General features: G+C 42.4%; 51 protein-coding genes, 4 tRNA genes and 1 other annotated feature (2 of these 56 cut by a window edge). Of the genes, 19 read left to right on the forward strand and 36 right to left on the reverse strand.

Annotated features, from left to right (window positions below; translation table 11 throughout):
* The 7 genes from MHI58_RS19405 to MHI58_RS19435 all read right to left on the reverse strand — a co-directional run.
* Nucleotides 1–558, reverse strand: the start of a protein-coding gene (locus tag MHI58_RS19405) for a DUF262 domain-containing protein (protein ID WP_045034892.1). 1,212 nt of this gene lie to the left of the window's left edge; the window shows 558 of its 1,770 coding nt (coding positions 1–558); its start codon is at nucleotides 556–558; its stop codon lies beyond the left edge, outside the window.
* A 661-nt stretch (nucleotides 559–1,219) separates the two neighbouring features.
* Nucleotides 1,220–1,699 (reverse strand): 23S rRNA (pseudouridine(1915)-N(3))-methyltransferase RlmH, encoded by a 480-nt coding sequence (rlmH, locus tag MHI58_RS19410; protein WP_041508068.1) that lies wholly within the window; start codon nucleotides 1,697–1,699, stop codon nucleotides 1,220–1,222.
* A gap of 80 nt (nucleotides 1,700–1,779) precedes the next feature.
* Nucleotides 1,780–1,950, reverse strand: a complete 171-nt coding sequence (locus tag MHI58_RS19415; protein WP_008360116.1) for a CxxH/CxxC protein — start codon at nucleotides 1,948–1,950, stop codon at nucleotides 1,780–1,782.
* Nucleotides 1,951–2,114: 164 nt separating this feature from the next.
* The gene (locus MHI58_RS19420) at nucleotides 2,115–2,942 is read right to left on the reverse strand and encodes an energy-coupling factor transporter transmembrane protein EcfT (protein ID WP_024718473.1); all 828 of its coding nucleotides are present in this window, start codon (nucleotides 2,940–2,942) and stop codon (nucleotides 2,115–2,117) included.
* Nucleotides 2,933–4,648, reverse strand: coding sequence for an ABC transporter ATP-binding protein (locus tag MHI58_RS19425; protein WP_045034893.1), 1,716 nt, complete (start codon nucleotides 4,646–4,648; stop codon nucleotides 2,933–2,935). Before MHI58_RS19425 ends, MHI58_RS19420 begins: the two co-directional genes overlap by 10 nt.
* 19 nt (nucleotides 4,649–4,667) lie before the next feature.
* Nucleotides 4,668–5,225 carry an ECF-type riboflavin transporter substrate-binding protein gene (locus MHI58_RS19430; protein ID WP_041508071.1) on the reverse strand — a complete coding sequence of 186 codons (558 nt, stop codon included), beginning with the start codon at nucleotides 5,223–5,225 and terminating at the stop codon, nucleotides 4,668–4,670.
* A gap of 14 nt (nucleotides 5,226–5,239) precedes the next feature.
* Nucleotides 5,240–6,100, reverse strand: a complete 861-nt coding sequence (locus MHI58_RS19435) for an S-adenosyl-l-methionine hydroxide adenosyltransferase family protein (protein WP_007497378.1) — start codon at nucleotides 6,098–6,100, stop codon at nucleotides 5,240–5,242.
* A 112-nt stretch (nucleotides 6,101–6,212) separates the two neighbouring features.
* Nucleotides 6,213–6,483, reverse strand: a binding site (T-box leader).
* A gap of 192 nt (nucleotides 6,484–6,675) precedes the next feature.
* On the opposite strand from MHI58_RS19435, the gene MHI58_RS19440 reads away from it, so the two are divergent.
* Together MHI58_RS19440 and MHI58_RS19445 are read left to right on the forward strand one after the other, a co-directional pair.
* Nucleotides 6,676–7,365, forward strand: coding sequence for an ABC transporter permease (locus MHI58_RS19440; RefSeq protein ID WP_008347476.1), 690 nt, complete (start codon nucleotides 6,676–6,678; stop codon nucleotides 7,363–7,365).
* The gene (locus tag MHI58_RS19445) at nucleotides 7,366–8,247 is read left to right on the forward strand and encodes an ABC transporter ATP-binding protein (protein ID WP_017359972.1); all 882 of its coding nucleotides are present in this window, start codon (nucleotides 7,366–7,368) and stop codon (nucleotides 8,245–8,247) included.
* 38 nt (nucleotides 8,248–8,285) lie between these two features.
* On the opposite strand, the gene MHI58_RS19450 is transcribed toward MHI58_RS19445, so the two are convergent.
* From MHI58_RS19450 to MHI58_RS19500, 11 genes are all read right to left on the reverse strand, one after another.
* On the reverse strand, nucleotides 8,286–8,750 hold the full coding sequence (locus MHI58_RS19450; RefSeq protein WP_082055591.1) for a GNAT family N-acetyltransferase: 465 nt from the start codon (nucleotides 8,748–8,750) through the stop codon (nucleotides 8,286–8,288).
* Nucleotides 8,751–8,819: 69 nt separating this feature from the next.
* The gene (locus tag MHI58_RS19455; protein WP_025208320.1) at nucleotides 8,820–10,007 is read right to left on the reverse strand and encodes a S1C family serine protease; all 1,188 of its coding nucleotides are present in this window, start codon (nucleotides 10,005–10,007) and stop codon (nucleotides 8,820–8,822) included.
* Between the two features lie 81 nt (nucleotides 10,008–10,088).
* The gene (locus tag MHI58_RS19460) at nucleotides 10,089–10,883 is read right to left on the reverse strand and encodes an MBL fold metallo-hydrolase (RefSeq protein ID WP_007497388.1); all 795 of its coding nucleotides are present in this window, start codon (nucleotides 10,881–10,883) and stop codon (nucleotides 10,089–10,091) included.
* A gap of 6 nt (nucleotides 10,884–10,889) precedes the next feature.
* Nucleotides 10,890–11,753, reverse strand: a complete 864-nt coding sequence (locus tag MHI58_RS19465; RefSeq protein WP_024718467.1) for a two-component system regulatory protein YycI — start codon at nucleotides 11,751–11,753, stop codon at nucleotides 10,890–10,892.
* On the reverse strand, nucleotides 11,740–13,119 hold the full coding sequence (gene yycH / locus MHI58_RS19470) for a two-component system activity regulator YycH (RefSeq protein WP_368004350.1): 1,380 nt from the start codon (nucleotides 13,117–13,119) through the stop codon (nucleotides 11,740–11,742). Before yycH ends, MHI58_RS19465 begins: the two co-directional genes overlap by 14 nt.
* A complete protein-coding gene (gene walK, locus MHI58_RS19475; RefSeq protein WP_045034897.1) occupies nucleotides 13,109–14,947 on the reverse strand; it encodes a cell wall metabolism sensor histidine kinase WalK in 1,839 nt (612 codons plus the stop codon). The genes yycH and walK overlap by 11 nt, the downstream gene beginning before the upstream one ends.
* A 7-nt stretch (nucleotides 14,948–14,954) precedes the next feature.
* Nucleotides 14,955–15,662, reverse strand: coding sequence for a response regulator YycF (gene yycF / locus MHI58_RS19480; RefSeq protein WP_017359978.1), 708 nt, complete (start codon nucleotides 15,660–15,662; stop codon nucleotides 14,955–14,957).
* A 347-nt stretch (nucleotides 15,663–16,009) separates the two neighbouring features.
* Nucleotides 16,010–16,082 (reverse strand) — tRNA-Phe (locus tag MHI58_RS19485).
* 26 nt (nucleotides 16,083–16,108) lie between these two features.
* Nucleotides 16,109–16,185: transfer RNA gene (locus MHI58_RS19490), tRNA-Asp, on the reverse strand.
* Between the two features lie 81 nt (nucleotides 16,186–16,266).
* Nucleotides 16,267–16,338, reverse strand: a tRNA-Glu gene (locus tag MHI58_RS19495).
* A 6-nt stretch (nucleotides 16,339–16,344) separates the two neighbouring features.
* Nucleotides 16,345–16,420, reverse strand: a tRNA-Lys gene (locus MHI58_RS19500).
* A 332-nt stretch (nucleotides 16,421–16,752) separates the two neighbouring features.
* On the opposite strand from MHI58_RS19500, the gene MHI58_RS19505 reads away from it, so the two are divergent.
* Complete coding sequence (locus MHI58_RS19505) at nucleotides 16,753–17,277, forward strand: peroxiredoxin (protein ID WP_045034898.1); 525 nt, start codon at nucleotides 16,753–16,755, stop codon at nucleotides 17,275–17,277.
* Between the two features lie 30 nt (nucleotides 17,278–17,307).
* On the opposite strand, the gene MHI58_RS19510 is transcribed toward MHI58_RS19505, so the two are convergent.
* From MHI58_RS19510 to MHI58_RS19525, 4 genes are all read right to left on the reverse strand, one after another.
* Nucleotides 17,308–17,517 (reverse strand): hypothetical protein, encoded by a 210-nt coding sequence (locus tag MHI58_RS19510; protein WP_024718463.1) that lies wholly within the window; start codon nucleotides 17,515–17,517, stop codon nucleotides 17,308–17,310.
* A gap of 15 nt (nucleotides 17,518–17,532) precedes the next feature.
* Entirely contained in the window at nucleotides 17,533–18,666 is a 1,134-nt protein-coding gene (locus MHI58_RS19515) for a DUF418 domain-containing protein (RefSeq protein ID WP_045034899.1), read from the reverse strand.
* Between the two features lie 133 nt (nucleotides 18,667–18,799).
* Nucleotides 18,800–20,095, reverse strand: a complete 1,296-nt coding sequence (locus MHI58_RS19520; protein WP_007497400.1) for an adenylosuccinate synthase — start codon at nucleotides 20,093–20,095, stop codon at nucleotides 18,800–18,802.
* Between the two features lie 216 nt (nucleotides 20,096–20,311).
* Nucleotides 20,312–20,893 (reverse strand): TetR/AcrR family transcriptional regulator, encoded by a 582-nt coding sequence (locus MHI58_RS19525; RefSeq protein WP_285891435.1) that lies wholly within the window; start codon nucleotides 20,891–20,893, stop codon nucleotides 20,312–20,314.
* Nucleotides 20,894–21,030: 137 nt separating this feature from the next.
* Here MHI58_RS19525 and MHI58_RS19530 point away from each other — a divergent pair, with 137 nt between their 5' ends.
* Nucleotides 21,031–22,236 (forward strand): cytochrome P450, encoded by a 1,206-nt coding sequence (locus tag MHI58_RS19530; RefSeq protein WP_045034900.1) that lies wholly within the window; start codon nucleotides 21,031–21,033, stop codon nucleotides 22,234–22,236.
* Nucleotides 22,237–22,268: 32 nt separating this feature from the next.
* Here the strand turns inward: MHI58_RS19530 and MHI58_RS19535 are convergent, their stop codons facing one another.
* The 3 genes from MHI58_RS19535 to MHI58_RS19545 form a co-directional block, all read right to left on the reverse strand.
* Nucleotides 22,269–22,682 (reverse strand): VOC family protein, encoded by a 414-nt coding sequence (locus MHI58_RS19535; protein WP_024718459.1) that lies wholly within the window; start codon nucleotides 22,680–22,682, stop codon nucleotides 22,269–22,271.
* A 131-nt stretch (nucleotides 22,683–22,813) separates the two neighbouring features.
* The gene (gene dnaB / locus MHI58_RS19540; RefSeq protein WP_003214779.1) at nucleotides 22,814–24,178 is read right to left on the reverse strand and encodes a replicative DNA helicase; all 1,365 of its coding nucleotides are present in this window, start codon (nucleotides 24,176–24,178) and stop codon (nucleotides 22,814–22,816) included.
* A gap of 284 nt (nucleotides 24,179–24,462) precedes the next feature.
* Entirely contained in the window at nucleotides 24,463–25,419 is a 957-nt protein-coding gene (locus MHI58_RS19545) for a DUF4885 family protein (RefSeq protein WP_045034901.1), read from the reverse strand.
* A gap of 109 nt (nucleotides 25,420–25,528) precedes the next feature.
* Here MHI58_RS19545 and MHI58_RS19550 point away from each other — a divergent pair, with 109 nt between their 5' ends.
* From MHI58_RS19550 to MHI58_RS19610, 13 genes are all read left to right on the forward strand, one after another.
* The gene (locus MHI58_RS19550; protein WP_045034902.1) at nucleotides 25,529–26,386 is read left to right on the forward strand and encodes a hypothetical protein; all 858 of its coding nucleotides are present in this window, start codon (nucleotides 25,529–25,531) and stop codon (nucleotides 26,384–26,386) included.
* A gap of 737 nt (nucleotides 26,387–27,123) precedes the next feature.
* Nucleotides 27,124–28,005, forward strand: coding sequence for an alpha/beta hydrolase (locus MHI58_RS19555; protein WP_045034903.1), 882 nt, complete (start codon nucleotides 27,124–27,126; stop codon nucleotides 28,003–28,005).
* A gap of 7 nt (nucleotides 28,006–28,012) precedes the next feature.
* On the forward strand, nucleotides 28,013–28,798 hold the full coding sequence (locus MHI58_RS19560; protein ID WP_045034904.1) for a 2,3-dihydro-2,3-dihydroxybenzoate dehydrogenase: 786 nt from the start codon (nucleotides 28,013–28,015) through the stop codon (nucleotides 28,796–28,798).
* Between the two features lie 26 nt (nucleotides 28,799–28,824).
* A complete protein-coding gene (gene dhbC / locus MHI58_RS19565) occupies nucleotides 28,825–30,006 on the forward strand; it encodes an isochorismate synthase DhbC (RefSeq protein WP_045034905.1) in 1,182 nt (393 codons plus the stop codon).
* Nucleotides 30,007–30,031: 25 nt separating this feature from the next.
* Nucleotides 30,032–31,651 carry a (2,3-dihydroxybenzoyl)adenylate synthase gene (locus MHI58_RS19570; RefSeq protein ID WP_045034906.1) on the forward strand — a complete coding sequence of 540 codons (1,620 nt, stop codon included), beginning with the start codon at nucleotides 30,032–30,034 and terminating at the stop codon, nucleotides 31,649–31,651.
* Between the two features lie 18 nt (nucleotides 31,652–31,669).
* The gene (locus MHI58_RS19575; RefSeq protein ID WP_045034907.1) at nucleotides 31,670–32,578 is read left to right on the forward strand and encodes an isochorismatase family protein; all 909 of its coding nucleotides are present in this window, start codon (nucleotides 31,670–31,672) and stop codon (nucleotides 32,576–32,578) included.
* Between the two features lie 15 nt (nucleotides 32,579–32,593).
* Nucleotides 32,594–39,742 carry a non-ribosomal peptide synthetase gene (locus MHI58_RS19580; protein ID WP_045034908.1) on the forward strand — a complete coding sequence of 2,383 codons (7,149 nt, stop codon included), beginning with the start codon at nucleotides 32,594–32,596 and terminating at the stop codon, nucleotides 39,740–39,742.
* Between the two features lie 20 nt (nucleotides 39,743–39,762).
* Nucleotides 39,763–39,990 (forward strand): MbtH family protein, encoded by a 228-nt coding sequence (locus tag MHI58_RS19585; RefSeq protein WP_024718451.1) that lies wholly within the window; start codon nucleotides 39,763–39,765, stop codon nucleotides 39,988–39,990.
* 122 nt (nucleotides 39,991–40,112) lie between these two features.
* Complete coding sequence (locus MHI58_RS19590; RefSeq protein WP_045034909.1) at nucleotides 40,113–41,738, forward strand: helix-turn-helix domain-containing protein; 1,626 nt, start codon at nucleotides 40,113–40,115, stop codon at nucleotides 41,736–41,738.
* A gap of 98 nt (nucleotides 41,739–41,836) precedes the next feature.
* The gene (locus MHI58_RS19595) at nucleotides 41,837–42,802 is read left to right on the forward strand and encodes an iron-hydroxamate ABC transporter substrate-binding protein (protein WP_035704087.1); all 966 of its coding nucleotides are present in this window, start codon (nucleotides 41,837–41,839) and stop codon (nucleotides 42,800–42,802) included.
* Nucleotides 42,803–42,891: 89 nt separating this feature from the next.
* Complete coding sequence (locus MHI58_RS19600) at nucleotides 42,892–43,626, forward strand: alpha/beta hydrolase (RefSeq protein ID WP_045034910.1); 735 nt, start codon at nucleotides 42,892–42,894, stop codon at nucleotides 43,624–43,626.
* Nucleotides 43,627–43,698: 72 nt separating this feature from the next.
* On the forward strand, nucleotides 43,699–43,842 hold the full coding sequence (locus MHI58_RS19605) for a YycC family protein (protein WP_008347524.1): 144 nt from the start codon (nucleotides 43,699–43,701) through the stop codon (nucleotides 43,840–43,842).
* A gap of 22 nt (nucleotides 43,843–43,864) precedes the next feature.
* Entirely contained in the window at nucleotides 43,865–45,079 is a 1,215-nt protein-coding gene (locus MHI58_RS19610) for an MFS transporter (RefSeq protein ID WP_045034911.1), read from the forward strand.
* A 41-nt stretch (nucleotides 45,080–45,120) separates the two neighbouring features.
* Here the strand turns inward: MHI58_RS19610 and rplI are convergent, their stop codons facing one another.
* The 3 genes from rplI to MHI58_RS19625 are packed head-to-tail and all read right to left on the reverse strand — an operon-like array spanning nucleotide 45,121 to nucleotide 48,514.
* On the reverse strand, nucleotides 45,121–45,570 hold the full coding sequence (gene rplI / locus MHI58_RS19615) for a 50S ribosomal protein L9 (protein WP_007497423.1): 450 nt from the start codon (nucleotides 45,568–45,570) through the stop codon (nucleotides 45,121–45,123).
* Nucleotides 45,567–47,546 (reverse strand): DHH family phosphoesterase, encoded by a 1,980-nt coding sequence (locus MHI58_RS19620; RefSeq protein ID WP_017359884.1) that lies wholly within the window; start codon nucleotides 47,544–47,546, stop codon nucleotides 45,567–45,569. Before MHI58_RS19620 ends, rplI begins: the two co-directional genes overlap by 4 nt.
* Nucleotides 47,547–47,566: 20 nt before the next feature.
* On the reverse strand, nucleotides 47,567–48,514 hold the full coding sequence (locus MHI58_RS19625; RefSeq protein WP_045034912.1) for a YybS family protein: 948 nt from the start codon (nucleotides 48,512–48,514) through the stop codon (nucleotides 47,567–47,569).
* Nucleotides 48,515–48,817: 303 nt separating this feature from the next.
* On the opposite strand from MHI58_RS19625, the gene MHI58_RS19630 reads away from it, so the two are divergent.
* Nucleotides 48,818–49,747: a manganese-dependent inorganic pyrophosphatase gene (locus MHI58_RS19630; protein WP_045034913.1), complete on the forward strand. Its 930-nt coding sequence runs from the start codon at nucleotides 48,818–48,820 to the stop codon at nucleotides 49,745–49,747.
* 44 nt (nucleotides 49,748–49,791) lie between these two features.
* Here the strand turns inward: MHI58_RS19630 and MHI58_RS19635 are convergent, their stop codons facing one another.
* The 3 genes from MHI58_RS19635 to MHI58_RS19645 all read right to left on the reverse strand — a co-directional run bounded on the left by MHI58_RS19635 (nucleotide 49,792) and on the right by MHI58_RS19645 (nucleotide 51,953).
* Nucleotides 49,792–50,649, reverse strand: coding sequence for a DUF3298 and DUF4163 domain-containing protein (locus MHI58_RS19635; RefSeq protein WP_017368457.1), 858 nt, complete (start codon nucleotides 50,647–50,649; stop codon nucleotides 49,792–49,794).
* Nucleotides 50,650–51,144 carry an RNA polymerase sigma factor gene (locus MHI58_RS19640; protein WP_007497431.1) on the reverse strand — a complete coding sequence of 165 codons (495 nt, stop codon included), beginning with the start codon at nucleotides 51,142–51,144 and terminating at the stop codon, nucleotides 50,650–50,652. It abuts the gene before it with no gap.
* A 149-nt stretch (nucleotides 51,145–51,293) separates the two neighbouring features.
* A complete protein-coding gene (locus MHI58_RS19645) occupies nucleotides 51,294–51,953 on the reverse strand; it encodes a hypothetical protein (protein ID WP_045034914.1) in 660 nt (219 codons plus the stop codon).
* A 106-nt stretch (nucleotides 51,954–52,059) separates the two neighbouring features.
* Between MHI58_RS19645 and katX the strand changes: the two genes are divergently transcribed.
* Nucleotides 52,060–53,649: a catalase KatX gene (katX, locus tag MHI58_RS19650; protein ID WP_045034915.1), complete on the forward strand. Its 1,590-nt coding sequence runs from the start codon at nucleotides 52,060–52,062 to the stop codon at nucleotides 53,647–53,649.
* 48 nt (nucleotides 53,650–53,697) lie between these two features.
* Here the strand turns inward: katX and wrbA are convergent, their stop codons facing one another.
* From wrbA to MHI58_RS19675, 5 genes are all read right to left on the reverse strand, one after another.
* On the reverse strand, nucleotides 53,698–54,321 hold the full coding sequence (gene wrbA / locus MHI58_RS19655; protein WP_045034926.1) for an NAD(P)H:quinone oxidoreductase: 624 nt from the start codon (nucleotides 54,319–54,321) through the stop codon (nucleotides 53,698–53,700).
* Between the two features lie 59 nt (nucleotides 54,322–54,380).
* Entirely contained in the window at nucleotides 54,381–54,992 is a 612-nt protein-coding gene (locus MHI58_RS19660) for an alpha/beta hydrolase (protein WP_045034916.1), read from the reverse strand.
* The gene (locus tag MHI58_RS19665) at nucleotides 54,989–55,939 is read right to left on the reverse strand and encodes a ring-cleaving dioxygenase (protein ID WP_045034917.1); all 951 of its coding nucleotides are present in this window, start codon (nucleotides 55,937–55,939) and stop codon (nucleotides 54,989–54,991) included. Before MHI58_RS19665 ends, MHI58_RS19660 begins: the two co-directional genes overlap by 4 nt.
* A gap of 212 nt (nucleotides 55,940–56,151) precedes the next feature.
* Entirely contained in the window at nucleotides 56,152–57,669 is a 1,518-nt protein-coding gene (locus tag MHI58_RS19670) for an ABC transporter permease/substrate-binding protein (RefSeq protein WP_045034918.1), read from the reverse strand.
* A protein-coding gene (locus MHI58_RS19675; protein WP_045034919.1) for an ABC transporter ATP-binding protein crosses the window boundary here: on the reverse strand, nucleotides 57,662–57,671 show its 3' portion. 956 nt of this gene lie beyond the right edge of the window; the window shows 10 of its 966 coding nt (coding positions 957–966); the start codon falls outside the window, past its right edge — the gene reads right to left on this strand; its stop codon occupies nucleotides 57,662–57,664. Before MHI58_RS19675 ends, MHI58_RS19670 begins: the two co-directional genes overlap by 8 nt.

The following is a 57,671-nucleotide window of genomic DNA, read 5'->3' on the forward strand; positions in this document are numbered from 1 at the left end:
AAATAACTCCGGTTCATTTGAAGCATAATTCTCAATTAACTCTGTAAATAATTTATAGTTAAGTGAATAGTTATCTTTTGCAGTTTCTTTAGTAGTCCCGTTAACAAGAATCTGACCAAAAATTTTGTTTCCCTCATCACTTATAACTCTAGATTCAATTAGAGCTTTTTCAAAGTTAACCTCAGCTGTTAATTCATCTTGTTCCCACAATGCTGATTCTATTTGTGCTTTAAAGTTTGCTACTTCCTTTGTTTCTTTCATTGAATTAAGTTTGAAGTAAAGCGCTCGTAACAATAAGAATAAAGACGTAATTCGCTGCTGACCGTCTATAATTTCTTGTTCACCACTATCATTTTCATAAGAAACAATCGTTCCTAGAAAATAAGTGCTTCCATTATCATTTTCTGTATACTCTGTTAAGTCTTCAAAAAGCGTTTGAATCTGTTCGTCAGTCCATGCATACGGACGTTGATATTCAGGAATAATAAATTTATTTACTTTTCCTGTTTCTAATAGTTGCTTAACACTCTGTTTATTTACTTCTATAGATGTAGCCATTATTTATTCTCCTTTCTTTTAATACATTTACTTTATACTACCGATTAATAATTAGAATTATTAATTTTTTACTAGTATGCTATCTTGTAAATCAATATGGATAATGTGCTGAAGATACAAGTTCTGAAAAGGTATGGGTCAGAAAGCTTTCTCTTTCTATCTTTACACCAGATATTTTTAATGCTTGTTCAAGTGCGATATCCATATCTATTTTTATTTTATTTTTTCAAGTTGTGTCTCCTATTATTTAAATTTCCATTACCTAATTTCAATAAAACTTCATTCCATCGAATAATATTTTAACAGAAATTGTTAGTCTCTACGATTTCACAAAATAGGTTCTTATCATTCATATTCTTCTACTCACTATCGTTTAAATAAGTTATGGAATTAGACATAAAAAATTAACAGTAAGAATAAACCTAGCGATTTTAAAAAGAAAAAATATTGGTTATTGAAAAATTCAATGATTTTCTTATGAGGCATCAACAAAAGATAAAACAGAGAAGACAGCGAATGGAAAGTTTAATGTATCATTATCAGATACTCATAAGATTTAAGTTTACAATGTCTAGCAAAGACATCTTTTATAGAACATTAAGCTGAACCTTTTACATCAAGATACTATTAATTATGCTAGGAATGATTAAAAAAAACTCATCTACTTATGATAAGGCTCCCCCCGAACAATCCGAAACGCCCGATAAATCTGCTCCACCAACACCAGCCTCATCAACTGATGCGGGAACGTCATCCTCGAAAACGACAGTTTCTCATTCGCCCGCTGCATCACAGCATCGCTTAACCCAAGGGATCCGCCTATGACAAAACACACCTTACTTTTTCCGTATGTTGCCAGCTTATCTATTGTATCGGCTAATTCTTCGGAACTTTTCATTTTTCCTTCGATGGCGAGGGCGATGACGTGGGCGTCTGGGTTGATTTTGCTTAGGATGCGTTCGCCTTCTTTGTCTTTGATGATTTTCATGTCTTGCTCGCTGAGATTCTCGGGTGCTTTTTCGTCTGCGAGCTCAATGATCTCGATTTTTGCGTATGCCTGTAATCGTTTTGTGTATTCGGCTATGCCTTGCTTTAAATATTTCTCTTTTAATTTTCCTACTGTGATAATTGATATATTCACAGGTCATCCCCACCTTAAGAACAAGTTATTCATATAAGTTATCAACAATTGTGGATAAAATTTGTGTATTTTGTGTCCGATCATTCGTTCCCCACTATATATATTGCAGGTTCATCGCACAATTCACAGGTTGTGGATAAGCTGTGTGTATGTTCGATTTTTCTGAATTCTGGCGGTGTTTCGTGATCATCTATGTACATGTCTAGTACGGTTTCTATATGTTCTGCACAAGCATAAAGTGATTTGTTCATAAGTTTCTAATTCCTCCAATATATTGTCTGGTTATTCACAAGTGTTTCGCTCATTGTTCAATATAACCGATTTATTCACATGTTAATAGTCCTTTACCATTTTCCACACCTTTTATCCACAAACCAAATAAAAAAGCCTCCACTCCTGTGAAGGCTTCCTTCTATCAAAACGGATTGTAAAATCTCGTTCCTCTAACAAATGTAATTACTAGCGACACAATCAGTACCGCTCCAACAAAGATTAACGCCGCATAATCTGCTTTTTGAAAGTCTTTCGCCGTAAACCATGTGCGCTTTTTATGCTTTCCAAACCCGCGCAGTTCCATCGCATTGCTGATCGTTTCAATCCGCTCTAGGCTGGAGAAAATCAGCGGCATCACAATCGACAGCGCATTTTTAATCCGTTTTCCCAGTTTTTCATTCTTCGATAAATCAATGCCTCTTGCTTGCTGAGAAATGGCAATCGTTCGAAAATCACGCTGAATATCTGGAATATAGCGCAGCGCAATCGCTACCGCATACGAAATCCGGTAGCTGACCCCGATTCTGCTGAGCGATGAGGCGAATTCACTTGGATTTGTTGTCACGATAAATAAAAGTGCTGCTGGCATCACAGTCACGTATTTCAGTGTAATGTTTAACTGATAGAAAAGCTGTTCAAGTGTGACGTTGTACCAGCCTGCAATATGAAACAACTCGTGCTTCGCTCCATAGATGGCGACACCTTGCTGAGGCGCAAAGACGTAAATGGCGATGTTATTGATGACAAGAAAAATCGCCAAGACAATCACTACGAAAGAGATATCACGAAATCGTACGTTTGATAGCTGAAAGAACACGATACTGGCAACTAGCATAAACACTAATACGCCTGTATCATATGTGAGCATCGCTGCGGATGACCAGAGGATAAAGCAAATGAGTTTGGTGGCACCTGTCAGCCGGTGAATTGGCGACGGGCGATCGATATAAGACAGCATGTCTACAGCCATGTCATTCGTTCCTTTCTGTCAACCTCAATGAAGCGATCCACGAGTTCATTTGGATTTGGCCAGTCTGCTTTTAGCGCCAGTTCATAGAGCGACGTTTCTTTTAAGCTCGCCTTTTGGACTAGCAGCTGATCTGTCAGCACTTTGGCTGGTGTATCATCTGCAATTTTTTCTCCATCTGAAATGACGATGGTTCTTGTTGTGTATTCGAGCATGAGATGCATATCATGGGTGATCATCAAAATCGTGACGCCCTGTTGATTTAATTGCTCTAAAAACGTCATCATCTCTGTGTAATGTCTAAAATCTTGACCGGCCGTTGGCTCATCTAAAATGATGATTTCTGGCTCTAACACAAGAATGGATGCAATGGTGACGCGTTTTTTCTGTCCAAAGCTGAGGGCTGAGATCGGCCAGTTCCGAAATGGATACAGCCCGCACACTTTCAGGACTCGCTCTACACGATCCTTGATGTCGTCTTCCTTCACGCCTCTTAAAACGAGACCGAGGGCGACTTCATCAAAAATCATTTGTTTCGAAATCATTTGATTTGGGTTTTGCATGACGACACCGATTCGTTCGGAGCGCTGTTTGATGGTGTCTCCGGTGATGTCATCGCCATTTAAAAGGATTGTCCCTTTTGTTGGCTTTTCAAATGCGCAGAGCACCTTGGATAGTGTCGTCTTGCCTGCGCCATTGGCACCGGCGATGCTGATCATTTCTCCTTTTTTGACGGTAAAAGAGATGTTGCTCAGCGTGTTTGGTCTTGTCGGATAATCAAAGCTCAGCTCACGCACTTCTAGTAAATCCGGCGCTGCATTCTGCTCGACTGATGGCTCAGATGCTTCCATCCATTGTTCGATTTTCTCTTTTGCCTCGTCATTTAAGGTGAGATGCTGTAAATTAGCGATCTGATCTCCTGCTGCAATCGGAATACCTGCATATTTCATCGCTCTCACATATAAAGGCTCACGTAAATACGCCGCTTCTAATACATTTGAGGCGAGCAATTCATCTGGTGTCATATCCGCTGCAATCGTGCCGTCATTGACAACGATGATGCGGTCGACATGGCGGAAGAGGACGTCTTCCAATCGATGTTCCACCATCACGACCGTTTTTTTCGTTTCTTTTTGCAGACGGTCAATGAGATCGATCACTTCTTTACCTGTTGCGGGATCAAGGCTTGCCAGTGGTTCATCAAACAGCAAAATGTCGACATCGTTGACAAGTACGCCTGCGATGGCGACACGTTGTTTTTGACCGCCTGACAGCTCATGCACGGATGATGCCAGTTTGCCGTCTACCTCTGTTAATTTTGCCGCTTTCTCGACACGTGTTTTCATTTCTTCGCGTGTGACTTGATCATTTTCTAGTGTGAACGCGATATCTTCTCCAACGGTCAGCCCGATAAATTGTCCATCAGGATCTTGCAGTACCGTTCCGACGAGCTGTGAGAGGGAGAAAATGTTTTCTTTCTCTGCATTTTTCCCGCCGATGTGAAGACTTCCTTCCATAGAACCTTTATAAGACGCAGGAACTAGCCCATTGATACAATGGGCTAGTGTGCTTTTTCCCGATCCAGACGGGCCTGCGATGAGGACTTTTTCTCCTTCATAGATGGTCAGGTTGATATCTTTCAATGTTGGTTCTGCCTGACTGCGATACTTGAATCCGAAATGTTCGAATTGAATCATCGGTTTCTTCATTTATGTGTTCCACCTTGCTTCATGATGTTTCTTTCGATAGACTGCCGCTTTTGCTTCTTGTTTTCGCATAAGCCGCAATGATGATGGTGCCTAGTACACCGACTGTGATGATGTTTGAGATTCCTGCTACGATTCCTTGAACAAACACTTTATTTGCAGGTTCTGCATAGATCACAATGTCGAGTACCGGCGCAATGACAAACCAGCCTAATGCTTGTGCGCCGGCTTGGACGGCGTTGAAGAGCGTGATTTTTTTCCAGCCAAAGTCGCCCTCTTCTACTTTTAAACGGTTCGAAATGAGGCCGATCAATAAACCAACAACACCCGAAACGATAATCCAGCTCCACCAAGGTCCAAATGTGGTGGCATCTTTAATGAGATGACCAATAAATCCAATCAATGCGCCTGCAACAGGACCAAATAGCACGGCCATTAACGCAAGGAACGCGTACGATGTTTCAATTTGTGTATTCGGAATCCCAGTTGGAATAGAGACGAAGCGTCCTAAAATGACAAAGACGGCTGCGCCAATTCCGATGGCAACGACAGTTTTCGTTGAAAGTTGTTTACCTGCCATGATGTTTCCTCCTCTTATTCATATATAATGCGCGGAGCTTTGCGAATCGAAAGGCGCCAGCCTGTGCCTGTACCGATGTTATAAGCCTTTGCAAATGACCCTTGATTGATCGCCACGCCTAAATGATCGAGTGAATTGACATATACGAGTGGTTCGCCTACCTTTAAATCGGCAAAAGATCGTCCATAGGTCATGATATTTTTATACACATTTTTTGGCCCGTTGGCAATGGTAACTTCTATTGCATCCCCATAATTGATTGAAAGCTGTTCAAATAACGTATGATGAATGTTTGTCCATAGGTTTCCGAACCGCACATCTAAAATATCAATCGTCCCTGTGATCACTTCTTCTTCCGCATAAGCTTGTACGACTGGAAGGTGAATAATGTCCTCTATATTCGCCTTTGGCCCGACCTCTTCAAAAGAAATCACACCTGAAGCAATTCTCGCGCCTGTATAGGCGTAAATGTCTCTACCATGGAATGTATGTGATTTTCCTGACTTCGGCAGACGGTTGATGGTTTCATCTAAATACCGAGCCTCCACGATGCCAATATCCTGTGCGACATGCGTAAGTGTCCCATTATCAGGTGTGATGATGTAGTGTGAGCTTGTTGTTTTGACGACAAGGCTCTTTCGCTCTGATCCAACGCCTGGATCAACAACGGAGACAAATACCGTTTCTTCCGGCCAATATGTAACCGTCTGAAGCAAGCGATAAGACGCTTCCCAAATGTCATATTGGGGAATGTTGTGAGTTAAATCAAAAATGCGGATGCCGCTGCTCACTGTATTGGCTACGCCGTACATTGCGCTGACCGCTCCATCATCAATACCGAAATCTGATTGTAAAACCAATGCATGTTCACTCATGTTAATCTCCCTTTCATTTGAAAAAATGGTTGTGGTGTTTCACGTGGAACATTTGAACATTTGTATGAAAAAAAAGTGGACAATAAAAAATACCCCATCCTTATCTATGAATCATAAGGACGAGGTATTTGTCTCGTGGTACCACCTTTATTTACTGTTTGCTCGCGCTAAACAGCCTCTACAAGTACAAAGCTCCAATTTGGCTCATATACTGTGGTTTTGATAACGAGTACCAACTCTCGTCGTCACCTACTAATATCATGGATATGTTCAGCACGAGGCTCAGAGACCATTTTTCGAATCATTATTTTTGCTTCTTTTCAGCTGCCGAAGCTCTCTGTGGAAAAATTGATGATTGTACTTTCTCTCGTCATTGCCTGTTTAACTATCTTGAATTAAAGCTATCATACATGATGTTTTTTGATAAATCAAGATATTTTTCTGAACATTTTTAAAAATGAGTTAACTGTTCTGGAAGAGTCTTCTTTTTTATAAAATTTAAGCAAATGTTAAAGAGCGAGATATGGTGTCTTTCTTTTCTAGCGGTATAATAAAGATGAAGGGAGGTACAGTGTGTGTGGACCATCTGTATGAATGAATTTAAGCAGCTCTTCAAAAGCACAAAATCCATCTTAACAATTGTTATTATTTTCATTTTATCTACTTTTGTATCAAGTCTTCCATTTATAGCTGCTTATCAAGGAAAGTGGGAACAGGCAAAGGACCCTTATTCCATTGGGAATGAACTAGTGATTTCGTTATTTGGTTTCTTCCTTATTTTTTTATTATCTCATGATATTTTGAGCCGCGAAATTCATTTGAAAACCATTCGTTTTCTCGTCAGCAAAACGACCCGTTTAAACATTGTCATCGGGAAATATCTTGGGCTGATGCTGTTTTGGCTCAGTTGCATTATGACCACATATATATTAAATATGGTGATTTCACATCGTTTTCTGTTCTCTGATGCCTTAAAAATATTAACGTTTATCAGTGTCGGCATCTCCTGTGCTTTGTTTTTGTCCATGCTCTTTCCAACACCACAGAAATCGATGTTTGTTGGCATGTTGTTTTCCTTTCTATTTCCGATCATGAGCATGATGTCTGTTCTTTCTTCAGAACGGTTGATTCACTGGTTCCAATACGTGACGCCTTACTATTATGCTCGCTGGAGTGAACCGCTGACCTATGTGCTGATGAATGCCGCATTGACTGTTGTCTTACTCGTTGGAACTGCACTACTGTTTCAGAGGAGGGATGTCTAAGTGCTTCACACAAAAGGGCTGACAAAAAAATATCGGACGAAAGTCGCAATAGATCATATTGATCTTGATATCCATCAAGGGGATATCTTCGGCCTCATTGGACCGAAGGGTGCTGGTAAGACGACCTTCTTTAATATCATTACAGGGATCTCCCGCCCCACCTCTGGCACGTTTATCATGATGAACATGACGTCGTTAAAAAAAGTACGTCATCATATCGGTGTTCTGCCTGAATATACAGATTTATATGAAGGGCTGACTGCTATTGAGCATATTGCCTATTTATCGAAAATTACGGGTACTCGCCAGAAAACGAGCTATTATGAAGAATTACTCGAATTTGTTGGCTTACATCGTTATCATCAAGAGAAAGTCGGTGCCTTTACACCTGGGATGAAGAAGCGGCTCGGAATGGCTCAGGCCATCGCTCATCGGCCTGACTTTATTTTACTTGATGAGCCTTTTGCGGATATTGATGCAGATTCTATCTTACATATCCAGCGGGTGATTGAATCGTTAAAATTCGAAGGAAAAACGGTCTTTTTAACAGCAGACGAGCCAAGGTTCACCCAGCCTATTTGTACCAAAACAGCTTTCATATCTGAAGGAAAAATCGTGTCCTCAAGTACTCATCCTCAAGAGAAAACCATCACGTCCTCAACCATTCGTGCCACCTTCAAGCATGCATGGATTGATGATGAGGTGAAGCCTGTTCTCACGCAGTACTTACAAAGTGTGGGAACAGACCTTGTGATCAGAGATGACGAGACCTCATTGTTGATTCGTTCAGAAGCTCAAGTCCCAGCCATCATCCGTGCGTTTGTGAAATGCAAAGTCGACCTATACCGAGTCACGGCGCAAGATGCCATGATGTCCACGTAAAAAGTACCGTACGCTCTCTGCACGGTACTTCTCTTTTTTTATAAAGGTTTGCTCATGTAAATCCCAGTCTCAGCAAATCCCGTTTTCTCATAAAGTGAGCGGGCGATTTGATTATGGGCAAAGACATGCAGCGATAGTTTCTTCACACCTAATGACTTTGCCTGCTCTTCTAATGCCGTCATGGCCTGTTTTGCCAACCCTTTTCCTCGATACGCTTCAAACAAAATAAAATTATAAATAAAGCCTTCATGCTGGGGATGATCTGGATCATAGCAAAGCCATACCCACCCAATGGATTCGTCTCCATGCATGAAGGTCCACAGCTCATGATCCTCTGTCTGAAGTCCTTCAGGAAGCAACCGCTCAAATTGTTCCTCTGCGTTCTTTTGCGCTTCTTCCTGATTCCATGTCCCTGCGAGTACCTTTTCTCCTGCGTACCTCTTAATAGACTCCTCTATTAAGACGTCATAATCCGTTTGTGACATCGGCTGTAATGTGACCAAATCCTCTCTCCCCCTTTTCTTTATCATATGCTGTGCATATAAAAAAAGCCAGTCCCCTATAGGAACTGGCTAGCCTCCGAACCGATCGGTTTGGGAGAGTTTGATCTCGACTGATTTTTTCTTTCCGCTTCGGTAAAATTGCACCTTTACCTTGTCGCCGACTTTCTTTTGATAAAGATATTTACGCAGATCGACGATATTTTGTACTTCCTTGCCGTCAAACGACGTCACGACATCCAGCTCTTTTAACCCTGCTTTCCCTGCTGGAGACAAAGGCTCGACACTCATCACGACGACTCCGGTTGTGACCTTTGATGGCAGTTTTAACGTTTCCTGCCAATGATAGCTCGCAATATCTGCTAGTGATTTCATCCCAACGCCAAGGTACGGACGCTTCACCTCTCCATAGCGCTCTAAATCCTCTATGACAGGGATCACCAGATTCGCAGGAATAGACAGCCCAATCCCTTCCACCTCTGACTCAGCAATCTTCATTGAATTGATGCCGATCACTTTCCCGTCCATATTAATCAAGGCTCCGCCGCTGTTCCCAGGATTAATGGCGGCATCCGTTTGCAAAACTTCCGCATTCCAATCCGTCTGTCCATCACCATTAGAATCAACAGGGATCGCACGCTCCGTTCCAGAAATCACACCTTGTGTGACGGAGCCAGCAAATTCAAGGCCTAATGGATTTCCAATGGCGATGACAGGCTCACCTGGTTTGACATGGTCTGAATTGCCGAAGGCGGCGGTTTTCTTGATCTTATCACTTTTGACCGTGAGTACCGCTAAATCCATAAGCTGATCACTGCCGACAAGATTTGCCCCGATCCTTGTCCCGTCCTGAAGGCTCACTTCAAGCTGGTTTGCGCCTTTGATGACATGATGGTTGGTCACAATATAAAAGGTGTCACCCTTTTTTTTATAAATCACACCTGACCCGCTGCCTGCTTCACCGCCTTCTTCCCAAAAGCTCGACTTTTGAATGTTAATGACGCCGACAACCGTATCCGACATACTCGATACCACTTTTGTGACCGCATCATTCACGTTCACATTGACGGTCTTTAAAGGGCCATCTGATGCCTGCTGATCTCCAGCTGATTGCCAGCCAAAGGGGCTGCCGCTTTGTCCAGACACATAGGGGAAAAAGAATCCCATTAAAAAAGCTCCTACCAATACACCGATCAGACCAGATAGGAAATATCCTTTTCTGCTTCGTCTCGGCTTCCACTCTACATCGCGATAATCCACTATGTTTCCTTCCTTTCAGTGAATAGATGATGTATATAGTGTTGGTAAGAAGCTCTTATCTTAATCATACGATTGTAAAAATCATACGGCGCAAAGCGGGGTTGCTTTTTTCGGGTCCGTATCATATAAATCAAAGCCGTCCCCTACAACAAAGCCCTTCATTTCAAGCGTCTGCTGGACCGCCATACGGGCTAAGTCCTTCATGTTGTTGTCTTGACTCAAGTGGGCCAAATAAATGCGTGAGGTGGCGTCTCCAATCACGTCTGTCATAGCAAGAGCTGCATCTTCATTGGATACGTGTCCGACATCGCTCAAAATTCTGCGTTTAATACTCCATGGGTAGCGCCCCATTTGCAGCATGCCGACATCATGGTTGCTCTCAAATACGAACGTATTGGCTGATTTAATAATCCCTTTCATCCGGTCACTCACATAGCCTGTATCCGTCATAAGGGCAAGTTTACGCCCGCCATAATGGAATACGTAAAACATGGGCTCTGCCGCATCATGTGATACGCCAAATGATTCAACATCGAGACCGCCGAATGATTGAACCGTCTCCATATCAAAGTGGAATTTCTGCTCCGTATCCACTTTCCCAATATGTGACTCCATCGCCTTCCATGTTTTTGCATTTGCATAGACAGGAAGCTTGTACTTTCTTGCCATCACACCGAGTCCTTTAATATGATCTGAGTGCTCGTGTGTGACAAAAATTCCGTCCAAGTCTTCCGGCTTGCGATCGATTTGACCAAGCAGCTCCACCATCTGTTTGCCGCTTAAGCCTGCATCTACTAAAAAAGCATGCTCATCGGTTTCTAAATAAAAAGCGTTCCCCGTACTTCCGCTCGCTAGTACACTGAACTGCAAGCTCATGTTCTCTCACTCCAATGAAGATTTGTCTTCTTTCTCTATATGATCAAGTGTTGAGCCATCAATGGCATTGATCAAATATTCTTCTTCTGTCTTTTTCTTTGAACCAGTTGCCACGCCTTCAATCTCTACTCGCCATACAGGAACCATTACTTGAGTGCTTGCACCTGGGTATTGCGTGTAGTAGCCTAGCTCCACTTTTTTCACTGTCGTGTTTTGGCTCAGCATATTTTGTGTATATAAGTCCTTCACCGTTTCAAGCGCCGGGACAAGGGTTTCTTTTCTCACTTCATTAATCGATGTCACCATCGACTGCCGATACGAGACGACCTCGTTTTGATCGTTCACATCCAATGTGATCTTCCCAATGGTTTCGGTGTCATCAAGACCTTCTTGGAAGATGTATTTTCCTTTATACGTTTGGAAAAAGACGATTTCACCTGTTTCTTCATCGATGCTCCAGAGCTTATAATTCTTGCCATCCAGTAAACGCTGGCTCACAAGATTGGTCGCTGCTGTTTTCATATCTTTTTTCGGCAATGCGACTGGTTTATTGAAGGTCATTTCAAGCAGGGTGACAGGATCATCTTTCTCGGTTTTCGGGAATGTGCTTTTCGTCTTTTGATCAGCTAATCCGTCGACATCCTTTTTCGTATATTGCTTTTTCTCAGCTGTAATGCGGTATCCAATCTTCGCTTCATCTGATAGATTGCCATATTTGATTCCGTCTGCCTTCATTTCTTCCAGCGTATCTGTTTTTTCGATAATCGCAAAATGATCGGTCGATCGCTTTTCAAAGTATTGAAAACCTAGAAAGATATCGAGAACGAGAAAGGCTAGGATAAAGATCGTTTTGGTCTTATTCCACTCCATGATTCTCGCTCCCCTCTGTCAGCAAATCATTCGATAAAATGACGGTTTTTCCGTTATATTTCATACACCATACCGGCTCTAGCCAGACAAACATCGCTTGATCCTGATCTGATGCCGTCGATGTCGCTTGATAGGCAGGGAAAATCTGTTCAATTTTCTCTAAATCATCATACTTCGTCTGCTTGATGATCAAGTTTTTCAGCTCTGTCCCATTCATCAGTTTGACCTGTTCACTCTGACTCGCTTTGTTGCCTAGAATGTAGTTTGGACGCTTATAACTCAAGATGTCATCATTCGCCCATTGTACTTCAAGTGATGTCATACCAAATGGATGTTTTGTGCTGTTGGCGATCGGCAGTCCATCCATAAACATATTAAAGGACAGCTGCTGGTTGCTGTTAATACCGAAGTATTGATAATTATCGGTAAAACTTCCGGTATCATTGAAATATTTCACGCTTCGCTTGATCAAATCCCCCGTTTGGAATACGGTACTAGAATTGATATTACGATGCTGATATTGGATGCGGTGGTCTTTTTGATTTGCTTCAAGACGACTCGTTCCATCTGTATATACCGTCCGGTTTAAATTAGACTCCTCCCCAACTAGACTTGGGTCTGTAAACAAAGCGTCCTTGAATTTGCTTGTCTTAATCGTTTCGATAAAGAACATTTTCGCTTCAAGCTGCTTTTGCTTCTGCGGCAGAAGGAAATCTCGTTTTGAATTCGTAGAGAAAGTATATAGATCATAGCGCGGCATTTCGTTTTGAGCGGCTGCAATACTATCCATCAAATTACGATAGTTGGCAGATTCAATCGTTAGCTCAAGCACCGATTCCTTGCTGTATGAAACCAAATAGACTTTCTTATTGGCCTTATCCGGCTGAGCAAACGGCACAATCATCCGGTCAAATGAGTTGTATTCAATGGATTTATTCGGCCATTTAAACAGCGCTTGGAAAATATCAATCGGAATCGGATCATTGAACACAAGATCCAATGTTTTGCCTTGCCCCTCGCGTCCATAGAAGAAATTCTTAAATTTCTGCTCGGAATATTGGTCCGACACATCGGCAATCTCTTTTACATCCCACAGGCTCACATCATTCCAAAAGTTTTGGAAGAGTTCCTTTTGATCGACTTTGAAATGCTCTCCATTGGAATGGATGAACATCTCACGCGGCTTCACGACATCAATGAGACTCCTAGGCTCGTCGCTTGAAATCTTCTTCGTTTCCACGACCTGTGTGCCGGCATCAGCCTGATCCTGCATGACGGGCTGGAACATCCAAATATTCCATGTAAACACAAGACTGATCGCAATTAGGATTGTCAATATAATGGTTTTAAAGGTCTCACGCTTCATCCCAATCATCCTCTTGTTCTTCATTGTACGGAAGGCTAAAGGTTACTGTTGTGCCTTTTCCTTCAATGCTGTCAGCCCAAATATCTCCGCCATGAGCCTGAACCATTTCTTTTGCAATCGCAAGACCTAGGCCGGTTCCGCCAAGCTTTCTTGTTCTTGCCTTATCCACTCGATAAAAACGTTCAAAGATTTTATCCATATCCTTCTTCGGAATACCGATTCCTTCATCTTTGACACTGAATAACACAAGACTTTGCTCCTCATCCAAATCGACAGTGAACGTAATGTGTCCACCCTCTGGCGAGTATTTCATAGCATTGGAAATGATATTATCGAGCACCTGAGTGATTTTATCTTGGTCAATTTCCACATATATTTCACGCTGCGGCAAGTTGCGGATGAAATCGACATGCTGCTCCTTCGTCATTTCAAAACGATCAATGACGAGCGAGATAAACCTGATAAAATTCGTCCACTCACGATTGAATTGATAATCCTTACTGTCGAACTTAGACAGCTGAAGCAAGTCATTCACAAGCCGAATCATGCGCTCTGTTTCATTTTGCGTGACACTGAGGAACCTCGGCGCAAGCTCTTTATCACCAATCGCACCTTCAGCGAGTGCCTCAAGATAGCTTCGCATCGTCGTAAGCGGTGTGCGCAGCTCATGCGATACGTTCGCCACGAATTCACGACGTTCCGCATCAATTTTTTCCTGCTCAGTTACGTCATAAATGACCGCGATCAAGCCATCAATCTTCCCATGCTCTTTCTGAATCACTGAGAAATTGACACGCAAAACAGACAGCTGATCTTCACGTTCAATTTCTAGCAGCATGGAGTCTTGATTTTCGACTAAATCTTCAAATGTATGAGTTTCTTCTAAGCCAAGCAAGGATGTGATCGGCATCTCTAGAGCTGTTTCACGTGAAACATTCAAAAGCTCTAGTGCCGGGCTGTTTAATAGAATAATGGCACCGTTTTGATTCGTGGCAATGACGCCATCTGTCATATAGGCGATAACAGAAGAAAGCTTTTTCCTCTCACCCTCTGTCATCAGCTGCGCTTCCTCCAGCTCTCTCGTCAAATGGTTAAATGTCGTCGCTAGCTGACCAATCTCATCATGTCCATACTTTCGGACCTTTCTGGAAAAGTTCCCTTTGGCGAGCTCTATCGCTTGCTTTCTCATATCCGAAATTGGGTGTGTAATGGTTCTGAATATGAATATACCAAGTAGAGCGGTCGTCCCAAGTGCGATGAGTGTACCCGTCGCCAAAATGGTGTTGATCGTTCGCATTTGGTTAAAAACACTTTCCATGGATGAGACCACATAAATGACACCAACAGTTTCTTGGTTCTCATTTTTCACGGCTGTCGCTGATATGCGGACTCGTTTATTCGATTCTGGGTCATAGAATTTTTTCTCGTAGTCTTTGCCAACCGCGAAAATACGGCTAATGATTTGATCTGTGATTTTCTTCCCGGCAATCTCTTGACTGCCGTTATTTACAGAGGCAATGACCTCTCTGCTTTCGTCAATATAGCTGACTTCAGAAATTTCATTAGACTCATCTTTGTTGTTAAAATCGTTTAATATCTTTTGAGCATCCTCTTTTAATTCTGCCTTGCTTTTCGATGAATCTTGTTCTAGGTAATACGATAACGAGTAGATTCGCTGATTCAAGGAATTATCATAGGAATTAATTAAGGACTGCTCTAGCTGCTTCACAAAGTACACGCCAATAATCTGCATGGCGACAATGATCAGCAGCACATAAATCAAGGTCAATTTAAAGTGAATCGAGCGAAAAAAACCTACTTTACTCATAAGAATCTTAGTCCTGCTCTGGGTTTCTTAAATAGTAGCCGACGCCTCGTCTTGTCACGATCCAGCTCGGGTGGCTAGGGTTGTCTTCAATTTTTTCACGAAGACGGCGGACTGTCACGTCTACTGTACGGACATCTCCGAAGTAATCGTAGCCCCAAACCGTTTGCAGTAAGTGCTCACGTGTCATGACTTGTCCAATATGTTTCGCTAAGTAATGAAGCAATTCGAACTCACGATGCGTTAACTCAATCGTTTCGTCACGCTTAGACACGACATACGCATCTGGGTAGATCACAAGTGAACCAATCTCGATATCATTTGATTCAGATTCTTCCTCTGATTGCGGAGCAGCCGTCTGTCTTCTTAAATTTGCTTTTACACGTGCAAGCAGCTCGCGTGTACTGAATGGCTTTGTGACATAATCGTCCGCGCCAAGCTCAAGACCAATGACTTTATCGATTTCAGAGTCTTTTGCTGTCAGCATGATAATCGGCATATCATATTTCTTTCTCACTTCACGGCATACTTCAACGCCATCTTTGTTCGGCAGCATAATGTCGAGCAAAATAATGTCTGGCTTAATTTCTTCTACCATTTCAAGGGCTTCATTTCCATCATACGCACAATGAACCTCGTAGCCCTCTTTTCTTAAGTTAAATTCCAATATATCCGCAATCGGCTTTTCATCATCTACGACAAGAATCTTTTTTTCCATTGTGATTTCCTCCTGCATTTTTAGCATCTATGTCATTCCATTTTGCATGTCTCATTACGCCTTCTTCATTTACGAAAAAAAGGCTCACTGTCTATTATAACGTTTTACGAGGCAAAGATAAAAATAATAACGGCTTTCTTTGCTAGTAAACGTTGGATAGAAGAACTTCACCCAAAAGATTTGATGACTTTTTCCTTTTTTATTGAAACTTTTCCAGTCACCAAACGTCTATATATATGTAACGTCTTCTTCTTATGGAGCCGGGCCCTACCTAGGTCCGGCTTCTCCCTTTTTATGCCTTCTTTTCATAATAAAAACGCACCTGCGATTGCAGATGCGTTTGGAAGTGGCTCGGGACGGAATCGAACCGCCGACACACGGATTTTCAGTCCGTTGCTCTACCAACTGAGCTACCGAGCCATCATCAAAAGATGAATATGTATAAATGGCGGTCCGGACGGGACTCGAACCCGCGACCTCCTGCGTGACAGGCAGGCATTCTAACCAACTGAACTACCGGACCTCAGTAACTTGCCCGAAAAAGCAATCGTGGTGCTCCTTCAAGCAAGTGAGGAAAAATTAGCTTAACGCTAAAGTAAATCAATGACCCGTACGGGATTCGAACCCGTGTTACCGCCGTGAAAGGGCGGTGTCTTAACCGCTTGACCAACGGGCCAAAACATGGTGAGCCATGAAGGACTCGAACCTTCGACCCTCTGATTAAAAGTCAGATGCTCTACCAACTGAGCTAATGGCTCTCGGTTTGTGAAAAGTGAATCTGAAGAAGCTGTATTGCGTCAAACCAATCGCTTTAAAAGCTGGAAAATCGCATCTTAACAAGTTTCAGAGACCTTTGCAACAACGAGATTTATAATATCATAGAGTAATTACATATGGCAATACGTTTTTCGACATTTTTTTAAAAAAAGTGTCGGATTTGATATCTTCTGTTACATCGCCTAAATCCGAAAGCGCCTTCATTTAATTAATGGCTACTGCCCAATCCAGCACACAGAAACGTTTGATTCCGACCAATATTGGTTATACAAGAAACAAACAGCATGGTGATTGAAAAAGGAGGAAGCATAGGATGAGTTCATTTAAATTAGGAGATAAAATGCCCAATTTTTCACTGCCAGCAGTGCAGGGCGATCACATTGAGTTTTACAAACATTTAGAGGAGCATCAAAGCTGGCACCTTATCGTTTTCTTTAGAGGATCATGGTGCCCAGTATGTGTCGAGGAATTAAAAGAGCTGGAAAAACAGCAATCCTATTTTCAAGAAAAGGATATTCACTTAATGACAATCTCAACGGATAACCCTGAAGACTTGAAAGAATTTGCAGACAAAGAGGGACTTTCTTTCCCCATCATGTCTGACCAAGACCTCACATCATTGAAAGCCTATGAAGTCTTCTATCACGGGGAAGATGCCCCATATGAAGATCACGGGGTGCACGGAGAACCTGCCTATTTCTTATTAAATGAAAAAGGCCAAGTCCTCTATCAGCAAAGACAAACAAGTCCATTTGGTAGACCGCATGCCAACGAACTGCGCAAAATCATTCAATACATTCGTAAAAATTTAAAAGGCCAATATAAAAGCCTAAAATAAAAAAGAAGCTCTCATCGGAGAGCTTCTTTTTTATGAATGTTTTTTATTGTATAGCCAATCTGCGGTGAAAAACACAAGAAGACCTGTCATTAAAATCACAAAAGTAACAGGTGTACTCTCACCTTGAAAAAAAGCGTAAGACGCATGTCCTCCTAATGCTAGAAGATAAAAAACAAACGCCGATCCTGCTGCTTTTTGTGCATTGGCTTGTTCTCTTTTCGTCGTTTTTTTGAAAAACATTGTATCTATTCCCCTTTAAGATGCTTTCTTCATTGTCACACGGCGAAGTGCCCGTGATCGGATATACTCCATTGGCCCAATTCGCCAGACGTGTAAGCAAAGGGCTGAAATCGCGATTTGCAGAAGTGAAATCAACAGCCATGCCAAGACAATAAGGGGCGCATTGATTTGACCGCCAAGACCCAATCCCCAGCTGTAAAAAAGGATAGAGCAGATGACATTTTGCAGGATATAGCAGCTAAGCGCCATTTTCCCTACATATTCAAACCAAGTCCACATGAACCATGACTCCGTGCGTGCTAGAAGCTTCGCCACGACAGCAATATAGAAAATAGAGAGGAATGGCGAAAACACATAGCGCACCACAAATTCTACTATTTCATTTGGTACGAAGACGAGCGCATTCAGCGGCAGACCAACCCACAAACCCATTCTGAATAATATTTTCCGCAGAGTTTGCCCACGCTCATTTGCATAAAATACACCAGCTCTCATCATCCGCACACCTAATAAAAACAAAAAGGTATTCATTGGGATAATAAAGATCGCTTCTTCTCGGTACATCAAAAAGTGCTGTAATCGGTCTTGAACTTGAGATATCCATGTCTCCGGCAGTTGTTCTTCGTACGCTGGTTCACTGCTCCCGTCATAGGATTCAGTTTCCAATTCAGAGAAAGAAAATACAACGAGAAAAGCCGTCACCAACAAATGAATGACACCCGAGACAATCATGCCTTTTTTGATGCGCCGACTTCCTCCACGGACAATAAATGCCACAAGCAAACCCGTGACGGCGTAACTCATGAGCACATCATATTCCATCACTAACGCAAAATGGACAAAGCCTTCAATCAATAAGAATAAAAGAATCCATAAATATGTACCCGGCCAAGTCGTATTTTTTCTTTTCGCCTGCTGGTATTTCAGCTCTAGCCCGACACCAAACATGATTGTGAGCAGGGATAGCATTTTGCCATAAACGAACATAGAGACAAGACTTTCAAGAAAACTACCATTTTCATATTCATCCGCAATCTGATCTGTCGCAAAGGTATCCCCTGCGTATGCAAAAAACCAGACGTTTGTACCCAATGTACCTAATATCGCAAAACCTCGTAAAATATCTAATAATCGTATTCTTTCTTTCACTAGAACGCTCCTTCCTTTTTATACAGTTATCATATTTTGGTAATGACAGGAAGAGCGTTCCGTAGAAATTAAGGAATATTTAAACAAAAAAAGACACCAGTAAAATGTGTGATTTTACTGGTGTCTGATCAGTCTATAATGATGGACGGTACACGCTGCGGACAACGTTCGTTTGGGAACGGTCTGGTCCGACTGAGAAAATAGAAAGTGGAATACCTGTTAATTGTGAAATGCGCTCTAAGTAATGACGGGCATTTGCAGGCAGTTCACTTAAATTCTTCACGCCTGTAATATCCTCTGTCCACCCTGGCATTTCTTCGTAGACAGGTTCACATTTCGCTAATTCATTTAGACTTGCTGGGAATTCTTCAGTGATTTCTCCGTTCAATTTATAAGCAACACAGATTTTCAATTTCTCAATCCCTGTCAGTACATCGATGGAGTTAAGAGATAAATCTGTAATTCCGCTCACACGGCGTGCATGACGAACAACAACACTGTCAAACCAGCCAACACGGCGCGGGCGGCCAGTTGTCGTACCGTATTCACGGCCAACTTCACGGATTTGATCGCCAATTTCATCATGGAGTTCTGTCGGGAATGGGCCATCACCTACACGAGTTGTGTAAGCTTTTGATACGCCGACCACATGTTGAATTTTCGTAGGACCTACACCAGAACCAATCGTCACGCCTCCAGCCACTGGGTTAGATGACGTCACGAACGGATATGTCCCTTGATCGATATCAAGCATAACGCCTTGTGCCCCTTCAAAAAGAACACGGCGGCCTTCATCTAGAGCATCGTTCAATACAACAGATGTGTCCACGACATATTTTTTCACTTGCTGACCATATTCATAATACTCATCTAAAATATCTTCAATTTTGAAGCCTTCTGTGTCGTACATTTTCTCTAAAAGACGATTTTTCTCTTCTAGATTACGGGCAAGCTTCTCTTCAAATACTTCACGATCTAATAAATCTGCGATACGGATTCCGACGCGGGCAGCTTTGTCCATATAAGCTGGTCCGATTCCTTTTTTCGTCGTACCGATCTTATTAGCCCCTTTCCGCTCTTCTTCTACCTCGTCCAATTTTAAGTGATAAGGCAGAATGACATGGGCTCTATTGCTGATTCTGAGGTTATCTGTACTCACATTCCGTTCGTGAAGATACGCAAGCTCAGTGACCAACGCTTTAGGATCAACCACCATTCCATTACCGATGACACAAGTTTTCTCTTTGTAAAAAATACCGGACGGAATGAGGTGTAGCTTGTAAGTCACTCCATCAAATTTGATTGTGTGACCTGCATTGTTTCCCCCTTGATAACGGGCAATCACCTCTGCATTTTCTGAAAGGAAATCGGTAATTTTCCCTTTCCCTTCGTCACCCCACTGCGTACCTACTACGACTACTGAAGACATATCGTGCACCTCCGTTAACCTTTCAAAACGTTATCTCTTTCAAACACATTTATTTTATCAATGGACAATGAAAAAGTCAACGTGAAATCCGAACATTAATATCTCGAAATCAAATTTTGTTCGTTTTACATGTGAGGAAAAGCGCTTTAATTGCTCATTCTACGCTTAAACAAGAAGATTTCGATCAAAATTACTGTTTTTCTCATTTCCATTTGTTCAGTGATTTTCAATCAATTGAATCATCGAACTTGCCATAAAGTCGGGTGAATATGGTCTGCCTTTTCTCAGCCACCACTCAGCTGTTCCAACATAAGCAGAAATGACAAATTGCTTCTGCATCTCGAGAGGAACGTGTTGTGGATCAGGTGGTGAACCTGTGACTTCTTCTAGCCCCAAAGTAAAGCTTTCTTCAAAAAAAGCACTGGCCGTCTGATGAATATTAAGCTCTCTTCCCCTTTTCAAGAGAATCTGATACTCCTCTTCATGTTCCTGCAAATGCTGATAAAAGCGGTAAATATACACATATGCTGCATGATCGCTCTTCCACTCATTTTCATGTACAGGAGCAAAAATAGCGGTTTTCATGACATCAAACATCTCATCCATGACCTGCTGAGCTAAGTCAAACTTATCCTCATAATGCTGATAGAAGGTGGTGCGATGGATCCCTGCCTTGTTCGTCAAATCTTGTACAGAAATCTTCCCCCATTCCTTCTCCTTTAATAACTGAAATAATGCTTTTCTTAATTGTTGCTTTGATTCAGTTGCGCGCTTATCCCCTCTGTAGCAGTCCGCCACAAGCCGCTCTCCCCTTCCCATTTTCTTCAACAGATTTCGCTTTTCTGTTGGTTGAATCCTTTCTCCTGATGAATTACCTTTAAATCTAACACAGTGAAAAAAAGGAATCATCTGACAACCCATAAGGAGTGATGATCATGGAAACAACAACACCTAGTGCCGTTCAGAAAGCGTTATTAAGAGGGAAAAATAAGCAGGACCCGTATCACCCATTTGATTGGTACGCCAAAATGCGTCAAGAATCCCCTGTTCATTTTGATGAACACAGCCAAACATGGAGTGTCTTCACCTATGAAGAAGCAAAGCGCGTCACCATCGATAAAGATACCTTTTCTAGTCAACCTCCTCAAGACCACCGGAAACATTCACTGATGAAAACAATGGTCATGATGGACCCGCCAAAACATACACGAATCCGCTCCATTGTGAGCAAAGCCTTTACACCCCGGGTGATGAAATTGTGGGAACCACGCATTCAAGAGTTAATGGATGATCTCATTGCACAAATAGAAGGTAAGGAAGAGATTGATCTTGTTCAAGACATCTCCTATCCGCTTCCTGTGATTGTCATTGCAGAGCTTTTAGGTGTGCCAACAGAACATAAACAATCCTTTAAAGAATGGTCCGATATTCTCGTCAGCATGCCTAAAAGTGAAGAAGAAAGAGATGTCGTTGAATGGCAGAAAGCACGGGATCAAGGCGAAGCGGACATGATGGCGTTTTTTGCTGACATCATTGAAGAGAAGCGGCAGAACCTTAGTGATGATTTGATTTCGCTTTTAATTCAAGCCGAGGAAGATGGAGACAAGCTGTCCGCAGACGAATTAATTCCTTTCTGCAATCTGCTCCTGTTAGCAGGCAACGAAACGACCACCAACCTGATCTCCAATATGATCTTTAGTTTGTTAGAAAATCCGGGGTCGTATGAAGCGCTCGCTCAATCACCTGACCTCATTCCTCGTGCTGTGGAGGAGGCTGTCCGTTTTCGTGCCCCTGCGCCTACCATCGTCCGGTATGTCACAGAAGACACCGAACTTGGAGGGAAAGTCTTGAAAAAGGGAGACAGTGTGATTGTCTTTCTTGCTTCTGCGAACCGGGATGAGCGTCAATTTCCAAACGCACATGAGTACGATATACATCGGCACCCTAATCCTCATATTGGCTTCGGCCACGGCATTCATTTCTGCCTAGGCGCACCACTTGCTCGCCTGGAAGCCTGCACTGCCATCAAAGCCATACAGTCACGATATGAATCACTAGAGCTTCTCTCTTACGTCCCAATGACAAGCAGCGGTATGTATGGACTAAAAGCACTGAAGCTCCGTGTCACGCCTCGTTGCTAACAAAAAGGACTCCCACAAGATGGGAGTCTTTCTTAATCAGGTGTAATTCCTTCTGTATTCATGAGCACCACTCGATATCCATCTGGATCTTCAATCGTCACGCCTCCTCGATCCCAGTACGGGTTTGTAGAGGTGACATGCCGTCCGCCAGATGCGATCAGTCTCTTTTTCATCTGCTGAAATTCTTCTTCATCCGGAATATAGAATACAAGTAGTTGCTCTGGGTGGGGAACAGGCAAGCTTTCGTCTTCTTCATGTTTGGTGATTTCCAGATGAACATGCTGGTGAGGAAGCCCAAGCATGACCCCATCATACCCTTCATGCTGATCAAATGAGCCTATTCGTTTTAGCCCTAAACCTTCTTCATAAAAAGAAACAACCTCTTTCATGTTGACGGTCGGACGTGCGATGCGTAATTGAGCGGCTTCGAATTGTTGAAACTTCATCAGTCATCACTCCTTTTCTCTCCCTTTAGTATACGCTCTCTTTTTCTCCCACTCCTCCTCATTTCGACTGTTTTTCAGTCATTCTTTCGATGTAGATGGATCAAAAAAAGCCCAGCTTCTTGAGCTGGGCTTTAAGCACCGGGCGGAACACCCGCATCGTCAAATCTTCTTTCTAAGTTGACGAATTTGTTATATTCTTTCACGAACGCCAGTGATACCGTTCCAACTGGACCGTTACGCTGTTTCGCAATAATAATTTCAATAATGTTCTTATTCTCTGATTCTTTGTCATAGTAATCATCACGATAAAGGAACGCCACAATATCGGCATCCTGCTCAATACTTCCTGATTCACGAATATCAGACATCATCGGACGTTTGTCCTGACGCTGCTCTACCCCACGAGAAAGCTGTGATAAGGCAATGACTGGCACTTCAAGTTCTCTTGCTAGTGACTTTAAAGCCCTAGAAATTTCAGATACCTCTTGCTGACGGTTATCGCTTGATCGTCCACTTCCTTGGATGAGCTGTAAGTAATCAATCAGGATCATACCAAGCCCGTTTTCTTGCTTCAAACGGCGGCACTTCGAGCGAATTTCACTGACTCTAATGCCAGGTGTATCGTCAATGAAAATTCCACTGTTTGATAACGAACCCATCGCCATTGTCAACTTACCCCAGTCCTCTTCTGTGAGGTTACCGGTTCTTAGGTTTTGTGCATTGATATTTCCCTCGGCACAAAGCATACGCATGACCAGCTGCTCAGCGCCCATCTCTAAACTAAAGATGGCGACACTTTCATCTGTCTTGGTCGCAACGTTTTGTGCAATATTTAACGCGAAGGCTGTTTTCCCTACGGACGGACGAGCCGCTACAATAATCAGGTCATTTCGCTGGAAGCCAGCTGTCATCCGGTCAAGCTCTGAGAAACCCGTTGGAATCCCAGTGATATCACCTTTTCGATTATGAAGCTGTTCAATATTATCATATGTCTGAACAAGAACGTCTTTAATGTTTTGGAAAGCTCCTGAGTTTTTACGCTGAGCCACTTCCATAATGGTTTTTTCAGCATCACTCAATAGATCTTCTACTTCATCCTCACGCGTATATCCATCCTGTGCAATGGTTGTCGCTGTACGGATCAGACGTCTTAAAATGGATTTTTCTTCTACAATTTTCGCATAATATTCAATGTTTGCGGCAGTTGGGACAGAGTTCGCAATATCTGTTAAATACGAAATCCCGCCTACCTCTTCTAGTAAGTCTGTATTGGCAAGTTCTGATGTCACCGTGACAAGGTCAACCGGTTCCCCTCTATCACCAAGTACAAGCATCGCATTGTAAATCTTTTGATGCGACATTCTATAGAAATCCTCTGGAATTAATACTTCAGAAGCGAGCGTTAGCGCAGATGGTTCTAAAAAAACAGCACCTAATACGGCCTGCTCGGCTTCTATATTTTGCGGCGGCAGCCGGTCATCGAGAAGTTCCGTCATGCCAAGCACCGTCCTTTCATAAAAAAATACGCTACTCATCATTTTAACATTTTCATCAATAAAAAAGTGAAAAACATCAACTATAGTCAAAATTACCATGTCGATGTTTTGTTGAACAGCGAAACAACACACTTCAAATAGAAAAGACTCTGTAACATAAATTGTTATAGAGTCCTTTGTATCGCTAATGGGATTTGTAGCTGTTGTTGTTCACACATGTGATCGATACTCCAACATGGCAGTACACGCACATGATCAAATATTGAAAATATCAGGTGCGTTTTTTAATCTATCGTTTTCTTAACTCCGTAATTCACCTTTTGTCCTATGTCATGTAAAGACCCGTTTTCATATCCAATAGATAACACCAAGTCGGGAATAGAATCATACCCGTTCTTGGCTAAATCAAAGAGTTGTGCACCATAATGTGATGCAGCAATGCGGGCATTTTCTGCTGTGTATGGGTTTTTCAGAAGTTCTTCTTTGTAGATATCAAAAATATTTGCTCCGGTATCCGTTACAAATTGACCGTTTACAATGCTTAAATCTTTTAAATTGTAGCCTGTCACCGTTTTGATTTGATTGACAAGGTGGAACTTTGCAAGTGAATCCGGCGTGAATTGAGTCGAATCATCATTTCTACTTTTCATAATATGAAAAAATAGTTCTCTTGTATTGTTGCTTGTATTCAATATGTCTTCTATTTGTTTGACCAGCGACTCGTCAGTTGATCCACTCACCACTAATTTAAAATGATTCGGATCAATGGTAAAAGTTAAATTAGCATTTTTAGGAATGTTCAAACCATTGGTAGAAAACAAAGCTTGCAGTTGTTCGTTCACCTTCTGACGATTTAATAGTTTCTTTTCTACACTTTCTTGGGTAGGATCGTACCGTTTTTCATTACGGAAGGCGGCATCATTAAAATTATAATACCCTCCTCTCCCATGGTTAGCCCAACCAATTTCCATAGAGTAAGCAGCATCTCTTTCTGGTTTGGTTAGGTCACTTCTGAAATAAGGAGAGTATGGATTTCGATACTTATCAAATATATGACCATGAGGATCTTTGAATCGTTTATTTTGTTCATTTATTTTTTCATATTTTTCATCTAATATTTTCATCCGTCTATCAGATTCGGTCATCACTTCATTTGTACTTTTAATAGCTGATTGGCCTTTAGAATCTATTTGATTCAGATTGTTCGAAGAACTGGCTGTATATGACGTATTAATATTCATTTTGATTCTCCTTTTTTAAGAAAATAGTGATTATTAAATATATCGGCAATTCAGTTAAAATTTGTTAGTTTAATGTCGATATAGTAATTATTACAAGGAGGGTTAATATATGACAAATACTATCTTTAAACGTTTATTATTACCAGCATTATTATTGGCGCTTGTTACTAGTTTTTTTGCACCTACTTCAGCAGAAGCAGCAATTACGGGGAATAACAGTCCTAACACTGCAAGTTCAATGGGATATTGGAAAAATAGTCGTTCAGACACGACAATCTTACCTGAAGGTGAAAATGAAGCATATTATCAGTTTACGATCAATAAAGGTGAAAGAGTTTATGTCAGAAGTTCGTATAATAAGCAATATACTGGGATGAAAATCGAGGTTTATAATTCAAAATATTCTGATGCGAAAACAGAAGTAATTAATCCTGATTCAGTCACACCCTTTATTTTTGCAAATACTGGTGACGTGACTTCAACTTCAGAAATTTATTTTGTGAAAGTAACCCGTGGTACATATAGCGGAAACATGTATTTTACTGTTTCCATTCAAGATCGTATTAAATCTGGAAATGGGACATTCAATTTTACGGGGACTGCTACAAACTTGGGGAATTCTTCTTTAAATTTTTTAGGGGTTGATTCTTCTGTCATTACAATGGATTTAACGAACAATTCTTCTATTCCTAAAAGTGCAATTGTCAAATCAATTACGACAACTAGCACTCAAACACCAAACCAAGGGAATGTCACACACAAACTGATGGCTAGTGATAGTAACATTTGGTATCAATCCCTTTTCTCCTCTGCAACAAGTGGTTCTTATCGTATATCTCTGGATGATCAATTAAGAGTCGCTCAAAAATGGAGCTTTAAGTACAACGCAAAAGCTACAGCGAGATCTACTATGAGCAATGTCAAAGCCGATATCCGTTACGAATATGATGTCACAGATGGATTTTAATTGAATGGTGTTTACACCGATATGATCAAAAAGTAAGGGAGCATCCCTTACTTTTTTTATTGCCTCATTTTTGATGTTATATGTTATTTCGCCACTCTACAGTGCTTGTCATAATTGCTTCACTTCATGATATTCCTCCACTATAAACGTATTTTTCAGCTTGAGCTGATTTTCAAGCAGATTTAGCCTCAGTTTTCCTAATGGGGGTTTCATTCTGCCTACATCCCCTGGCGATCTTGTCTTCCATAGAAAATTGTCTATGAATTTAAGCATGATATTGAATAAGTTGTGAATTAAGAACACTAACTTTCCCCAAAATCCACCTCTTTTTTTCTAAAAACACAAGAAGGTCTATAGACTTATTTTTCTCAAAATTATTTCAAGAAGAAAAACCTATATTTAATCATGATTCAAACAGAAGAAAATGGTAAATAATTTGAGATTGCCAAGGTTTTTTGGCATTTCTACTCTGTTTTAATGACACAATCCGGCATTCTCTATTTCCAATCATTTGGTAGTTAGTTAGTCCTTTATTTTCTGAATATTTAGATCAAATTATCGATTATACCACTTTATGAACATTTGACTTCCTAATTGATAAACATTATCATTTGATTTGCTTGCGTGATAATTGAGAATCATTTTCATTTAAATTTTTATTAATACACTCATCCAATATCCGCAAGCCTGCTTTTATCATCATATGAGGTCAATTTGAGAAAGGGGATTTTTCACATATGGCCAAACGCACTGAAGGAATGGGTACTGATGATTCACTTTTTGGAGAAAGCCGTCCTTTTTTTATACCTGGGACGGAGCAACTAGATATCACAGCACACCCATACAGACTTTTTATATTTAAACCGAATACCACTCCTCCCGAAACTGGTTTTCCAGTCATGTACGTGCTTGATGGGAATTCACTTTTTGGCACAATGGTCGAAGCCATCCGTTTACAGTCAAGAAGACCTGAAAAAACAGGTGTCGTACCTGCTATTATTGTTGGAATTGGCTATCAGACAGAAGCGCCCTATCATCCGCTTAGGCATTATGATCTCACTCTTACCGGCCCTGACGTTTCCATTGGGGGTAAAAGAAAGGACTTCTCCATCCATACATATGGCGGCGCCTCTGCTTTCTTTTCTTTTTTAGAAAAGACTGTTAAGCCATACATTGAGCAGCGCTTTCCGATTAATCAGAGTCGTCAAACACTATTTGGCCATTCTCTTGGCGGGCTTTTTGTATTACACACACTATTTGAGCACCCTGACGCTTATCAGACATATATTGCGGGCAGTCCTTCTATCCACTGGAACAAAGAATTATTTCTAGAAAAAGAACACCAATTTACCAACCGCATCCGTCAAGTGCCTATGGATGTAAGGCTACTTGTAGGTGTAGGTGAGTTAGAAAAACATCATCCATGTCAAATGAATGCTCATGCAAAGTCTCTAGCCAATCGTATGCTGCCTTTATCCTCGTATGGCTTGCATACGACCTATCACGAATTTCCTGAAGAAGGACATACGTCTGTTTTACCGGTGCTGATGAATGACGCTTTTCGTTTTGCATTTTATCATCAAGACCCTTTAACAACTACAGACTTGAAAGAAAGGTAGTGAACGCATGAAACAGAGTAGTCTGTCTCATAAAATTGCCCTTATTACAGGCGGAGGGCAAGGTATCGGACAAGCAGTCGCCAAAAGACTAGCAGATGAAGGTGCGATCATTGCAGCAGTTGACACAAATGAAGATCAGCTGCAAAGCAACGTGCAGAAGTTGAATGATAAAGGCATACGTGCCTTTGCCTATCCAGGTGACATTACCGATCAAGCATCTGTTCAGCACATTGTCGATCAAATTGAAAAGCAGCTTGGCCCCATTTATTTACTGGTCAATGTAGCAGGCATTCTTCGGATTAGTTCGATTGATCAGATTAGTGCAGATGATTGGCACCAAACCTTCGCAGTCAATACACATGGTCTCTTTTACATATCCCAAGCTGTCTCCAAATACATGATGAAAAGATCAGAAGGGGTCATTGTGACTGTCAGTTCTAACGCAGGTGCCATTCCTAGAATGAATATGGCTGCCTATGCTGCTTCAAAAGCAGCAGCTACTTCTTTTACAAAAACGCTTGGATTAGAGCTGGCTACCTATGGCATTAGATGCAACGTCGTCTCGCCCGGCTCTACCGCAACACCTATGCAATGGGCTTTATGGTCTGATGAGCAAGGAGCAGATCAGGTGATTAAAGGTTCGTTAGAGACGTATAAAACCGGTATTCCTTTACAAAAAATCGCTGACCCTCAACAGATTGCTGATGCAGTCATCTTCTTTGCATCTGAGCAATCCAGTCATATTACGATGCAGAATCTCACAATTGATGGTGGTGCAACACTCGGAATTTAACATTTTATCAAAAAGGAGGCCTTTTCATGAAACATTCATTATTGTCGACAGAAGAAAAAGTACAGCTGATCCAAGACTATCAGCCAGGCGCATTTTTCCTTGCTTCTCCTAAACGAGCGTTACTTGCAGAGGGGATATTCCAGCATATTAAAACCAATCAACTCGATGAACTATCCACAAAGGTAGCCCATGTTTTTGAGACTGCCAAACAAGCTGGTATTCAAGCACCGATTGTTGCTGGTGCTGTTCCGTTTGATCCGGCGCAACCCGTTCGTTTAAATGTGCCAGTCCATGTACAGTTTAGTGATCCACTCGAATTTCATCAAGGTGATGAGGATTCAGAAGTGACATCACAATCCTATGAGGTGACACCTGTCCCTTCTCCTGAAGTCTACATGAATGGTGTGAACGAAGGGTTAGCTAAAATTGAAAAAGGAGAGCTTAGCAAAATCGTCATTTCTCGATCTCTCCATCTCAAATCAAATCAAGACATTCATACGAAAACAATACTCGAACGACTGGCTCGTCATAATACAACTGGTTATACGTTTGCTGCAAACGTAGCTGATCCGCAATCTTCCCAAAAGCGCACACTTCTTGGGGCAAGCCCTGAGCTGCTTCTTTCAAAAACTGGTTCATCTGTGATTTCCAATCCACTCGCTGGTTCTCGGCCACGCAGTTCAGACCCCGTAGAAGACCAGCGTCGTCACGATGAACTTCTTACTTCTGCAAAGGATTTACACGAGCATGCAGTGGTTGTCGATGCTGTCACTAAAGCGCTTGCTCCTTACTGTCATACGTTAGATGTACCCGCATCACCATCCGTCATACAGACAGAAACGATGTGGCATTTATCTACTGTGGTCAAAGGTGAATTAACAGATTCCAATGTGTCCTCCATTGATTTAGCGCTTAGCCTCCATCCAACACCCGCAGTATGCGGAACACCTACAGCAGATGCACGTGAAGCCATTCAAGCGATTGAACCCTTCGATCGAGGATTTTTCACAGGAATGGTCGGTTGGGCAGATGCAAATGGTGATGGAGATTGGATTGTCACCATTCGCTGTGCAGAAGCTGAAGGTCATTCCCTTCGCCTCTTTGCTGGTGCAGGAGTGGTCAAAGGATCAAAGGCAGAAGAAGAGCTAGCCGAAACATCTGCAAAATTCAACACGATGCTTCATGCGATGGGCATCCATCAGCTATAAAAATACATAGGAGATGACAAAAGACATGTTTGTTCAACCACCTACATGGCCAGAAGAATTTGCAAAACGCTACCGTGAAAACGGCTGTTGGCGTGGAGAAACCTTTAGCGGGATGCTTCGTGAACGCGCCGTATCGTTAGGGAATAAAACAGCGATTACATACGCTGATACACACATGAGCTATCAAGAACTTGATGAGCGCGTCAGCAGTCTTGCTGCCGGTTTTCATCAGCTTGGAATTCAAAAGGGAAGTCGAGTTGTCGTGCAGCTTCCTAACATTCCTGCTTTTTTTGAAGTCGTTTTCGCTTTATTTCGTATCGGTGCTTTACCCGTCTTCTCACTGCCATCTCATAGAAGCAGTGAAATCACTTATTTTATTGAATTTGCCGAAGCAGACGCATATGTCATAACAGATATCGATGGCGGCTTTGATTATCGATCACTCGCACGTCAAGTGAAAGAAAAACTTCCCTCATTACCTCATGTCATTGTTGCAGGAGAAGCTGAGGAATTCCTAGACTTGGATGATTTGCGCAAGGACCCAGCGCTCGATCCACAAATACATGTAGAGGCAAGCGACATTGCGTTTCTTCAGTTATCTGGAGGAAGCACAGGCCTTTCTAAGCTCATACCTCGTACACATGATGACTATATTTATAGTCTTTGGAAAAGCAATGAGGTGTGCGAGCTCACACAACATAGTGTGTATCTAGCTACACTTCCAGTTGCACACAACTATCCATTAAGCTCGCCTGGTGTTCTTGGGACATTATACGCTGGTGGAAGAGTCGTTCTTGCACCTGGATCAAGCCCTGATGTCGTCTTTCCACTCATTGAAAAAGAACGGGCGACTATTACCGCTGTCGTTCCACCAATTGCATTGATTTGGCTCGAAGCCGCTCCTCATCGATCAGATGACTTATCGAGTCTTGAGGTCTTACAAGTCGGTGGTGCTAAATTAAGTGCTGAGGCAGCAAAACGAGTGATGCCTGCCCTTGGGTGTAAGTTACAGCAAGTTTTTGGCATGGCAGAAGGTCTGGTCAACTATACCAGATTGGATGATCCTGAACATGTCATTATCCATACACAAGGACGCCCGATGTCTGAATATGATGAGGTACTAGTGGTAGACGATGAGGACAAGCCCGTCCCGAATGAAGTGGCTGGACACCTTTTAACAAGAGGACCTTATACGATTCGCGGCTACTATAAAGCCGATGAACAAAACAAAAAAGCATTTACACCAGATGGCTTCTACAGAACAGGTGACATCGTGCGATTAACCAAAGAAGGAAATGTTGTTGTAGAAGGCAGAGACAAGGATCAAATCAATCGTGGTGGCGAAAAGGTTGCTGCTGAAGAAGTTGAAAACCATTTACTTGCGCATCCTGACATTCATGATGCCGCCATGGTGTCCATGCCAGATCCATTTCTTGGCGAACGCTCATGTGCCTTTGTTATTGCGAAAGGAAACAACAAACCAGCACCGCATGTCTTAAAGTTATTTCTAAGAGAACGTGGGCTCGCTGCCTATAAAATTCCTGACCGCATTGAATGGATTGATGCGTTCCCACAAACAGGTGTAGGAAAAATCAGTAAAAAAGCATTAAGAGAATTAGCTGCAATCCATACTGCCAACGTATAAAAAAGAGGAGTGAAAACCATGGCAATCCCTACTATTCCTGCGTATCCAATGCCAAGCATACATGATTTACCCGAAAATAAAGTGAACTGGATCCCTGATCCGAAACGTGCTGTCTTGCTGATACATGACATGCAGCAATATTTTTTAAATGCATTTCAACAAGATACTTCACCGATTACAGAGTTAGTGCAGCATATTGAACAATTACGTTATACATGCAAAGAACTCGGCATTCCAGTCGTCTATACAGCTCAACCTGGTGATCAAGACCCGAAGGATCGTGCCTTATTAACAGACTTTTGGGGACCTGGTCTTGGTGATGATGAAGCATTGACAAAAATCATTGATCAGCTTGCTCCATCTGAATCAGATACAATGCTGACAAAATGGCGTTATAGCGCATTCAAAAAATCCAACTTTTTAGATCTTCTTCACGAAGGCGGACGTGATCAACTGATCATTACTGGCGTATATGCACATATTGGATGTATGCTGACAGCCGCAGAAGCATTCATGTTCGATATTGAAACCTTTTTTGTCGCCGATGCCGTCGCTGACTTTTCACTTAAGCATCACAAAATGGCAATGACCTATGCAGCTGAACGCTGTGCAGTCACCACAACGACAAACCAAATCATCAGTCGTTTAACAGGACAAGAAGCAAACAGTGATGACCTATCCTTTGATGCCATCGTTCACCAAGTAGCTGAGTATCTTCAAATCAATCCAAATGAAATACCGCTTGACGAGAATCTCGTCTACCTTGGCCTTGATTCAATTAGAATGATGAGCCTAGCGGAAAAGTGGAGACAGCAAGGAGCAACAGTCAATTTCGTTGAGCTTGCAGCAAATCCAACGCTCATGTCTTGGCGGACTCTTCTTTTCCCAGAAAAACAGCCATCAATCCCAAATATCGATTACTTGTAAAGGAGGTTTAGGCCCTTGTCGATCCAGTCCGTCGATTCATTCCCACTAACCGGTGCCCAATCAGGCATTTGGTATGCGCAGCAGCTTGATCCATCTAACCCTATTTTCAATACAGCTGAGTATATAGAGATTAAAGGTCCTATTGATCCCATACACTTTGAAGCAGCCATTCGAAAGACTGTCTTAGAAGCAGATTCCTTGTATATGCAATTCGTTGAGGATACTGACGGTCCAAAGCAATGGATGACATCTAAGAAAGAAATCCCATTTCAATATGTCAATTTACAAAATGAAAAACAGCCGTTTGATGCGGCTAAAGCATGGATGAAAGCCGACCTTTCCACACCAGTCTCTTTAGAGAAAGATGTATTATTCCGTGAAGTGCTTTTTCAACTTGCTGACGATCGATTCATTTGGTATCAGCGCATTCATCATATTGCCATTGATGGATTCGCCTTTTCGCTCATTGCACGTCGTGTTGCTGAGGTCTATTCAGCCCTATCGCAAGGGACACCTGTGCCTCCTCAAACATTTGGAGCTTTACATGATGTAGTCCAAGAAGAGGTCACTTATCAACAGTCCAATCGATTTGAAGATGATCGAGCATTTTGGAAAAATCGTTTTGCTGATCAACCGGAAATTGCCAGCCTTGCTGAGCTTGCCCCAAGAACGTCGGATCATTTTATCCGGAAAACGGCTAGATACGATGCCGAAAAGGTAAGCAAAATGAAAAAAAACGCCCAAGCCTTCGGTAGTACGTGGCATGAAATGATTCTTGCCGCATCCGCACTCTATATGCATCGTATGACGGGTGCACATGATATTGTTTTAGGATTACCTGTGATGATGCGCCTTGGATCGTGCGCCTTGCAAACACCTGGAATGGTCATGAACCTGGTACCGCTTCGTTTAACATGCAAACCAGAAATGACGCTCTCAGCACTTGTTCGTCAAGTATCTGATGAACTGAAAGCCATTCGTCCTCATCAACGATATCGTCATGAAGACATGCGGAGAGACTTTAAGCTCATCGGAAGAAATCAACGATTATTCGGTCCACAGATCAATATCATGCCATTTGATTATGATCTCAAGTTCGATCAGAGCATTGGTCGAGCACACAATCTCTCAGCAGGACCGGTAGATGATTTATCGATCAACATATACGACCGTGCGGATGGAAACGGATTTCAAATCGACTTTGATGCAAACCCTGCTGTTTACAAAGAGACAGCCGTTGACGCTCATCAACATCGTTTTCTTCAATTGCTGGAGGAAATAACCGGACTAGAGCAAGATCAGACAATCAGTCAATTCAACCTTCTTTTGTCTGAAGAAAAAGAGAACATTCTCAAGCACTGGAATGATACAAAACGAGAATTACCAAAAGAATCATTACGGGAACTATTTGAAAAACAAGTGAGCAAAACGCCGCAAGCAAAAGCATTACAGTTTGAAGGAATCATTTTGACCTATGAAGAGTTGAATCAGCGGGCAAATCAGTTAGCTCATTATTTGAAAAATCGTGGCATTGGACCAGAACAATTCGTCGCAATCGCTCTGCCTCGATCCATCGATATGGTCGTAAGTCTATTAGCCGTCGTCAAAACGGGAGCCGCATATCTGCCACTAGACCCTGATTATCCTAACGATCGTGTCGCCTATATGCTAGAGGATGCCAAACCGGCGTGCTTGCTCACAATCAATGAGACAGCAGGTGGTTTGGACTATCCTCACATCGTTCAACTGGATGATGCAATTGTTCATCAGGAGATAGCAGGCAGTCCGCATCTCAATCCTACCTGGAGCGAGGGCTCTCCACATCACCCCGCCTATATCCTCTACACGTCAGGATCGACAGGCAAACCAAAGGGTGTTGTTGTAACAAAGCGAAATGTAGTCAACTTTATATTGTCCATGCAAGATGCATTTTTATTAGATCAAGGAGACCAGCTTTTAGCGGTAACGACCATAGCCTTTGATATTTCCGGGCTAGAAATGTTCCTCCCACTTTTACATGGGGCTGCTATTTTATTGGCAAAAAAAGAAACGATACAAGAACCAGCAAAGCTTTCAAACATGATTCGTTCTCATCATGTCACAATCATGCAGGCAACACCAACGTTGTGGCATGCATTGGCAGATGAATACCCTGACGTGATCACAGGTATGCGTGTTCTTGTTGGAGGAGAAGCACTTCCTGCCTCCCTTTTGCACACACTGCAATCTCTTCAATGCGACATTACCAATTTGTACGGACCTACAGAAACGACGATCTGGTCTACGATGGAAAATGTCACAGCACATCAAGAGAATAGCGGGCCGGCAATTGGTAAACCCATTTGGAATACGAGCATTTACATTTTAGATGAAGGACTAAACCCAGTCCCAGCAGGATCAATCGGTGAACTTTATATTGCAGGTGAAGGAGTATCAAGAGGATATCTTGGACGATACGACTTAACGGCAGAACGATTTGTCGCTGATCCGTTCGGCACAAAAGGCACGAGAATGTATCGTACTGGAGATTTAGCCAGATGGCGTGAAGATGGTTCGATTGATTATATAAGCCGTGCCGATCATCAAATTAAAATCCGCGGCTTCCGTATTGAACTGGGTGAAATTGAAACCGTGATTATGCAGCATCAAGCTATAAAGCATACATCTGTGATCGTTCGTGAAGATCAACCTGGACAACAGTTGCTTTGTGCGTATGTTGTGCTGACAGACGACTCAGCTCTTCACCCTTCAGAGCTCAGGCAATTTGTGGCTGCATTACTTCCAGACTACATGGTGCCTTCTGCTGTTGTCTTTTTGCCGGAACTGCCACTTACACCAAACGGCAAAATCGATCGCAAAGCATTGCCGGTGCCAAATATGTCTTTAGTTAGTTCTGAGCGTACACCTAGAACACCCCAAGAAGACATGTTATGTAGTTTATTTGCAGAAACCCTTGGCGTATCTCAAATTGGCATAGATGATAGTTTCTTTGATTTAGGCGGACATTCTTTACTTGCCGCTCGTCTGCTTCGACGTATACGCGATACATTCGGTGCAGACCTAAGCATGAGCACCATTTTTGAATCACCCCGAGTCGCTGAGCTTGCACAGCACTTAGATAAAGCAAAGGACATTCGGCCGCCGCTTCAGGTAGAAAACAAGCCAGATGAGATTCCGTTATCCTTTGCTCAGAAACGGCTCTGGTTCCTTCATTGCCTTGAAGGTCCAAGTCCAACTTACAATATTCCACTTGTCATTCAGCTAACAGGTACACTAGATCAACAAGCTCTAACTGGTGCTTTGGCAGATATCACTGAAAAACATGAAACCCTTAGAACCATTTTTCCAAATAAGAACGGCATGCCAAGACAGGTTATTTTACACCCAAAAAGTGTTCAGCCTGAGCTCCATGTCACAGCTTCGAGTGATCAACAAATTGAGAATCAATTAAATGAATCCATTCGCTATAGCTTTCAGATTGAAGAAGAACCTGCACTGCGAGCAGAATTATTCACGCTTGATGCCAATCGGTCTGTCCTGCTTCTATTGCTGCATCATATCGCTGGTGACGGCTGGTCACTTGCACCGTTGACACGAGACTTAGCTGCTGCTTATGAAGCTCGTATTCAAGGGAAATCCACCCCATTGCCAGCGGAACCTGTTCAATATGCTGACTATGCTATTTGGCAGCAGAAACTGTTGGGCAGTGAAAAAGAGACGGATAGTCTATTTGCCAAGCAGCTCAGCTATTGGAAAGGTGCCTTACATGACCTGCCAGAAGAACTTGAGCTTCCCTATGACTTCCCACGTCCACAGGAAGGAAGCTTCAACGGTGCGACGATAGACTTTACGATCGAACCGGCTTTACATCAAAACCTTCTTGAGCTTGCGAAACAGCATCAAGTGAGTTTGTTCATGGTGCTTCAAGCATCACTTGCAGCATTACTGACACGCCTTGGGGCGGGGACAGATATCCCAATCGGCAGTCCAATTGCTGGACGGAATGACGATGCTCTTGACGATATTGTCGGATTGTTTGTGAACACACTAGTATTACGTACAAATACAGCTGGTAATCCAACCTTCAGTGAGCTATTGAAGCGAGTGCGAAACGTTGACTTAGCAGCCTATGAGCATCAGGATCTGCCATTTGAACGGCTAGTGGAAATCCTAAATCCAACCCGCTCCAGATCACGGAATCCATTGTTCCAAGTGATGCTTGCCTTCCAAAATACACCGAAGGCGGAAATGAAGCTGACACAACTTGATTCGGATCTCTACGTAAAACCAGTGGGATCAGCTAAATTTGATCTGACCATCGAATTGACAGAACAAAGAACTGAAACTGGATCAGCAGCAGGATTAACAGGATTGTTTGAATTCAGCACAGATGTATTTAAACAAAGTACCGTTCGAGCAATCGCTGACAGAATGAAGCGCTTTTTAACAGAGATAGCTGAGCGCCCACATCTGCCGATTGGTCAAGTGAACATTTTATCAGATCAAGAACGACAAACATTTCTCCCTGACAAACAGACATTCGCTCAGTCAGACCAAGCACCTAATCTCCCAGCCTTATTTGAAAAAACGGTGCAACAATTCCCTGATCGAGTGGCTGTAACGGATGGCAAGAGGCAGCTGACCTATGGTGAGTTAAACAACAAAGCCAATCGTCTTGCTCATTTATTAATACAAAGAGGCGTTGGACCAGAACAGTTCGTTGCACTTGCCCTGCCTAGATCAATTGATATGCTCGTCAGTTTATTAGCTGTTCATAAAGCAGGCGCAGCCTATGTTCCTCTTGATCCTGACTATCCAGCAGACAGGCTGGCATACATGATACAAGATGCCAAACCAGTTTGCAGCATCACAACAAAAGCAGCTGCATTGCATCTCCCTGCTGACTGCGATTTGATTTTGTTAGACGAAAAAGAAACAATTGATCAATTGCTGACTACGCCAAATCACAATCCGGCTGATATAGACAGAATTGAGCCGCTATCTTCTCTGCATCCGGCCTATATTATTTATACGTCCGGCTCTACAGGGAAACCAAAAGGAGTGGTCATTCCACACCAAAATGTCATCCGTCTTCTGACATCTACTGAACATTGGTTCCATTTCGATGAAGAGGATGTTTGGACAATGTTCCATTCATATGCCTTTGACTTTTCAGTTTGGGAAATATGGGGGCCCCTTTTATATGGCGGGCGACTTGTCATTGTTCCTCATACCATCTCTCGTTCTCCAGAAGAGATGATGCAGCTTCTAGTCGATGAAGGTGTGACTGTACTTAATCAAACACCTTCCGCATTCTATCAGCTCATGCAGATAGACAAGGAACAACAAACACTTGGTCAAGCATTATCACTCCGCTATGTCATCTTTGGCGGTGAAGCATTAGAGCTTAGCAGATTAGAAGATTGGTACAGCCGTCACTCAGACTGCAAGCCAAAATTAATTAACATGTATGGCATTACAGAAACCACCGTTCACGTTACGTACAATGTACTCAATCGAGACATGATCGCAAAGAAATCCAGCAGTTTAATAGGCAAACCAATTCCTGATTTACACGTGTACGTACTAGATGAATACCTACAACCTGTTCCACCTGGGACAACAGGTGAAATGTATGTAGCTGGAGCTGGTTTGGCAAGAGGTTATCTAGGCAGGCCTGACCTGACCTCAGATCGATTCCCTGCCGATCCTTATGGAGCGCCTGGCACAAGGATGTATCGTACAGGCGACCTCGCTCGCTGGACAGAAGAAGGGGCACTTGATTACATTGGTAGAGCTGATCATCAAATTAAAATACGCGGGTTTAGGATTGAACTTGGAGAAATCGAAGCCGTTCTATCACGCCACGACGCAGTTGCACAAGTTGCCGTCATTTTGCGAGAGGATCAGCCTGGCGACAAACGCTTAGTTGCATACATCGTCACAACTGAAGAAGACCATTTCGATACAGAGACTCTTCGCCATTTTGCGGCAGCCAGTCTTCCTGATTACATGGTGCCTGCGGCTTATGTACAGATTGATACGATGCCACTTACAGCAAACGGGAAGCTTGATCAAAAATCACTTCCGGCACCTCAATTGCACATACAGCAGACGGATGGCCGCGGCCCAAGAAACCCGAAAGAGGAAGTTCTATGCCACCTCTTTGAAGAGGTGCTTGATTTGCCAAAAATCAGCATTGACGATCGCTTTTTTGATATTGGCGGGCACTCATTACTTGCGGTTCGTTTAATCAGCCGCATTCGTGATGCACTTGGTGTGAAACTGAGCATCGGAACATTGTTTGAAGCACCGAACGTTGCCAGCTTGGCAGAGAAACTAGAAACAGGAAGCGAGGAAAACGCACTAGAAATTTTACTGCCGCTACGAACAAATGGAGAAAGACACCCTCTCTTCTGTGTTCACCCAGCAGGTGGTCTTAGCTGGTGCTATGCAGGTCTCTTGAATACATTAGAGAAAGACATCCCTATTTATGGATTACAGGCACGAGGAATCGCAAGAAAAGATGACTATCCGCATACACTCGATGATATGGCTGCCGATTATATTAAGCACATCCAAACGATTCAGCCAAAAGGCCCTTATCATCTACTTGGCTGGTCACTTGGCGGAAACGTTGTACAAGCAATGGCTACTCAACTCCAGCAGCAAGGTGAAGAAATCGCTCTCGTTGCGATGCTGGATGCCTATCCGAACCATTTCTTACCGATTAAAGAAGCACCTGATGAAGAAGAAGCACTAATCGCTCTTCTTGCACTCGGCGGTTATGATCCAGATACCTTAACAGGTGAACCGCTCACGATGAAGAGTGCTGTCGACATCTTGAAGAAAGACGGCAGTGCACTAGCAAGCTTAAGTGAGGATGCCATAAGAAATCTAAAAGAAACCTATGTCAACTCAGTGCGATTGCTCGGGGAATATCAGCCAAAAACTTATCAAGGGGACATATTATTCTTTAGATCTACCATTATCCCAGACTGGTTTACACCGATTGATCCCGAAGCATGGGCACCTTATATCAACGGAACCATTGAACAGCACGACATTCATTGCCGGCACAAAGACATGTGCCAGCCTAAACCCCTAGCAGAAATTGGTGTCATCTTAGACAACGCTCTGCACCGGGTCAAACAAAAGCACTAAGAATAAAGGAGAGATGACAAATGACAAATCCCTTTGATCGTGAAGACGGTGTATTTCTTGTGCTTGTCAATGAACAAGGACAACATTCACTTTGGCCATCATTTGCACCAATACCAGATGGATGGGAAAAGGTCTTTGGTGAAGACACTAGAAATGCCTGCATTGATTATATCCAGACACACTGGCAGGACTTACGGCCATTAAGCTTAACAAAAGAACCTGCGTTAGCACATGGAAAAACGGAATAAATCATCGCACCCTGATCTCCATCAGGGTGCTTTTTTGACAGAATAAACACACCATTTTCCAGCTCTTTCTGATACAATTCAATTGAGAATATTTATCAATTAATAAGAGATCAGGTGGTTTTATGGGAAACAATCATCAATTATGTACAAAGGTAAATGCTGAACAATGCATTTATCGATTAACATATACTGAAAAAATAAATAATGCAGATCTTCCACATACGGAGCAGCAGTTGTCAGATACATTCTGCCTCCTCTTTAGCATAAGCGGCAATGGTTTACTTACATTGAATGATCAAAGATGGCGATTGAAAAATCTGACACTCTATACGATGATGCCTGGGGAAACATTTATGTTGAAAACAGAGCCTTATCAAAAACACGAGCTCTATCTGTTTCGCTTTCAAATGTACGCGTCACAAGGTCAAAGCATAGAAGAAGTATCAACTGAACAAGCCCGATCTTTACTGAATGTATGGCAATTTATCGATATTAGCTCGATTGAACAAATTCATTCTTTACTGTCCGACATGACAACAGAATGGCAAAAACCTGAATCCATTAGCTTTTTTAGAAGCCAAACCCTTTTTCAACAGCTCATCCTGCAGCTTTTCACACTGCATAAAGAAGACATTTGTGACACAACACACGCCCTTTTCAAAACAAAACAATATATCGATCAACATTCCGAAGAACCTCTCAGCCTTACAAGTCTATCTCATATGGCTGGTATCAGCGCCAATCATTACAGCGAGCTATTTAAAAAGCATTTTGATGTGAGTGTCACTGATTATATCACCAAGAAAAGACTGGCTAGAGCCAAACAGTTAATGGCGAAAGGTCATGCAAAGCTCAAAGACATTGCACAGGACATTGGCTATCAAGACCCCTATTACTTTAGCCGCATCTTTAAGAAAAAAACGGGTATCACTCCTTCTGCTTATATGAAAAGCCGTCAACGGAAAATGGCTGCCTATGGCCATTCCATACTCGGGCAGCTCACACCTATTCATATCATCCCATATGCTGCCCCTCTTCACCCTAAATGGACAGCACATGATTTTGAGCATTATGCAGAAGAAATTCCGATCCATCTGAGTGCACATCGTATCAACGAGCACGCTGAAGCCAATTTACAGCAATTGAAGGAAGCACAACCTGAGCTGATCATTGCCAATGATCATGTGACAGAGGCAGAAAAACAAGCGTTGAAAACCATCTGTCCTGTACACTTTGTTCCATTCACACAATTGGATTGGCGCACTCAATTCAGACAAACAGCTCTGTTCTTAAACGAAACGAGGGAAGCAGAAGAATGGCTGCTTCATTACGAAGAACTCGTTAATCAAGCGAAAAAGGAATGCGTTATTGATCATCCACCAAGAACCGTCCTGCCTCTTCGTATCTTTCAAGATCAGCTCTACTTATCTGTCAATCGCACCTTGTCAGAAGTAATTTTTCATGACATTGGCCTTCTGCCAGCTTTTCAGAATGATGGCCAGCTCATCGAAAAAAAAATCAGCATTCACTCTATACAGCAGTTAGACCCAGATGCCATCTTCCTTTTGTTGCATAAAGAACCAAAAACCCTTGCTTTTTATCAAAAGTTAAAGCAACAGGAGGCTTGGCAAAATCTCAAGGCTGTGACGCAACAAGCCGTCTATCCACTCGCTTCTGACCCTTGGCGTGAATACACAGCAGCCAGTCATCAACGAGTCATTCAGGACCTTTTATCTTTTTTTCCGTAAAAAGTCCATCACTAGACAGATCATTGTCTATGGATAAAAGGACGAATGACTACTACAATCTTTAATTGAGAACAATTATCAGTTAAAGGAGAAAACAAATGAAAAAATGGTTCGCATTGCTTATCCTTTGTATCATGACGATCATCGCAGCAGCCTGTGGTGCTGCAGAAAATAAACCGGCTTCCAACACAACCAAAAGCAAGTCAGCTGAAGCAGCAGAAACAAACATCAAATACTTAGATCAAACGTACAAACTGAAAACACCAGTGAAACGAATCGTCATTGCTGGAAGCCTAGAATCGATGGAAGATGCAAAACTACTTGGTATCGACCCTATTGGGGCTTCTACTGTAGGCGGCACTTTCCCTGAATTATTTAAAGACATTACAGCAAAAACAGAAGGCATTGGGGAAAAAACAGAACCAAACCTAGAAAAAATCTTAAAACTAAAACCAGACGTGATACTCGGATCAACCAAGTTCCCGCCTGCAACAATTAAAAAACTAGATAAAGTCCAAACGACGATCCCAGTATCACATGTCTCTTCCGACTGGGAAAGCAACCTTTTATTACTCGGTGAACTGACTGGAAAAAGTGAAGAAGCGAAAAGCATCATTTCTGATTATCAGAAAGATCTCAAACAAGCGAAAGAAACCCTGAAAGACAAAAGCAACAACAAAACAGCTGTCATTTTACGCATTAGACAGGGCGACCTGTACGTGTACCCTGAAGACGTATACTTCAACTCTACTTTATATGGGGACTTAGGGTTTACAGCACCAAGTGATATCAAAAAAGCCAAAGCACAAGCAATGATTTCATTGGAACGCCTAGGCGAACTCAATCCTGACTATATCTTTGTTCAGTTCTCCCAAGAGGAAAACTCATCGAATCCAAATGCATTGAAGGACTTAGAGGGAAATAAAATTTGGAACAGCCTAAAAGCTGTGAAAAATGGGCACATCAATGAAAATGTCGTTGATCCTATGCTTCAGGGAGGAACAGCACTAAGCAAAACAACTTTCCTTGATCAGGCTGTCAAATGGCTAGATCAAACCAACTAAAAAGATGCGCATCTTGACAAAGGGCTAAACATTTTAGCCCTTTGTTCTTCTTTTCAGCAGAGCTTGAAAACTTGAAGGAGAGAATACACATGAACGGAACGTTTCTATATGACGAATTGAACGGGCGGCAGCTTGATATTTACCTTCCACCGGACACCTCTATTGATGTTCCAGCTGTCTTTGTACAAGATGGCTCTTCTTTGTTTAGAACCCACCTGCTAGAGATCGAAAGCATGATTGAAGCCAAAACCATCTCGCCAATCATCATCGTCGGTATACACCCATTCAATCGACTTGACGAATATACACCATGGAAAGCATCATCACTGCGTTCTGGATTCCCTGACTTTAAAGGTGAGGCACAGACATATGTGTCATTTTTAGCAAATGACTTGCTTCCATATATCAAAAGAGAATACTCAGTCAAACAGACCGGTCATGAACATAGTCACATAGGTGCTTCATTAGGTGGGCTATTTGCAATTTATACTTTATTGATGTACCCTGCTCTTTTTAAAAAAATCGCATCTATCTCTGGATCATTTTGGTATCAAGATTTTCTACCATTTGCTAAACAACAAAGCATTCAGTCTGTGGACCACCTTGTCTATTTGTCTGTAGGCAGTGAAGAAGGGAAAGGCAAAACATCTGTCCAACAGCACATGCCTTTATTCAACAAACAACTCCATGATCTTTTATTACAGAAAGGGATGCAGGAACGAAAGCTTCACTTTCACATTGAACAAGGAGAGGGCCACCATCTGAAACAATTTCAAAAAAATTTCTTATCAGCCATCAAGTGGTTTTATAAAAGAAAACCTTAATTTTTTATCAGCAAGTCACAAAGTCGATATGGTATATTGGAACGTATAGATTGAAAGAGGAGGGATTTGCGCATGAGACCTTTACAAATCTCAGCCGATACTGCACAAAAGCTTGCTGCATCACTCAATGTACCGTTAGAGCAAATCATGCATATGCCGCAGCACATCTTATTAGCTAAATTAGCGGAGCTTGAACAGAAGAAAGATCGTTCTTAAAGAAATAAAGGAGTTTACATTCATGGAACAACAACTAGAAAAATCAACATTTCATCCTCGCAGTACAGGGCAAACCATTTTGCTGATTGCTGGGATTTTACTCATTGCCTTTAACCTGAGGCCAGCCATTACGTCTGTTGGTCCTGTGATCGGTGCCATTCGTTCTGATTTACAGCTTTCAAATGGACTGGCTGGTTTCCTCACGACATTACCACTGCTCTCATTCGCATTGCTATCTCCCATTGCACCTAAAATCGGAAAACGTCTTGGGAATGAACGAACACTTTGGCTTGGGCTTGCTGTCCTGCTCTTTGGTATTGTCATTCGTTCATTGGGCAGCATCACCTTTTTAATGATGGGAACAGCGCTAGTCGGCGTCGGGATTGCGATTTGTAATGTGCTTTTACCTGGACTTGTGAAACATAAATTCCCTGCACATGCTGGATTAATGACAAGCGTGTATACGACATCGATGTCCGTTTTTGCTGCACTTGCATCTGGTGTCAGCGTTCCGCTCAGTCATGCAATGCCTGGCGGCTGGAATACATCATTCCTTGTCTGGGCCGGACTTGCCCTTCTTGCGATGATGGTGTGGGCGCCGCAGCTTCTTCATCAGAACACAGCGGCTGTCAAAAGCATTTCACTCAAAGAACAGCCAATATGGCGTTCACGTGTCGCATGGCAGGTGACCTTTTTTATGGGCTTGCAATCATTCCTTTTCTACAGCAGCATCGCATGGTTTCCTGATATTTTGACATCACATGGAATGAACCTAGCGACAGCGGGATGGATGCTCTCTATTATGCAGTTCACCGGTCTGCCATCCACCTTCTTAACGCCCGTTTTTGCAGAAAAATTAAAAACGCAAAGACCGCTTGTCGTCGGCCTTGTCCTTGTGTATTTACTCGGCATGATTGGTCTCCTTCTTGGAGGGTCGACGCCTATTCTTGTTATCTCTGTGCTATTAATCGGCGTCGGACAAGGGGCCAGTATCAGTCTTGCCCTCACATTTATCGGATTAAGAACAACCAATATGGAACAAGCAGCTGCTCTTTCTGGAATGGCGCAGTCACTCGGTTATTTATTAGCCGCTGTTGGTCCATTCATGATCGGTATCCTTTTTGATGTGACACATACATGGACGCCATCTATTATCATCTTTATCATCGTTCTATTTTTCATGTTTTTATCCGGTATGCGTGCTGGACGAAGCATCTATATTTCAGATCCATCATAAAAAAAGAACCCGCCTCACGAGGAGACGGGTTCTTTTCTATTTTATGCTTGTTCTGTGACGTGAACCTTTAATGTTGCTTGTACTTCTGGGTGAAGCTTCACCGGTACATTTGTGTATCCTAACGCACGAATGGCATCATTCAACTCGATTTTACGCTTATCGAGTTTGATTTGATGTTCTTTTTGCAATTTATCAGCGATCTGTTTGCTTGTAATCGAACCAAATAGACGACCGCCTTCACCTGATTTAGCAGTGAGTTCCACTGTCAGCGCCTCAAGTGTTTCTTTTAATTGTTTCGCTTGCTCAAGCTCTTGGATGGCATTCTTTTTCTCTTTGTTTTTCTGCCCTTCCAATGCACTTAGGTTCGTTGGAGTTGCTTCAACAGCTAACCCTTGTTTGATGAGAAAGTTGTGAGCGTATCCGTCAGCTACATTTTTGACTTCGCCTTTTTTCCCTTTGCCTTTTACGTCTTTTAGAAAGATGACTTTCATCTTTGAACCCCTCCTTCGAAATATTCGTCTATGGCAGCTTTTAACTTCTCTACCGCTTCTTCAATGGTTATACCATAAATCTGGGTCGCAGCGTTAGTTAAATGACCGCCGCCATCTAATGCTTCCATAATAATTTGAACGTTGATATCCCCTAACGATCTTGCACTAATACAGACCGTATCGTCATCTCGCCTTGCGACAGCAAATGATGCTTCAACCTCACTCATCGACAAGAGAGAATCAGCCGTCTGTGCGATCGTAATTTGATCATAATACTCAGATCTGTCAGACGGCAAGGAAGCAATCGCTACCTGATTTTGATACAGCTCTGTATGCTGAATGAGCTTTGCCCGTTTGATGTAATGATCGACGGTCTCTTTCAAAAACTTTTGCACAAGGACAGGATCTGCCCCTTTTGCACGAAGGTAGGATGCTGCATCGAACGTTCTTGACCCCGTTCTGAGGGAGAAACTCTTCGTATCCACGATAATCCCAGCAAGAAGTGCTGTGGCCTCAATCATGTTAATCCGCAATTTCTTCGGCTGATATTCTAACAGCTCTGTCACAAGTTCTGCTGTAGATGAAGCATACGGCTCCATATAGACAAGTAAAGGATCACGGATAAATTCCTCACCACGTCTATGGTGGTCAATGACAACGACGTTTTCGATCTTATTTAGCAGTCGTTCTTCCATCACAAGGGACGGTTTATGTGTATCTACGACCACAAGCAATGTGTCATCCTTTGCAAGCTCCATCGCTTCCTCAGGCGTGATAAAACGGGACCAAAGTTCTTCATAATTCTTAATTTCACTAATTAAGCGTTGAACGCTATCCCCAATCTGGTTGGCATCAATGACGATGTAACCTTCTTTTCCATTCGCTTGAGCAACCTTTAAAATCCCGATCGAGGCACCGATAGAGTCCATGTCGGGGAACTTATGCCCCATGATCATGACATTACCGCTTTCAGATACAATTTCTTTTAAAGCATGTGAAATGACCCGTGCGCGTACTCGTGTCCGCTTTTCCATTGGATTGGTTTTTCCACCGTAGAATTTCACTTTCCCATTCGGCTGTTTAATCGCTACCTGATCCCCGCCTCGTCCGAGGGCAAGGTCAAGACTCGACTGCGCAAGTGCGCCAAGTTCTTTTAAAGAAGGAACAGACGCACCGATTCCAATACTAAGGGTAAGTGTGGCGCTATGTGCCCCTGTTTTCTCACGAACCTCGTCTAAAATGGAAAACTTCGATGCTTCAAGCTCTGCTAAGATGCTCTCGTTTAATACAGCCATAAATCGTTCAGATGAAATTCTTTTTAAGAAAATGCCGTATTCTTGTGCCCAATTGTTTAACAGCGATGTGACTTCACTATTTATCGCGCTACGCACCTGATCATCAAGACCCTGCGTCACATCATCATAATTGTCTAAAAAGATATAAGATAACACCGTTCGTTCATTTTCATACTGTCTTTCAATCTGCACTTGTTCGGTGACATCAAAGAAATATAAAAGGCGCTCTGACCGTTTAATAATGACTTTGAATTTCCGGTCATTCAGCGTCACATTTTCTGTCTCAACCTCTTGTTTAATAAGAGGCACAATGGATTCAAATGTATCATACAAGGATCTGCCGACAAGTGTGCTTTCATGGAAGCACGAAGCGAGAAATGGATTGGTCCATTCGATATAATACTGGTCATTAAACAGCATAATACCAATTGGCATCTCCATTAATGCTTCTTCTCCAACCTTTTTGACTCGATAGGATAATGTTGAAATATATGAATCAATCTCTTTTTGTACCTGCGTATCTGCCCACTTTAAAAAGTAGAGCACACCCGCAAGGACTAAAAGACCAACCGCTCCTATGATCCAATTAAAATAAAGGTTGAGGAGGACTGTGATCACCGCAAGAACAATTAACGCGAAGATCGGATACTTGATGACAGGTTTTCGATAGAAGCTTGGCACTGATATCAACTCCTCAACATTCAGAGTGAATTATTTGTTTTTACTTTTTCTCTTAAATCAAAGCCTATGTCAGCAATCCCTATAATACGCACAATCACACCGATTGGCGGAAAGAGAATCGTCAATACGACGGCAAAAATGGGTACCACTTTTGAGATGTTTTTTTCATGGCAATAATAGAAGATAAAAGAAAAGCCCTGAATAAGCACCAGTATAAATAAAATTTGAAAAGCACTCGTTTGCACGAGCGATAAAAAGCTGCCTTTCTCCGGCTGAATCAGCATCAAAAGCAGTGTGAGTAAATAATACCATACCATGCTTTTTGGCAGCCGCATATCCTTAAATTTCTTAAGAGCTGGCATGTCTGGAACAAACCGTTTGATCAACGGCCGCACAAACCAATGATTGACGAAAGACATCAGCGTGACAAAAATCAAAAGCGCTACAGGTAAAGAATTTAATGCCGTATCCTGCATCTCTCTAAACTGCTTGAGTTGTTTTGCTATCTCCTGATCAGAAGCCCCAGATTGTTTTAAGGTACTCTCTACCATCGGCATGATTTGGTCAATTGATTCCTTTGCGACACCCAGTATATCTACTTGAAACAGCTGGACACTGACAACAAAGTAAATGAGAAAACTGAATAAGTAGATCAGCGCACCCGTAATAATAGCCTGACCTGGCTGCCTCCTTCTGTAGAAAACACCCATACCTACTCCAACAGCAATCAGCATTGGCGCACTTAACAGCCCATTAATAGACCCAATTAAAAAGCTGATCACTATGCCAATAGCGCCAGCCGCAATTCCTTTTTTCAAGCCATGCCTGATTGTATAGAGAATGATCGGAATCGGAGCAGCCATGAAGAAAATAATGGCTAAAAGTGGCACATACAAATAAAACAGCGTCATGACCGCAAAAATACTGATCATGATAGCGCCTTCTACTAACGCTTTTGTTTGTTTCACACCTTCACCTCAATCCAATCATTTTTCTATATCTTGCTCAATGTGTACTTCTATGTATACGTACGATGTACGCTCCGTCATATCTTGACCCAACCTTTATTTTACCATAGCCGTAAATCGCAAGTAAAATGCAGGCTATCCCAAGAGCGTTTCACGTGGAACAACTTAGATCGTCTTGTACATGCAACTTTTCAGACAGCATGTTACAATTTTTTAGATTATTCTTAGCTATAAACCCTGAATTCAAGGTCAAAAGCTGTTAGAATAGAAACATCATCAATAAAAGTAAGAAGGAGAATTCACATGGGAAAAACACTCGTATTCGGACACAAAAACCCTGACACAGACACGATTTGCTCTGCTATCGCTTACGCTGATCTGAAAAACAAAATTGGCGTTCAAGCAGAAGCTGTCAGACTTGGAGAAATCAATGGAGAAACACAATACGCATTAGATTTCTTTAAACAAGAAGCACCTCGTTTCATTGAAACGGCTGCAAACGAAACAAAACAAGTCATTCTTGTCGATCATAACGAATTCCAACAAAGTGTAAGCGATATTGATCAAGTACAAGTGACAGAGGTCATTGACCATCACCGTATTGCCAACTTTGAAACAAGTGAACCTCTTTACTATCGTGCTGAGCCAGTTGGCTGCACAGCAACGATCTTAAACAAAATGTACAAAGAGCACCAAGTCACAATTGAAAAAGAAATCGCTGGTTTGCTTTTGTCTGCGATCATTTCTGATTCCTTGCTATTCAAATCCCCAACATGCACACAGCAGGATGTTGATGCTGCGCATGAGCTGGCAAAAATCGCAGGAGTAGACCCTGAAGTATATGGTTTAGATATGCTGAAAGCAGGAGCTGACCTAAGCCAAAAAACAGTTCAAGAATTAATCACACTGGATGCAAAAGAATTTGCACTAGGTAACAGCAAAGTCGAAATTGCACAAGTTAATACAGTTGATATCGCTGAAGTAACAGCAAGACAAGCTGACATCGAAGCAAAAATCAATGAAGTCATCGCAGCGAAAGGTCTTGATCTATTTGTTTTAGTGATCACAGACATTCTAGAAAATGACTCTCTTGCGCTTGCACTTGGTGCTGAAGCAACAAAAGTAGAAAAAGCATTCAATGTCACACTTGAAAACAACACTGCTTTACTAAAAGGTGTTGTATCAAGAAAGAAACAAGTCGTGCCTGCACTAACAGACGCACTTTCTTCATAAACATAAAAAGACTGCTGACATCTTCAGCAGTCTTTTTTCTTCTTTTAATGAATGTACATATCGCTGACGAGAATATCCTTTAGCACGCTTGTTGGAATCGTGAATTCAACTACACCCATGTAACCAGGCGCCACATCATATTCGTTGAAGGAAATCACCAGTTTGCCTTTTGAATTGATATAGAAACTTTGATCTGGCTGAATCTTCTTAAACGGATCAACCGTATCTTGCTTCGTCATCCAGTAAATCTTATTTGAATCCTCTTTCATCTGTTTCTTCATTTGTTCTTTAATATTTTCACTAATCACATCAATATAACGGTCATCTTTAAACAGACTTGGTAATGTAATGAGTACATGGTTTTTCTTATCCACCGTATCATATGTCATTTCCTCTGCCGCAGAAGCCTGAGTCGTCACCTTGTATCGACCTAGTGAAAGAATTTGATCATTGTTTGTTCTTACTTCATATCCGCTCTCTACACTCAAATGACCATTTTTATAACCCTTTGTTTCCTTTTCAAAATCTTGATACAGCTTTTTGTTTTCAGCTAAATATTTTTGATTCAGGCTGTCTTGTAATTTTCCGTCCCCAAGCCCTGAAACGTGTGGTGTTTTGAGATCAATATTTGTTCCCTGATCGCTCTTTTTAAATTCTGTGAACGTCACGACTTTCACAAGCTCTCCAATGACGGGTACTTCTGAAATCGCTCTTGCTGCCTGCGGACTGACATTTACAGTGGTGACAAATAAAGCAGCCGCAGCAACAAGCCCGATCGTCCATTTCTGAAAATGAGGTTGCTTGTTTTTTCGTTTTAATGTCCGTTCAACCATAGCATCGTATTCCGGGGGAATAGGGATTTCTAGATATTCCTCTTTTAACTGTTCCAAATGCTTATCCATTTATATTTCCTCCTGCGATAATTCTACTTTTAAAAGCCGCAACGCCTTATATAATCTTGTTTTAATGGTGTTTTCATTTTCTCCAAGAATATGAGCAATGTCCTCTAGCTTTAAATCCTCAAAGAATCTTAATATAATGATGACCCGATACATCTCCGGCAAATCTTCTATTGCCCGTCTGACATCTTGATCCTCATAGACATCCGATTCACCCTGTGATAAAAATTCCAGCGTGTCATCGTCTGTCACTTGCACACGCTTCTTCTTTCGTAAAAAGTCGAGGGCAGCGTTTACGACGATTTTATAAAACCAGCTATGCATCTTGGTCGCATCCTCTAATCGGTGAACAGATTTGAGTGCTTTATGAATCGCCTCTTGAACGACATCCATCGCATCTTCTGGGTTTTTGACATAGCTATAGGACAATCGATAAAAACTGTGTTTATGCTCCATTACGTAATCCGCAAATTGATCATCAATCTTTCGTTTCTTCATTTTACAAAGAGCTCCTTTATCTTAAATGCGCATCTGTTATTTCTTACATTGGATAGACGCGCACCTGTTAAAAATAGTTTGCGCTCCATTATTTTTTTAACATGTCATCCCATTTACGTTTCTATACAAAAAGAGCGAACCTGACGGGTTCACTCTTTTAAAGCCGTTATTTTTTGATAAACAAATGGTTTAAGTGGTGAAAGCGGATGAATGATGGACCCTCCTGTTTCCTGCTCCACCTGCTTTGCAGCGTGAACCATCGAGAGCTGCATTACACAAATATCTCCATGCTGCTGCTTCACAGATTGCCTTAACTGTTCCATGATTTGCTCATGGTAGGCTTGTATATCACCGTTCAAGCAAAGATGAAAGACATCCTCTAACACAACCACTTCTGCCTTCACCTGCTTTCCCCGCTCTTTTACATATGAAGACAGTCGCTTCATCGTTCCTTCTACTGTGTCTGGGTTTGAAAACACCAGCTGAAGCGGACCCTCTCGCTCACAAATCTGCTCAAATAACGGCTCATCTATCGGAACAATTGGTTGTTTGAACAGGTGCTGCTGCTCCCCCAAAGCCGCAATGTATTGTGTACACGTTAATAAAACAAGATCAGCCTCTCCTTCTTGCATGAGTCTGTTGATGGCATAGGTTTGCTGCTGTTCAAGATCAAATGCGGGATCTTGTTTGGCTCGTTCCATAAAGGATGAATCGACGATGTGATGCAGATCAAATCCTGTGTCATAGAAAGCGTCGTCAATGTAAGAAATATTAGATGGATGTGCGTGAAGGCAGTGCAATCGAATCATTAGGTCCGCTCCTCATAAAAGTTTTCACTCATTATATCAATCCTTGTATGAAATAGGGAACAACATGACCATATTGTTAAGGAGATATTGAAGGAGGGATTCTACCTTGAAAGAAGATCAACAGCCTACATCATCTTCAGAGTCAGAAGAAACCTTGACGAATCGCCAAGGTCACCCGGTAACAGATAATCAAAACATGAGAACCGTTGGGAATAGAGGACCGACTACGCTTGAAAACTACGATTTCCTAGAGAAAATCAGTCATTTTGATCGTGAACGCATCCCTGAACGTGTCGTTCACGCACGAGGTGCCGGCGCACACGGATACTTTGAAGCCTACGGTACATTCGGTGACGAACCCATTTCCACTTATACAAGAGCCAAATTATTTCAAGAGAAAGGAAAAAAGACCCCTGTCTTCGTTCGATTCTCTTCTGTTATTCACGGCGGACATTCACCAGAAACTTTACGCGATCCGCGGGGATTTGCGATTAAATTTTATACAGAAGACGGCAACTGGGATCTCGTTGGGAACAACCTCAAAATTTTCTTTATTCGAGATGCTTTGAAATTCCCTGATTTGGTTCATGCCTTTAAGCCTGACCCTGTCACCAATCGTCAGGATGGTGAGCGCATTTTTGATTTCGTTTCACAATCACCTGAAGCAACACATATGGTGACATTTCTCTTCTCGCCATGGGGCATTCCTGCCACATACCGGCACATGCAAGGCTCTGGCGTCCATGCCTATAAATGGGTGAATCATGAAGGAAAAGCAGTGTTGGTCAAATATCACTTTGAACCAAAGCAAGGAATTCGCAACCTGACACAAGAACAAGCCCAAGCCATTCAAGGGGAAAACTTTAATCATGCCACACAGGATTTATATGAAGCCATTGAACAAGGGGATCATCCTGAATGGGAAGTATACGCGCAAATCATGGAAGATGACACCCACCCCCATCTAGACTTTGATCCACTCGATCCGACAAAGCTCTGGTACAAGGATGACTATCCATGGAAACCGATCGGACGAATGGTGCTAAACAAAAATCCAGAAAATTATTTTGCAGAAGTGGAACAGGTTGCCTTTGGGACGGGGGTTCTTGTAGACGGATTAGATTTCTCAGATGATAAATTGCTGCAAGGACGTACCTTCTCATACTCTGATACGCAGCGATATCGTGTCGGGCCAAATTATTTACAGCTGCCGATCAATGCACCGAAAAAGCATGTTGCCACCAATCAGCGAGATGGGCAAATGGAATATCATGTGGATCAAGGAAAAGGACAAAACCCCCATGTGAATTATGAACCGTCCATTCTCGGGGGATTAAAAGAAGCGCAGCAAGATGGAAAGGATCATACGCCTTTTGTAGAGGGTGAAGTCAAACGGGAAGCCATTGACCGCCCGAACAATTTCGGACAAGCCGGAGAAACCTATCGCTGCTTCAATGATTGGGAACGTGAGGAACTGATTAAAAACTTAGTCAACACCTTAGCTACCTGTCAAAAAGACATCCAAGACCAAATGATCGAAAACTTCACAAAAGCTGATCCTGACTATGGAAAACGTGTGGCCGATGGCTTAAAAGCCTTCAAACGAGAGGAGCCAAGCGGCCCCATTGGATCAACAGGCGCGGCACAGGCTGTCAACGATGCGATCAACAACAGCACACCTTCAGATCCTTATTAATGAAAAAAGAATGCAGCGGAGTGGCTGCATTCTTTTTGTATACATCTATTAAGCGTTTTGACCTTTTTTGATCCATTCTGCTACATTCACTGTACGTTTCGCCTGATGTTTTGCGGCTGCTTCTGCATCCTCTTGGATCTTTCCATTTTGGTCAACAGTCACACTCACACCGTAAGGGTTACCCCCTGCGCCGTATAGGGAATCATCCGTGTATCCAGGAGCGGCAATAATGGCTCCCCAGTGGAACATCGTTGTATAAAGGCTCAGAACTGTTTGCTCCTGTCCGCCATTTGGATTTTGTGCAGATGTCATCGCACTCACTGCTTTGTTTGCTAGTTTCCCTTGGAACCATAAACCGCCTGTTGTGTCTAAGAATTGCTTCATTTGAGCCGGTAAGTTACCGAAACGTGTCGGCATGCTGAAAATAATAGCATCTGCCCACTCTAAGTCACTTAACTGAACCTCAGGGACATCTTTTGTTTCATCTAAATGTGCTTTCCATGCTGGATTTGATGCAACAACTGCTTCTGGTGCCAATTCAGGAACCTTTAAAATTTTGACTTCAGCACCAGCTTCTTTCGCTCCAGCCTCAGCCCATTTTGCCATCTGATAGTTTGTACCTGTTGAACTATAATAAATAATCGCTAGTTTTACGTTTTCCACTTGTTCCATCTCCTTTTGTTTGGTTTGCCCAAATAGCTTCTGTAAAAATCCCACCTGTATTCCCCACCTTATTTAAATTGACGACGATACCACAATGCCGCAGCATCGACTTCTTCTCTCGTTAGTTGATGTCCACGATTTTCCCAATGAAGCGTTACGGATGCTCCCGCCTCCTGAAGCAGTTGCTCCAGTTCCTGAGATTCCTCCGGACGGCACATTGGGTCATTTTCACCAGCTGCTATAAAGACTTGTTTCCCCGCTAATGAAGGTAATGAAACCCCTCGTCTTGGGACCATCGGATGATGCAGGATCGCTCCTTTCAGCGCATCTCCGTAATGGAATAACAGACTTCCAGCAATGTTCGCCCCGTTTGAATAGCCGATGGCTACCACATTGTGACGATCAAATCCATACTTATCTGCTGCTTCCCCGATAAATGTATATAATTCCTCTGTACGCTCAATTAAATCTTGCTCATCAAAAACACCCTCTGCCAAACGCCTGAAAAAACGCGGCATGCCGTTTTCTGAGACATTTCCTCTCACACTAAGAACAGATGCTTCAGGGTCTACCACTTCTGCAAGCGGCAATAAGTCTTGCTCTGTCCCGCTAGTTCCATGCAGCATGAGGAGGACAGGCTTTTGTTCATTCTTTCCTTTTTGAAAAAGATGCTTCATCATGAATCTCCTTTCCCTTTGATTTCTCTTACCTCAATCGGTAGCACGATTTGTTCAATTTGACTACGCTGCGCCTCATATTGCGGTGGCAGTTTCAACGCTTCACCCATCGTTTCCACAGATTCATCGTGTGCAAACCCTGGAGGATCGGTCGCAATCTCAAATAATATGCCGCCAAGCTCTCTAAAATAAATCGCATTGAAATAATTTCGATCTTGCACAGGCGTCACTTGATATCCGCTTTGCGCAACATGTCTTTGCCAATCTAATTGATCCTGATCATCTGTTGCTCTCCACGCAATATGATGTACAACACCCACGCCCATACGTCCTCGTGCAACAGGTGTCTTGTTCACGTCAATGACATTGCCGATTTCTCCAAACGAACGGAATCTCACATAATCTCCTTCTGTGCCGACTTTTTCAAGTCCCATCGTTTGCTCTAGCAGCTGCATCGTTTGCTCAGGCTGTGAAGTTAATAAAACAGCTCCGCCAAACCCTTTAATCGCTACTTCTGGTGTCACCCCATTAAATGTCCAGTCATTCTGTTTTCCTTCTTCACGCTCTACAAGTTCTATCAATAAACCGTGCGGATCTTCAAATGAGAGAAAGGCCTCACCAAAGCGTTCAATCATTTCATAAGAAACGTCAAACTGCTCAAGGCGTTCCTTCCAAAAAGAGAAGGCACCGGTCGGTACGACATATGTTGTCACACCTACTTGACCTGCTCCAATTTGTCCCTTTTGTGCACCTGGCCAAGGGAAAAACGTAATAATAGTACCTGGAGAACCTCCTTCATTTCCAAAATATAAATGGTATGTGCCTGGATCATCAAAATTGATGGTCTTTTTCACGAGACGAAGACCTAAAACACCTGCATAAAAATCAACGTTCTCCTGAGGATGACCAACAATTGCTGTGATATGGTGAATTCCTTCTGTTTTCTTCACTTCTAATGACCTCCTCTTCATGACGTAACATGTCTCTACTCATTATGTCTTGACTGACGCTTTTATATTATCTCGAATTCGAGATATATGACCAAAAAATATATTTATCTCGAATTAAGGATATTCTTTTTTGAAATAGATGTCAATGATTTTTGTTTTTTTCTTTTCAAAAAGCAGGCCGCTTTAAATATAGCAGACCTGCTTCCCCTTGATTATTGAAGCAATGTTTTCTTTTTTAAATAGGTTTCGGCTACTTGAAATGCATCTTTCCCCTTCACATTGACTTCGTAATTCATTTCTCTCATCTCATCATCTGTGATTTGACCAGCGAGCTTGTTGAGAGAGGCCTCAATCTCAGGATACTCTTTTAATGTCTCCTGTCTTAGCAAAGGCGCTCCTTGATAGGGCGGGAAAACATGCTTGTCGTCATCCAGCACCTTCAACTTGTATTGTCTCAATTCACTGTCTGTCGAATACGCATCGACCAACTGAATATTCCCTTTTTGAATGGCTCGATATCGAAGTTTCGGTTCCATCGTGACCACATCGCCAAAAGAAAACTGATAAGCTTTTTGAATGCCTAAATATCCATCCTGACGATCAGAAAACTCTAAAGTAAAGCCAGCACGTATACGATTCTTGATTTGACCCAGATCTGAAATCTTTGATAAATCATATTGATCCGCTAGTGATTGAGGCACGGCTAAAGCATATGTATTGTTATAAGCCATCGGCTGAAGAAGCTGAAGCTGAAAGGATGACGCCAAACCTTGGCGCGCTTGCTCATACACTTTTTCCTTATCCGTGCTTTTCGCTGTTTCTTTCAGAAATTCAGAAATCGCTGTCCCTGTAAATTCAGGATAGATGTCAATATCACCAGACCGCAGTGCTTGAAAAACAAAGGACGTCTTACCAAGACCAGGCTTAAGATTGACTTGGATATCTGTATCCTGCTCAATTAAAAGCTTATACATGGAGATCAAAATTTCAGGCTCTGACCCCAGCTTCCCTCCAATGGTGATCTCTTTCTTTTCTTGTTGAAACAGCAATGGGGCAGCGACAACTGCTCCTGCTATTACAGCAAAGACCGTCACAGAGATCACGGTTTTTTTAAAGGAGATTTTCTCAAGTGTCCGCAAGACCACATCAAATAAGAGCGCAAGTAATGCAGCTGGAATAGCACCAATGATGATCAAAGACATATCATTTCGATCAATTCCAAGCAGAATCAGACTCCCTAATCCACCTGCCCCAATAAGAGCTGCAAGAGTGGCTGTCCCTACAATGAGGACCATCCCCGTTCGGATACCTGCCATGATCACAGGCATAGCAAGAGGGAGTTCTACTTTTAATAAGCGTTTGCGGTGATTCATTCCCATAGCGAGCGCCGCTTCCCGCAGCGACGGATCGACCTCACGAATGCCTGTATATGTGTTCCTTAAAATAGGAAGAAGAGCATAGACAACAAGAGCGATAATTGCGGGCACTTGACCAATCCCAACGAGAGGAATCAGCAGTCCAAGCAGCGCCAAAGACGGAATTGTCTGCAAGACAGCCGTCACCCCAATGATCCACTCTGCTATCTTAGGGACTCTCGTTAAATAAATCCCTAATGGAATGGCAATCAAAATCGCTAGAAATAACGCAATGAAGGAAATTTGAATATGCTCAAGTAAGGCGTGTCCGAGCTGATCTTTTCGAGCCCATAGCACACTGGTCCATTCATTCATGT

Source organism: Bacillus sp. FSL K6-2869, assembly GCF_040869405.1.
GTDB classification, from domain to species: domain Bacteria; phylum Bacillota; class Bacilli; order Bacillales; family Bacillaceae; genus Bacillus; species Bacillus altitudinis.

Coding starts and splice junctions, on each gene's coding strand:
- MHI58_RS19415 (WP_008360116.1), bottom strand. CDS start 1,950: ATGAACAAATCACTTTATGCTTGTGCAGAACATATAGAAACCGTACTA.
- MHI58_RS19420 (WP_024718473.1), bottom strand. CDS start 2,942: ATGGCTGTAGACATGCTGTCTTATATCGATCGCCCGTCGCCAATTCAC.
- MHI58_RS19425 (WP_045034893.1), bottom strand. CDS start 4,648: ATGAAGAAACCGATGATTCAATTCGAACATTTCGGATTCAAGTATCGC.
- MHI58_RS19430 (WP_041508071.1), bottom strand. CDS start 5,225: ATGGCAGGTAAACAACTTTCAACGAAAACTGTCGTTGCCATCGGAATT.
- MHI58_RS19435 (WP_007497378.1), bottom strand. CDS start 6,100: ATGAGTGAACATGCATTGGTTTTACAATCAGATTTCGGTATTGATGAT.
- MHI58_RS19460 (WP_007497388.1), bottom strand. CDS start 10,883: ATGAGCTTGCAGTTCAGTGTACTAGCGAGCGGAAGTACGGGGAACGCT.
- MHI58_RS19465 (WP_024718467.1), bottom strand. CDS start 11,753: ATGGAGTGGAATAAGACCAAAACGATCTTTATCCTAGCCTTTCTCGTT.
- yycH (WP_368004350.1), bottom strand. CDS start 13,119: ATGAAGCGTGAGACCTTTAAAACCATTATATTGACAATCCTAATTGCG.
- walK (WP_045034897.1), bottom strand. CDS start 14,947: ATGAGTAAAGTAGGTTTTTTTCGCTCGATTCACTTTAAATTGACCTTG.
- yycF (WP_017359978.1), bottom strand. CDS start 15,662: ATGGAAAAAAAGATTCTTGTCGTAGATGATGAAAAGCCGATTGCGGAT.
- MHI58_RS19505 (WP_045034898.1), top strand. CDS start 16,753: ATGAGTTCATTTAAATTAGGAGATAAAATGCCCAATTTTTCACTGCCA.
- MHI58_RS19510 (WP_024718463.1), bottom strand. CDS start 17,517: ATGTTTTTCAAAAAAACGACGAAAAGAGAACAAGCCAATGCACAAAAA.
- MHI58_RS19520 (WP_007497400.1), bottom strand. CDS start 20,095: ATGTCTTCAGTAGTCGTAGTAGGTACGCAGTGGGGTGACGAAGGGAAA.
- MHI58_RS19530 (WP_045034900.1), top strand. CDS start 21,031: ATGGAAACAACAACACCTAGTGCCGTTCAGAAAGCGTTATTAAGAGGG.
- MHI58_RS19535 (WP_024718459.1), bottom strand. CDS start 22,682: ATGAAGTTTCAACAATTCGAAGCCGCTCAATTACGCATCGCACGTCCG.
- dnaB (WP_003214779.1), bottom strand. CDS start 24,178: ATGACGGAACTTCTCGATGACCGGCTGCCGCCGCAAAATATAGAAGCC.
- MHI58_RS19545 (WP_045034901.1), bottom strand. CDS start 25,419: ATGAATATTAATACGTCATATACAGCCAGTTCTTCGAACAATCTGAAT.
- MHI58_RS19550 (WP_045034902.1), top strand. CDS start 25,529: ATGACAAATACTATCTTTAAACGTTTATTATTACCAGCATTATTATTG.
- MHI58_RS19555 (WP_045034903.1), top strand. CDS start 27,124: ATGGCCAAACGCACTGAAGGAATGGGTACTGATGATTCACTTTTTGGA.
- MHI58_RS19560 (WP_045034904.1), top strand. CDS start 28,013: ATGAAACAGAGTAGTCTGTCTCATAAAATTGCCCTTATTACAGGCGGA.
- dhbC (WP_045034905.1), top strand. CDS start 28,825: ATGAAACATTCATTATTGTCGACAGAAGAAAAAGTACAGCTGATCCAA.
- MHI58_RS19570 (WP_045034906.1), top strand. CDS start 30,032: ATGTTTGTTCAACCACCTACATGGCCAGAAGAATTTGCAAAACGCTAC.
- MHI58_RS19575 (WP_045034907.1), top strand. CDS start 31,670: ATGGCAATCCCTACTATTCCTGCGTATCCAATGCCAAGCATACATGAT.
- MHI58_RS19585 (WP_024718451.1), top strand. CDS start 39,763: ATGACAAATCCCTTTGATCGTGAAGACGGTGTATTTCTTGTGCTTGTC.
- MHI58_RS19590 (WP_045034909.1), top strand. CDS start 40,113: ATGGGAAACAATCATCAATTATGTACAAAGGTAAATGCTGAACAATGC.
- MHI58_RS19595 (WP_035704087.1), top strand. CDS start 41,837: ATGAAAAAATGGTTCGCATTGCTTATCCTTTGTATCATGACGATCATC.
- MHI58_RS19600 (WP_045034910.1), top strand. CDS start 42,892: ATGAACGGAACGTTTCTATATGACGAATTGAACGGGCGGCAGCTTGAT.
- MHI58_RS19605 (WP_008347524.1), top strand. CDS start 43,699: ATGAGACCTTTACAAATCTCAGCCGATACTGCACAAAAGCTTGCTGCA.
- MHI58_RS19610 (WP_045034911.1), top strand. CDS start 43,865: ATGGAACAACAACTAGAAAAATCAACATTTCATCCTCGCAGTACAGGG.
- rplI (WP_007497423.1), bottom strand. CDS start 45,570: ATGAAAGTCATCTTTCTAAAAGACGTAAAAGGCAAAGGGAAAAAAGGC.
- MHI58_RS19630 (WP_045034913.1), top strand. CDS start 48,818: ATGGGAAAAACACTCGTATTCGGACACAAAAACCCTGACACAGACACG.
- MHI58_RS19635 (WP_017368457.1), bottom strand. CDS start 50,649: ATGGATAAGCATTTGGAACAGTTAAAAGAGGAATATCTAGAAATCCCT.
- MHI58_RS19640 (WP_007497431.1), bottom strand. CDS start 51,144: ATGAAGAAACGAAAGATTGATGATCAATTTGCGGATTACGTAATGGAG.
- MHI58_RS19645 (WP_045034914.1), bottom strand. CDS start 51,953: ATGATTCGATTGCACTGCCTTCACGCACATCCATCTAATATTTCTTAC.
- wrbA (WP_045034926.1), bottom strand. CDS start 54,321: ATGGAACAAGTGGAAAACGTAAAACTAGCGATTATTTATTATAGTTCA.
- MHI58_RS19660 (WP_045034916.1), bottom strand. CDS start 54,992: ATGATGAAGCATCTTTTTCAAAAAGGAAAGAATGAACAAAAGCCTGTC.
- MHI58_RS19670 (WP_045034918.1), bottom strand. CDS start 57,669: ATGAATGAATGGACCAGTGTGCTATGGGCTCGAAAAGATCAGCTCGGA.